Source organism: Streptomyces sp. NPDC088910 (genome assembly GCF_044749865.1).
In the GTDB taxonomy this organism is placed as follows: Bacteria; Actinomycetota; Actinomycetes; order Streptomycetales; family Streptomycetaceae; genus Actinacidiphila.
This window is the reverse complement of the sequence record NZ_JBIVIV010000014.1, coordinates 170410-215469: the sequence shown is the minus strand read 5'-3', so window position 1 is coordinate 215469 and position 45060 is coordinate 170410. Positions and strand designations below refer to the sequence as shown.

Sequence of the window (45060 nt, the reverse complement as noted above, 5' to 3'; positions counted from 1 at the left end):
GCACCCCCCCCCCAAAATTTGGCGGCGGCGGGGGGGGGGGGGGGGGGGGGGGGGCCGGGGGGCCGGGGGGGGGGGGGGGGGGGGGGGGGCCCCCCCCCCCCCCCCCGCCGTCCGCGGAGCGCCGCAAAGGTGCCTGGAAGCGCCCTGAGGGCGCCTCAGACCTCGTACAGGGTCACGTCCTTGACCACGGCCAGTCCGAGGCCGTACGCGCTCATGCCGCGGCCGTACGCGCCGAGGTGGACACCGCGGGCCGAGCCCGCCATGACCCAGCCGTACTCGGACTCGCGGTAGTGGAACGGCGTCGGGTCGCCGTCGACCGGAAGGGTCAGCGTCGACCAGCCGCTGCCCGCCAGGTCGTCGGCGAGTTCCCACGCGGTGGCGGTCTGCTGGTCGAGCCAGTCCTGGCGCAGGGCCCGGTCCATGGTGGTGGGCCAGGTGCAGGACAGCAGCCCGGACCCGGCGAGCCAGGCCGCGGAGGAGACCGAGGTCGCCTCCAGTACGCCGGTGCCGTCGGAGCTGCGCCGTCCGGGGCGGTTGGCGAGGGTGACGACCGCGGTGAACCGCAGCCCTTCCGCGTCCGCCGGAGCCGCCTTCAGCGAAGGCTCGTCACCATGCCCTATTGAGCCGTGCTCGACCGTGCCGTCCCCGCTCACGCCGACCGTGCCCAGCCAGCGCCGTCCGGTGAACGCCTCGTCCAGCCCGTACCAAGGGAAGTCGGCCATCAAGTAGCCGTCGACCGTCCCACGAGCACTGCCGGTCTTCGTCTCCATGCGGTGTTACGCCTCCTCCGTGCCCATCTGGGCGACTCGCCATCTTGCCCGACCCTGGGTGGGTTCGGGAGCCGAACCGGCTCACGGTGACGGCGAACACACGGACAATAGCCACCTGGAGGGGTGAAAAGGCGTGATCTGGTTGACTCAGGTCGCGTCGGAATCGAACGGCGGAGCCTCGCCGGGCTCCAGGCCGTCCTTCTTGCGGAGCCTGTCGGGGGTGGCCGAGGAGCCGCCGCCGGAGGTCGGTCCCGGCACGCCGGAGGACGAACCGGCCGCGCCGGACGAGCCGTTGGCGGCGGAGGCGGGCTCCACCCCGTTGACCGCGTCGGTGACCTCGGCCATCTCCTTGCGGAAGTCGAAGCCGTTGCGGATGTCCTTGAGGCCCAGCTCGTCCATGTCGCTGTCGCTCATCAGATTCTTCTTGATGAACGTCTTCGGATTGAGGTCCTCGAACTCGAAGTCCTTGAACTCCGGACCCAGCTCCCGCCGGATGTCTTCCTTGGCGCTGTCCGAGAACTCCCTGACCTTCCGGATGAAGTTCATGGTGTCCTGGATGACCTTCGGCAGCTTGTCGGGGCCGAAGACGAGGACGGCAAGGACCACGATCGCGACCAGCTCCAGCGGGCCTATGTCGAAGAACACCTTGCAGCTCCTTGGGACGTCCACAGCCGGGAAGGCAGGGTCCGGCGGACTTTACGGTACCTGTCCACGCGGGCGGTGCGGGAGTGGCTCCGGCTAACAGTACGTCGCCAGGGGGTAAAGGGTCAGCCCCCGAGCCCGCTCCGGTGACCGGCCGGAGACCGGCCGGTGGCCGGTCAGCGCCGTATCGCGGGGGCCTGGGGGCCGGGCGACACGGGGGAAGCGGCGGGCGTCACGAGCGGCAGGGCGCCGGGCGCCATCAGCGGCCGGGTCACCGAAACGGGTGTCACCGAGGTGACCGCGGCGGGCGCGCGGAGCATGCGCCGGTCCCCGGCGTCGAGCACGCCGCGCGGGGTGACCCCGCGGGTGTCCGGCACGGAGTTGGCGCTGAGCGGGCTGACCGCGGGGCCGTCGTCGGGGCGGGCGCCGCCGTCGACCGCGGCTTCCATGGGCAGGGCGCTGCCCAGGGCGATGGCCGCCATCGAGAAGGCGCCCGCGGCGGCGAAGGCGAACCGCCTGCCGCGGGAGGCCGCGGTGCCGGAGCCGCTGTGCGCGGGGGCCTCCGGCTGCTCCCGGTCCTCGGGGCGCCCGTCGGCCGCGGCGGCGCGGGTCAGCTCATGGATGCGGAAACCGCGACCGCCGGAGCCGCCGGGCACGAGGTCGCGGCCCGGTGTGAGGTACGAGAACTCCTCGCGGCGCCGTGAACCGCCGCCGCCGAACACGCCGGAGCCGAGCAGGCCGCCGTCGAAGGGGCCGCGCCGCTCCTGGTCCCGCCCGCCGGCGGCGCCGGGGCCGTGGCCCTCGTCGTCCCGGTCGCGCCAGTCACGCGTACGGTCGGCGTCCTCGGTCCCGTCGCCGGTCGGTGGTAGGCCGGGAAGGCCCTGGAGCCGGGCCAGCAGCCCGGCGGAGAGCATCGGCTGCTCGGAGGCCGCCACGACGCTCTTGAGACGCCGCTGCTCGCTGGCAGCGGCTTTGCACTGCGGACAGGTCACCAGATGGGCGAGCACCCGGTCCCGGGTGTCGTCGCCGAGCTCGCCGTCGACAAATGCGGCGAGCCGGTCGCCAAGGTGCTGCTCGGCAGGCGCTGCACGTTGTTCGCCTGAACCGCTACTGCTCACGTTCTCCCGCCCTCCTGGCCAGGTTTCTGTGTGGCGGCAGCGAGCGCGGGAGCCGGCCGGGCGCCGGGCGCCCGGTGTTCCAGAGCCTTGCGCAGGTGGGAGCGGCCACGGTGAATCCTGCTCCGCACCGTGCCCAGCTTCACACCCAGCGTCGCGGCGATCTCCTCGTACGACAGTCCCTCGATGTCGCAGAGCACCACGGCGGCGCGGAACTCCGGGGCGAGGGTGTCCAGCGCCTGCTGGACGTCCGCGTCGAAGTGCGTGTCGTTGAAGTGCTGCGCGGGGGACGGCTCGCGGCTGGGCAGCCGCTCGGCCGCGTCGTCCCCGAGGGCGTCGAAGCGGATCCGCTGGCGGCGGCGCACCATGTCCAGGAAGAGATTGGTCGTGATGCGGTGCAGCCAGCCCTCGAACGTGCCGGGCGTGTAGGTGGACAGGGAACGGAAGACCCGCACGAAGACCTCTTGGGTGAGGTCCTCCGCATCGTGCTGGTTGCCGGTCAGGCGGTACGCCAGCCGGTACACCCGGGCACTGTGGGTACTGACGATCTCCTCCCAAGAGGGAGGCGTCCACGCCTGAGCGTCCCCGTCGGTGGCGAACGTCGCGGTCGCGGGAGTGTTTTCGCGTGAACGGTCATCAGCAGTGTTGGTCACGGATTTCGGCTGTCCGGCGGACCGGAGAATACGCCTGAGCGTTCCTCCCTTGTCACCGGCCGCAGCCGCACCTCCCCTGTCGGCTCTGGTGGTGTCCAGTAGAGCCCCTACCATATCCACCTCGCCCGTTAGCTCCGGATAAGTGCGCTGTTGCCATTGACTTCCCAGGACTTCCACTCGGCGGGGAGAGCCGGGGCCTTCTCCCGCCGGTAGCCGTCCTTACGGATAACGCACAGTCCCATCAGCGGGTTCCCGCCCCCAGCGGATACAGTCGCCGGGCGGGCTGCACCTACGACAGGGATCGACCCGGGGACAGGGAGAGGGACATTACCGGCAACCGGCAGGCGAGCTGGGCGTTCGCCGACGCGTTCGTCGCCGAGGACGACGCCCTCATACGCGCCCGCGCCCGGTCCCACGCGGCCGGTCTGCGGCCCGTCTCGCCCGGCACCGGTGCGGCCCTGCGGCTGCTGGCCGCCACGGGGGACGCGAAGTCCGTCGTCGAGATCGGCACCGGCACCGGGGTCTCCGGCATCCACCTGCTGCGCGGCATGCGCCCCGACGGCATCCTGACCACCGTCGACACCGAGCCGGACCGCCTTCAGCTCGCGCGCGAGGCGTACCGCGAGGCCGGTTTCGCCGCCAACCGCTCCCGCGTCATCCCCGGCCTGGCCCTGGACGTGCTCCCCCGGCTCACCGACGGCGGCTACGACCTGGTCTTCTGCGACGCCGACCGGCTGGAGTACCTGGACTACCTCGACGAGGCGCTGCGGCTGCTGCGGATCGGCGGCCTGGTCTGCTTCGAGGGCGCCTTCGCCCGCGGGCGCGCGCTGGACGCCGCCCACCAGGACGCCGAGTCGGTGCGGCTGCGCGAGCTGATGCGCGCGGTCCGGGACAGCCCCCGGCTCTCCCCCGTCCTGCTGCCGACCGACGACGGTCTGCTGTGCGCGGTGCGCCGGAAGTGACGCGGCGGCGCGCGCAGGAAAACGACGGCGGCCCCGTACACGACATTCCGTGTGCGGGGCCGCGACGATTTATGGGACCGCTGGTCTCAGGCGATGGCCTTCTTCAACGCGTCGCCGAGGGCATCCGCCTCGTCCGGGGTCAGCTCGACAACAAGCCGCCCGCCGCCCTCAAGCGGAACGCGCATGATGATGCTCCGCCCCTCCTTGGTCACCTCGAGCGGGCCGTCACCCGTCCGCGGCTTCATGGCCGCCATGCTCGTTCCCCTTCCTGAAACCAGCTCGGACTCGAACACATTGGTTCTCGGCCATTATCCCGCATCTATCGACCCGATGACCAACATCGGTCGCACTACGTTCAGCATGGGCCCTCCCCAAAACCGGCCAATTCGGCGAGTGGACAGTGATCGACCGGGTTCCCGAAGGGTATCGGTTCGGTCGGACGTTTGACGTACGTCACATGTCGGGGTGCCGTGAAGTCCGGCATTCTGGCCAGGACCGATGCCGCGACGAAGGGGTTCAGCCATGGCCGACAGCGTTCTGTACGAGGTGAGCGACGGGCTCGCGACCGTCACCTTCAACCGTCCCGAGGCGATGAACGCGCTCGACACGGACACGAAGAACACCCTGCGGGACGCCTTGCGGGAAGCGGCCGACGACACCGCGGTGCGGGCGGTGCTGCTCACCGCGACCGGGCGGGCCTTCTGCGTCGGACAGGACCTCAAGGAGCATCTGGCGACGCTGGCGGCGGGCGGCGGGCTCACGACGGTGGCCGAGCACTACAACCCGATCGTCACCGCGATCGCGACGATGCCCAAGCCGGTGGTGGCGGGGGTGAACGGGGTCGCCGCGGGCGCCGGGGCCGGGTTCGCCTTCGCCGCGGACTACCGGATCGTGGCGGACACCGCCGCCTTCAACACGTCCTTCGCCGGGGTGGCGCTCAGCGCGGACTCGGGTGTGTCGTGGACGCTGCCGCGGCTGGTCGGGCACAGCCGGGCCTCGGATCTCCTGCTCTTCCCGCGCTCGGTGGGGGCCGCGGAGGCGTACGACCTCGGGATCGCCAACCGGGTCGTGCCCGCCGCGGATCTTCCCGCCGAGGCCGTCGCCGTGGCCCGGCGGCTGGCCGAGGGGCCGACCGTCGCCTACGCCGCCATCAAGGCGTCCCTCGCCCACGGGGCCGCCCACTCCCTGCTCTCCACCCTCGCCAAGGAGGACGAGCTCCAGACCCTGGCCGGAGCCGCCGAGGACCACCGCATCGCGGTCAACGCCTTCGTGGCCAAGCAGCCCCCGCGCTACGTGGGCCGCTGACGCGGGACGCCCGTCGCCGCTCCGGCCGGTCCTCGATCGCCGGACGGGCCGAAGGGGGCGCGGGTGCGGCGCGACCTCCGGCCCGTCCGGACCGGCCCTAGCGGGCGGAGCAGTCGGCGAGGTGGTCGTTGACCAGGCCGCAGGCCTGCATCAGGGCGTAGGCGGTGGTGGGGCCGACGAAGCGGAAGCCGTGGGATTTGAGCGCCTTGGCGAGAGCCACCGACTCGGGGGTGGTGGCGGGCACGTCGGCGAGGCGGCGCGGCGCCGGGCGGGTCGCGGGGTCGGGCGCGAAGGACCAGATGAGGGCGTCGAGCCCGCCGTCGTAGCTGTCGCGCAGGACCTGCGCGGCCCGCGCGTTGGCGACGGAGGCGGCGATCTTCGCCCGGTTGCGGATGATCCCGGGATCGAGCAGCAGCCGCGCCTCGTCCTGCGGCGTGAAGCCCGCGACCGCGTCGATCTTGAAGCCGTCGAAGGCGGCCCTGAACCCCTCGCGGCGACGGAGGATCGTGATCCAGGACAGCCCGGACTGGAACGCCTCCAGGCAGGTCCGCTCGAACAGGGCGTCGTCCCCGTGCACGGGCCGCCCCCACTCGGTGTCGTGGTAGGCCACGTAATCCGGCGCGGACAGCCCCCAGGGGCAGCGCGCGAGTCCGTCGGGCCCGACGATCGCGTCACTCACCGGTGTCGTCCCGCGGCGTCTCGTCCTTGTCCAGGGACGGCGTCACGGGGGCGCCGACCGCGTCGGCCCGCGCCCCGGCCAGCACGGCCTCCAGGTCGGCGATCCTGGCGTCCCGCTCGGCGAGTTCCGCCCCGAGCCGGTCCAGCACCTCGTCGACGTCGAGCATGCGGTAGCCGCGTACGGCGATCGGCAGCCGGACGGCGTCGATGTCGGACCTGATGAGCGGGCGGTCGGCGGGCAGCCGGTCGTCGATCCGGTCGGGTTCGGAGTCCCGCAGGGTGCCGCCGTCACCGAGTACGGCCATCGCGACGGCGGCGACCACCGCGACCAGCGCGATGAGCATGAACCAGAACAACTCGATCTCCCGGGGTCCGGCCTACGTGTCAGGCACGATCGTGCCACGATCGCATGAGTCTGAGATGAGGAGCGGCAGTGGCACTTCGGTTGGGGACCCGCGAATTCGGCGAGCGGGAGCCGGTGATCATGGCGATCGTGAACCGTACGCCGGACTCGTTCTACGACCAGGGCGCCACCTTCACCGACGAACCCGCGCTGGAGCGGGTCGCGGGCGCCGTCGCGGAGGGCGCGGCGATCATCGACATCGGCGGGGTGAAGGCGGGCCCCGGCGAGGAGGTCTCGGCGGCGGAGGAGATCCGCCGCACGGTCGCCTTCGTGGCGGAGGTGCGCCGCCGCCACCCGGATGTGGTGATCAGCGTGGACACCTGGCGGCACGAGGTCGGCGAGGCGGTGTGCGAGGCGGGCGCCGACCTGCTGAACGACGCGTGGGGCGGGGTGGACCCGCGGCTGGCGGAGGTCGCGGCGCGGTACGGCGTGGGGCTGGTGTGCACGCACGCGGGCGGCGCCCAGCCGCGGACCCGGCCGCACCGGGTGGGGTACGAGGACGTGATGGCCGACATCCTGCGGGTGACGGTGGGGCTGGCCGAGCGGGCGGCGGCGCTGGGCGTGCCGCGTGACGGGATTCTGATCGACCCGGGTCACGACTTCGGCAAGAACACCCGGCACTCGCTGGAGGCGACCCGGCGGCTGCCGGAGATGACGGCGACGGGGTGGCCGGTGCTGGTCTCCCTGTCGAACAAGGACTTCGTCGGGGAGACGCTCGACCGGCCGGTCAAGGAGCGGCTGATCGGCACGCTGGCCACCACGGCGGTGTCGGCGTGGCTCGGGGCGCGGGTGTACCGCGTCCACGAGGTCGCCGAGACCCGTCAGGTGCTGGAGATGGTGGCCTCGATCGCGGGCCACCGCCCGCCCGCCGTGGCCCGCAGGGGCCTGGCCTAGGGGCCCGCTGGGCGGGGGCCAGGGGTCTGCGAGGCGGGGGCCAGGGGCCCTGCGAGGCCCTAGGCGCTCTCCTTCGTCACCCGCGCCACGGCCTCGTCCACGTCGTCCGTGACGTGGAACAGCTCCAGGTCGGCCTCGGACGCCTTGCCGCCCGCGACGAGCGTGGAGCGGATCCAGGAGACCAGGCCGCCCCAGTACTCGGTACCGAAGAGCACGATCGGAAAACGGGTGACCTTCTTGGTCTGGACGAGGGTGAGCGCCTCGAAGAGTTCGTCGAGGGTGCCGAAGCCGCCGGGGAGCACGACGAATCCCCGCGCGTACTTCACAAACATCGTCTTTCGGACAAAGAAGTAGCGGAAGTTCACGCCGATGTCGACATAGGAGTTGAGGCCCTGCTCGAAGGGCAGCTCGATGCCGAGGCCGACCGAGATGCCGCCCGCTTCGAGCGCGCCCTTGTTGGCGGCCTCCATCGCGCCGGGGCCGCCGCCGGTGATGACGGCGAAACCGGCCTCGGTCAGGGCGCGGCCGATCCGTACGCCCGCCGCGTACTCACGGGAGTCCACCGGGGTGCGGGCGGAGCCGAAGACGCTGACGGCGGGGCCGAGTTCGGCCAGGGCGCCGAAGCCCTCGACGAATTCCGACTGGATCCGCATCACACGCCACGGGTCGCCGTGCACCCAGTCCGACTCTCCTCGACTGTCCAGCAACCGCTGATCGGTGGTCCCCGCCTGCACCTGGCCGCGCCGCCGTACGACAGGGCCCGTGTGCCGTTCCGGCCAGCCCTTGCCGGTCAGCACGGTCTCCGCCGCCTCGTTGGCCGCGGCAGCCGCCTCCTGCGCGTCCGGACTCTGCCCGGCCGCTCCCGTGTGTGAGTCAGTCATACGGGAAGCGTACGCATCATGGTGCGGCGGACGGCGCCAATGGGACCGCCCGGGGCGCTTCGAGGCGGGCGCTGACCCAGGTGAAGGCCGCGGGGAACATTCCGCCCCAGGTCTTCCAGTTGTGCCCGCCGCGGTCGATCCGCAGCGTGCTGACCGAGGTGGGCGGCCGGACGGCGGCGGTGATCCAGTCGCCGAATTTCGGCGGGCTCTCCGGGTCCTGCTTGCTGGACTCGATGAGGATGTGCACGTCGGGGCGGGTGTTCTGGGCCAGCCACAGCGGCGAGCGGACACCGCGGGCGGACTCGGCCGGATTGTCCGGGGCCATCGCGGCGGCGGCCACGAACCGGTCGGGGTGCTCGAGCGCCATCCGCACCGCGCAGTAGCCGCCGGTGGATATGCCCATCACGGCCCAGCCGCGCGGCGCCGGGAGCGTACGGAAATTGTGCGCGATCGTCTGCGCCACGTCGTCGGTGAGCCAGGTGCCGACCTTGCTCTTGCCCGGCACGTCGGCGCAGCCGGTGTTGGCCCGGTCCGGGGTGATGGTGGGCAGCACGAGTATCGCGGGCTCGGCGCGGCCGGCGGTGATCTCGTCCTGCATGATCTGGCCGAGCCGCATGCCGCGCAGGAAGCTGTGCGGGGTGCCGGGGATGCCGTGCAGGACCTCTATGACGGGGAAGCGGGTGTGCGCGAACTCCTTCTTCTTGTACTGCGGCGGCGTCCAGACGATGACGTCGCCCTTCGTCCCGGACTTCCAGCCGCGCACGGTGGCCTTCTCGAAGCCTTGGGAGTACGAGGCGAATTTGACCCGGTAGTCGGGCTTGGTGGGGGTGGGCGTGGCGGTGGGGCCCGCGACGGACTTGCCGCCGCTGTTGGCGTTGCCGAGCAGGTCGTCCCAGGACGCGTAGAAGCCGTAGTCGTTGTTGACCGTGACCATCACCACGAAGATCGCGGTGACCTGACAGAGCACGATCATCCCGACGCGGGCGACGACCCGTACCGGCCGCGGGCCCCGTACCCGCGGCCAGAGCAGCACCGCGCCCGCCACCGCGGCCACCGCGACGACGAGGAGCAGTACGGCGAATCCTCTGCTGGTCAGTCCCACGACACGCCTCTTCCCCCAACCGATCCCTACGGCTCCGATCACACCATGCCGCGAGGGAAGACCGATGGGCACCCCTGTTCGGTTGCTCCGCCTTTCGCCGGATCAGTCGGACGAGTGAGGCGGGGCGGTCGCCGGGGCCGCGGGATCGGGCCCGGTCAGTCGGTGAGCCAGCCGCGCAGCCGCTCCTCGGCCTCCAGCACGGCGGCGACCGCCACGTGCTCCTCGCGGGCGTGGGCGAGCTTGGGGTCGCCGGGGCCGTAGTTCACCGCGGGCACGCCGAGCGCGGAGAAGCGGGCCACGTCGGTCCAGGCGTCCTTGGGGGCGGGTTCGGTGCCGATGGCGCGGACGAAGGCGGCGGCGGCCGGGTGCGCGAGGCCGGGCAGCGCGCCCGGCGCGCTGTCGGTGAGCACCACGGTGAAGCCGTCGAAGACCTCCTCGGCGTGCGCGAGCGCCTCGGCCTCGCTCCGGTCGGGCGCGAAGCGGAAGTTGACGGTCACCGCGCAGGAGTCGGGGATCACATTGCCCGCGTGGCCGCCCTCGACCCGCACCGCGTTCAGCCCCTCGCGGTACTCCAGGCCGTCGATGACGACCCGGCGGGGCTCGTACACGGCGAGCCGGTCCAGGATCGGCGCGGCCTTGTGGATGGCGTTGTCCCCGAGCCAGCTCCGCGCCGAGTGCGCCCGGCGGCCGGTGGTCTCGACCCGGATCCGCAGGGTGCCCTGGCAGCCGCCCTCGACCTTGCCGTCGGTCGGCTCCATCAGCACCGCGAAGTCCCCGGCCAGCCACTCGGGGTGCCGCTCGACCAGCCGCTTGAGTCCGTTGAACTCGGCCGCGATCTCCTCGGCGTCGTAGAAGACGTAGGTCAGGTCGCGGTTCGGCGCGGTCAGGGTCGCCGCCAGCCGCAGCTGCACCGCCACGCCCGCCTTCATGTCCGAGGTGCCGCAGCCCCACAGCAGCCCGTTCTCGTCCAGCCGCGACGGCAGGTTGTCCGCGATCGGCACGGTGTCGATGTGGCCCGCGAGCACCACCCGCTCGGCGCGCCCGAGCCGGGTCCGCGCCACCACCGCGTCGCCGTCCCGGTCCACCGTCAGGTGCGGCAGCCCCCGCAGCGCCTCCTCCACCAGATCCGCCAGCGCCTTCTCCTGCTGGCTCACGGACGGCACGTCCACGAGTTGGGCGGTGAGCCGAGCGGCATCCTGGCTGAGGTCGAGTTCGCTGCGCATACGCCGAGCGTAGGGCCTCGGGCCCGGATGCCCCGAAGGCCCCGGCCGCCTGCCCCGTTCACGCGCACGGAGGAGAAAGCCGAAGACGGCGCCGTCGTAGGTCATTCGGGACCCGCCGCCTTCGGTACGCTCGGCGCGTGCCCAGCTCCCCCCCTCAGAAGCCCCCCAAGCGCAAGCGCCGGGGCCGCAAGATCGCCACAGCGGCCGTGGTGTTGCTGGGGCTCGCCACCTATGGCCTCTACCGCGCCGCGGAGGAGAACAAAGCGCCGGAAAGCGCGGACTGCACAGTGACGGCGGACGGCGACACGCTGGACATGAGCCCGTCGCAGGCGGCGAACGCGACGACGATCGCCGCCGTGGCCACCTCGCGCGGGCTGCCGGAAAGGGCGCTCACCATAGCCCTGGCCACGGCGTTGCAGGAGTCACGGCTGGACAATCTCGATCACGGCGACCGGGATTCGCTCGGACTGTTCCAGCAGCGCCCCTCGCAGGGCTGGGGCACCGCGCAGCAGGTCCAGGACCCGGTGTACTCGACGAACGCCTTCTTCGACGGCCTGGTGAAGATCGAGGGCTATTCGCGGCTGCCGCTGACCGTGGCGGCGCAGCGCGTGCAGAAGAGCGGCTTCCCCCAGGCGTACGCGAAGCACGAGGCGGACGCGACGCTGCTGTCGGCGGCGCTGTACGGCCGCAAGGCGGGCGCGCTGAGCTGTACGACGGGCTCGGACACGCCCTTCAGCGCGGGCGGCAAGCTGGGCAGTACGTCGCAGGTCACGGCCAGGCTGACGCGAGAGTTCGGCAGCCAGGTGAAGCCGGTGGCGGCCGACGAGCCGCGTACGGTCGCGGTGCCCGCCAGGCCCGCGGGCGGCGCGGCGGAGGGCGACGGCACCCGGCGCGGCTGGGAGCTGGCGCAGTGGGCGGTGGCGCACGCGCAGGACCTGAAGGTCGAGCAGGTGACCTTCGGCGGCCGGAAGTGGGCCGCGGCGCAGTCCGGCAAGGGCTGGCAGAAGCAGAAAGCGGGCGGCGCGCAGGGTTCCGCGACCGTCAAGCCGGACGGATACGTACGGATCACCGTCGCGCAATAGTGCGCGCATTCACTCGGAAGTGCCCGCTCCCGCGGTCAAACGCGGGCTGCGGGAAAACCGCTCGACCGGATGGCAATTCCCTTGCCGCAGCAGGGATGTGACGTTTCATCAAAGTCATATGAGCTGTCCGCTATATCCGATCTGTCGGATTCCTATAATGCGACACATTGCCAACTCTTTACCTCGAACGACCGCAACCTTCGGGCTCCTTGAGCGGTAGTCACGACGTCCGCCCGGCGGACGCAATACGTCCCCTCACGGAGCCAACTCCGTAAAAGGAGCACCATGTCCCTCCCCCTGACCCGCCGCTTCGCCCAGGCCGCCCTGCTGATCGGCGCCGCCGCCGCGCCGCTGATCGGAGCGGGCGCCGCGCAGGCCGCCGCGCTGCCGCCGACGGACCTGGGCGGGCTGAGCAATCTGGACGGCGCCAATGTCGGCAACACGCTGGACAGCGCTTCCCAGCAGGCCACCGGGGTGGCCGGGCAGGCCGGTACCCAGGCGATGAAGACCACGCTCCCGGCCACCGGCCGCATCGTGGGCACCGCGAGCAGGACCGCCGCCCCGGCCGCGCAGAAGGCCGCGGGCGACGCCGCCGACTCCGCGGGCCGGATCGTCGGCCAGACCGCCGAGTCCGCCGGTGGCGTCGCCCCGCACACCGAGACGCTGCCGGTCTCCGCGCTTCCCAACACCGGCCAACTGCCGGCCGGCGCGCTGCCCACCACCGACATGCTGCCGCTCAAGGGCCTCCCCCTGGGCTGATCGCCGAACCGCACGCGCGCGGGGGCCGGGAGCGACCGCTCCCGGCCCCCGCGTGTATCTGCCGGGCAGCGCTCTCAGACCGGCGAGGCGCCCTCAGGCCGGCCTGGTCGGGTCAGCCCAGCGGCTCAGCCCGGCGGAAGCGGTTCAGCGGAAGCGGTTCAGCGGAAGCGGTTCAGCGGGAGGGATTCAGCGGGAGCGGTTCAGCGCAGCCGCTCGACGGCCGCCGCCACCCGCTCGTCGACCGCCGTGAAGGCGATCCGGACGAACCGCTCGCCCGTCGGCCCGTAGAACTCGCCGGGCGCCACCAGGATGCCGCGCTTGGCCAGGTCGCCGACGGTGTCCCAGCAGTTCTCCGCGCGAGTCGCCCACAGGTACAAACTGGCCTCGCTGTGCTCGATCCGGAAACCCGCGCCCTCGAAGGCGGTCCGCAGGGCGGCGCGGCGGCGCGCGTACCGCTCCTTCTGCTCCACCGCGTGCTCGCGGTCGTCGAGCGCGGCGACCATCGCGGCCTGTACGGGCGCGGGCACGATCATGCCGACGTGCTTGCGGACCTCCAGCAGACCGGCGACGACGGACGCGTCACCGGCGAGGAAGGCGCCGCGGTAGCCCGCGAAGTTGGACCGCTTGGACAGCGAGTGGACGGCGATCAGCCCCTCGTGGCTGTCCCCGCACACGTCCGGGTGCAGTACGGAGACCGGCTCCGTACCCTCCCAGCCCAGCTCGATGTAGCACTCGTCGGACACCACGAGCACCCCGTGCTCGCGCGCCCACGCCACGATCCGGCGCAGCTCGGCGGCGGACAGCACCCGGCCCGTGGGGTTGGACGGGCTGTTGAGCCAGAGCAGCTTCAGGCCGTCCGGGTCGAGTTCGGTCACCGGGTCGTCGTACGTGACCGGCTCCGCGTGGGCCACCAGCGCGCCGATCTCGTACGTCGGGTAGGCGAGCCGCGGGTACGCGACCCGGTCGCCCGCCCCGATGCCCAGCAGCGTCGGCAGCCAGCCGACCAGTTCCTTGGAGCCGAGCAGCGGCAGGATGTTCGCCGGGTCGGCGCCGCTCACGCCGTGCCAGCGGCTGAGATATCCGGCGGCGGCCTCGCGCAGCGCGCGCGTGCCGTACGTCAGCGGATAGCCGGGGCTGTCGGCGGCGGCGGCGAGCGCGCGCCGGATCACCTCGGGCACCGGGTCCACCGGGGTCCCCACCGACAGGTCGACCACACCGTCCGGGTGCGCGACGGCCGTCGCCTTGTAGGGCTCCAGGCGGTCCCACGGGAAGACCGGGAGGCGGGCGGAGATGCTCACGTGCTCACTCTCGCTTGTCGATCGATGGTCCGTGATCGAAATGTCCATGACGGACGTACGCCGCGGCCCCGCACAGCGCCGAGCGTGGCTCGGTGCGCCGTACGGGGCCGGGCGGAGACTGCCCGACCGGGATCAGTGGTCCTGGCTCTGCGGGGGCAGCGCTGCGATGAAGGGGTGGTCGCGCTCGATGAGACCGAGCTTGGACGCGCCGCCGGGCGACCCCAGTTCGTCGAAGAACTCCACGTTCGCCTTGTAGTAGTCCTTCCACTCCTCCGGGGTGTCGTCCTCGTAGAAGATCGCCTCGACGGGGCAGACCGGCTCACAGGCGCCGCAGTCGACGCATTCGTCCGGGTGGATGTACAAGGACCTGGAGCCCTCGTAGATACAGTCGACCGGGCACTCTTCGATGCACGCCTTGTCCTTCAGGTCGACACAAGGCTGCGCGATGACGTAGGTCACGCTGTCGTTCCTCCTCGATAGGGCTCATCTCGCGCGGGAGCGCGGCGTCGTCGATGCCCGCACCTAGTATCTCCGTTCCTGAGCACGATCCGAACAGGAGGGGCACGCATGGCAGGGGATTTCTCTTCCGGAGCGCGGCTCGTGATCCGGATTACCCCGTCTGACGTGGGAAAACGCGTATCGGTACGGCAGGTTCTGGAGATCACCGACGGGCATCCTACGTTCACCGATACGGTCGGTGTTCTCGTATCGTGGGATGCGGGAGTGGTGTGCGTCACGCGGAGGTCCGGGGAAACGGTACGCATCGCCGAATCGCTCCTCGTCGCGGGGAAGGTGGTGCCGCCCACCCCGCCGTCACGGAGAATGTCGCGTGTGACGTCCGCGTCCCCCGAGGAGCTTGAGGCGTTCGCCTCGCGCGCCTGGCCCGCCACCGAGACCGCGCCGCTGGGCCGGTGGACACTGCGCTCGGCCGTCGCGGGCGAGCGAGAAGCGGAGCAGGACAAGGGCGGCGGGCGGCGGGAGGGCTTCACCCGCCGCGCCAACTCCGTCCTGGTGGACGGCGATCCCGACCGCCCGCTGGACGCCGCGCTCGACCACGTCGTCGGCTGGTACGGGGCGCGGGGCACGACACCGTATCTCCAGGTGCCCGACACCTCGCCCTACGCGGCCGAGTTGGAGCGCCGCGGGTGGGTACGGGAGGCGGACACGCTGGTCAGGGTCGCGCCGCTGGCGCCGCTCACCCGGCTGCCGGGCGCGGAGGCAGTCACGCTGTCCCGGACGCCCGACGCGGCGTGGCTGGCCGCCTACCACCGCACCGGCTCGCTCGCCGCCGCGGCGCTGAAGGTGGTCTCCGGCGGACCCTCGGTGTGGTTCGCGACCGCCCCCGGCGCCATCGGCCGGGCCGTGGTCGACGGGCCGTGGGTGCTGTTCGGCGCGGTCGAGGTGGCGCCCTCGCACCGCCGCAGGGGCCTGGCGACCGCCGTCATGGGCGCGCTCGCCCGGCGCGCCGCCGACGAGGGCGCGAGGAGCGCGTACCTCCAGGTGGAGGCCGACAACAAGGCGGCCCGCGCGCTCTACGACGGGCTCGGCTTCACCGACCACCACGGCTACCACTACCGGCGCCCCTCGGTATGAGCGCGGACGTACGGGAACGGTTCGCGGCGGCGGCGCGCGAGGAGCGCCCCGACCTGGCCGAGCTGTGCCTGCTGATCGGCGCGGAGGCCGACCCGGCGCTGGACGGCGTCGCGATCGACGCGGCCCAGATCGAGCTGGACCGGCTCGCCGGGATGCTCCCGTACGGCCTGACGACGCCGCTGGAGTGGGCGAACGCCCTGCACCGGCTGCTCGGGGCCCGGCTGGGCTTCCACGGCGAGCCCGGCGACTACCAGAAGCTCTCGTCGTCGCTGCTCCAGCAGGTGCTGCGGCGGCGGCGCGGGCTGCCGATCCTGCTGTCGGTGGTCTGGACGGAGGTCGCCCGCCGGGCCGGCGCGCCGGTGTACGGGGTCGCGCTGCCCGGCCACTATGTCGTCGGCTTCGGCGATCCGGCGGGCGCGTACGTCCTGGTCGACCCCTTCGAGGGCGGCCGGGTGCTGTCGGGGCCCGACGCGGAACTCCTGGTCGCGGGCGCGACCGGCGCCCCGCTGGCCCCCGGCATGCTCACGCCCGCCGATCCGCTGGACACCGTGCACCGCGTCCTGAACAACATCCGCGCCTGGGCGTCCGCCCGCCTCGAACAGGCCGCCGTCGAGCTGTGGACGATCGACCTCGCCCTGCTCCTCCCCCGCCACCCGGCCCGCCTGCGCTACGAGCGCGCCCAACTCCTCGTCCGCCTCGGCGACTTCACCGGCGGCGCCGCGGCCCTCGACGAGTACGCCGAACTGATCGGCGGTTTCGACCCGGAGACCGCGGAGAAGATCCGCCGCAAGGCCCGCGCGGCGCGGGCACTGCTGAACTGAGCCCCGGCGTTTAGAGCCAGCCCTTTTCGCGGGCGATACGGACCGCCTCCGCGCGGTTGCGCGCGCCCGTCTTCTGGATCGCGGTCGACAGGTAGTTGCGGACCGTGCCCTCCGACAGCAGCAGGCCGCGCGCGATGTCGGCGTTGACCGAACCGTCGGCGGCGGCCCGCAGCACCTCGCGCTCGCGGGCCGTCAGCGGGTCGGCGCCGTCGGCGAGCGCCGCGGCGGCCAGCGTGGGGTCGATGACGCGCTCGCCGCGCAGTACCCGCCGTACGGCGTCGGCCAGTTGGGCCGCCGGAGCGTCCTTGACCAGGAACGCCTCCGCGCCCGATTCCATCGCTCTGCGCAGGTAGCCGGGGCGGCCGAAGGTCGTGACGATCACGATTTTGACCTCCGGCAGCTCTTCGCGGAGGCGCGCCGCCGCCTCGATGCCGGTCAGGCCCGGCATCTCGATGTCCAGCAGCGCCACGTCCGGGCGGTGCGTCCTGGCCGCCGCCAGCACCTCGTCGCCGCGGGCCACCTGGGCGACGACCTCAAGGTCCTCTTCGAGGCCGAGGAGCGTCGCCAGTGCTTCTCGCACCATCGACTGATCCTCCGCGAGCAGCACCCGGACGCTTCTCCTCATCCCCCCACCCTAGGGCTCCGCCCTACGGTTCCCCGCCCGGTCGCCCGCCCCCCTTCCAGGGCTCGCCCCCCAGACCGCTCCCTCACCAGGCCGGTGGACCGATTCTTTCTAGGGCCTGGCCCCGAGACGGTCCTTCCGCCAGGGCGGCTGGCCGATCTTTTCAGGGGCGCGGCCCCGAGACGGTCCTTCCGCCAGGGCGGCTGGCCGATCTTTTCAGGGGCGCGGCCCCGAGGCGGTCCTTCCGCCAGGGCGGTGGGCCGATCTTTTCAGGGGCGCGCTCCCGAGGCGGTCCTTCCGCCAGGGCGGTGGGCCGATCTTTTCAGGGGCGCGGGGAACTGCGCGGCCCACCCCCACCGGGCTTTCAGCCCGAAAACAACCGCATCTGCCCCGCTGGGGCCGGTTCTCAAAGGCGCGCCACCGCGCGGGCTGAGCGCGCAGTTCCCCGCGCCCCTAAAGACACGTGGCTGGCCCCTCGGCAGAAGAACCGCCCCAGGGCGGGCCCCCTGAAGATCGGTCTACCGCCCAGGTTGAGAGGCCGCCCAGGGCCGCGCCCCGAAAGATCGGCGCGCCGCCCCGCAGGAGAACCGCCCGGGGGCGGGGCGGGGGGAACCCCGCGGCGGGGTTAGCCGAGGGCTTCGGTGAAGCTGGCGGCGCCCATGGCAGAGGTGACGGTGGCACGGTATTTGGGGCAGGAGCCCAAAGCGGCAGCGTCAAGATCGGCGGCGGTGCGCGGCTTCTGATCGGGGTGCTGCTCAATCCAGTTGGCGAGGTCGATGGCGAAGAACGCCTTGGCGCCCGCGGGGGCGCCGGAGTCCTTGATGCGGGGCCCCTCCTTGGCGAGGAAGGCGCAGAAGGTCGGCCCGTCGACCGGATTGGCACCGCCGGAGCCACCAGTGGCGGAGGCGGTGGCTGAGGCGGACGGAGAGGCGGCAGAAGCACTGCCGGTGGCCTTGCCCGACCCCGTGGCGGACGGCCTGGAACCCCCCGAGCCCCCGCCGCAGGCGGCCAGCAGGAGCACTCCGGCCACCGCGACCCCGGCCGCCGGCACCGTATGTCTGATCACACGTCTCGTAGCGGAACGCGTCACGTCGACTCCCCCCAGGAAGGCGCCACGGCGGCGCCCGGTGGCCGGACCGTACCGAGCGCGGAGGCCCGGCGTCCCACCCCCGGCACGGATGGTTACAGCGTGAGGACCCGGCGGTGACAGCCGGACCCGGACGCGGACCGCCGTATGACATCTGTCATGGGGAAGACACGACTCGCGGCACTGCACGGGCGAGGGGCGGGCGGGCGAAGCTTGGTGGCATGAGCGCGATGGGGATGACGACCGCGAACGGGCCGGGGGCCGCCGTCAAGGGCGAGCCCGTGGTCGCCTTCAGCGATGTGAACAAGAGCTTCGGGCCGGTGCGGGCCGTCGCGGAGCTGAGCCTGACGCTGCACCCGGGCGAGACGGTGGCCCTGCTGGGCCCGAACGGCGCGGGGAAGTCGACCGCGCTCGACCTGATGCTGGGGCTGCGGAACGCGGACAGCGGGAGCGTGCGGCTGTTCGGCACGACCCCGGCGCAGGCCATCGCGGCGGGCCGGGTGGGCGCGATGCTCCAGAGCGGCGGCCTGATGGAGGACGTGACCGTACGGGAGCTGGTGAGCCTGGCGTGCGACCTGCACCCGAAGGCGTACCCGGTGGACGAGGTGCTGGCCGGCGCCGACATCGCCGACATCGCCGACCGCAAGGTCAACAAGCTCTCCGGCGGTCAGGAGCAGCGCGTACGGTTCGCGCTCGCGACGGCCGGGGCGAACGACCTGATCGTGCTGGACGAGCCGACGGTCGGCATGGACGTCAGCGCGCGGCAGGCGTTCTGGGCCACGATGCGCGGCCAGGTGGAGCAGGGCAGGACCGTGCTGTTCGCCACCCACTACCTGGAGGAGGCGGACGCCATCGCGGACCGCGTCCTGGTGCTGCACCGGGGGCGGCTGATCGCCGACGGGACGGCCGCGGAGATCAAGGCGCGGGCGGGCGCCCGCCGGATCACCTTCGACCTGGACGGCACGCCGGACGAGCGGGCGCTCGGCGCGCTGCCGCACATCGTCGGCCTCGACATCACCGGCCCGACCGTCCGCATCCGCTCCGACGACGCGGACGCCACGACGCACGCCGTGTACGCGCTCGGCCTGTACCCGCGCAATCTGGAGGTCTCGGGCCTCGGCCTGGAGCAGGCCTTCCTCGCCATCACCGACGCAGCGTCCGCCGAGGAGGCGGAGAACCGATGAAGACCCTGGTCAGACTGGAGATCGTCCGCACCCTGCGGAACCGCAAGTTCATGTTCTTCTCGGTGCTCTACCCGGGCCTGCTCTTCCTGATCATCACGGCGGGCGCCGACAGGACGAAGAAGATCGACGGCCTGAATCTCACGCTGGTCGCGTACTACATGGTCGCGATGGCGGCGTTCGGCGCGATGACGGCGGTGCTGATGGGCAACGCCGAGCGGATCGCGCGGGAGCGCGAGAAGGGCTGGGTGCGGCAGTTGCGGCTGACCGCGCTACCCGGCCGCGGCTACGTCACCGCGAAGATCGCCTCCGCCGCGACCGTCAGCCTGCCGTCGATCCTGATCGTGCTGATCCTCGGCGCGACCGTGAAGAACGTCCGGCTGGACGCCTGGCAGTGGATCGCGATCCTGGGCGCGACCTGGGCGGGCAGCATGGTCTTCGCGGCGCTCGGCGTCGCCATCGGATACGTGGCCACGGCCGACGTCGCCCGGCCGGTCTCGATGCTCGCCTACTTCGTCCTGGCGATGCTCGGCGGTCTGTGGGTGCCGATCACCACCTTCCCGCACTGGCTCCGGACGACGGCCGACTACCTGCCGGGACGGCCGTACGCGGCGCTCGGCCAGTCCATCGAGTTCGGCAACGCGCCGCACGCCCGTGACATCGCCGTCCTCGCCTTCTACCTGCTGCTCTTCGCGGGTACGGCCGCCTGGCTGTACCGCAAGGACACGCAGAAGGCGTGACGCGGATGGCGAAGGAGCAGCAGGCGCGGCGGGCACAGGCACGGGCGCGGGACCGGGCGGAGGAGCAGGCGCGGGCGCGGGACCGGCCCTGGCCGCCGTGGCGGCAGGCGGTGGAGGACGCGGACACCACCGCCATGGGCCGCGCCCCCGAGACCCGCGGCCAGGCGTTGGTCAAGCTGATGTGGATCGGCATCTGGCTGCTCTACCTCGGCTCCCCCGTCAGCGACCTGGCCGACGGCCACCACGGCGCCCTGGTCACCGTCGTCGCCGGCTGCGGCCTGCTCGTCTTCGTCGTCTCCTACCTCGCCGTCGTCTTCCTGCGCACCAACACCGCGTACATGCAGGAGCGTTGGGTGTACGGGGTGCTCGCCGCCCAGCTCGCGCTCGCCTTCACGCTGTCCGCGACGCTCGGCAAGGACTGGCTGGTGATGTTCGTCTACGTGGCCGTCGCCTGCGGGGCGTCGCTGCCGGGCACACAGTCCCGGTGGGCGATTCCCGCGGTCACGGCGGCACTCGCCGGGGTCGGCGCCTGGGTCGACAGCAGCGGCGACCTCTACCCCGCGCTGGTCATCCCGGCCCTGCTCGGCGGCTTCGCGATGGTGGGCGTGCGGCAACTCGTCCGGACCATGCGGGAGTTGCGCGAGGCGCGGGAGACGGTGGCGCATCTGGCCGCCACCGAGGAGCGGTTGCGGCTCGCCCGTGACCTGCACGACCTGCTCGGGCACTCGCTGTCCCTGATCACGCTCAAGAGCGAACTGGCCGGGCGGATGCTGCCGGACCGGCCGCAGGACGCGGCGCGGCAGGTCGCCGACATCGAGAAGGTCAGCAGGCAGGCGCTGGTCGACGTACGGGAGGCGGTCAGCGGCTACCGCCGCCCGACGCTGGCCACCGAACTGGCCTCCGCGCGCTCCGCGTTGGCCTCCGCCGGGATCGCCGCGCGCGTCCACCAGCCGGACCGGCTGCCCGGTCTCGCCCCGGACGGCGAGGGCGCCCTGGCCTGGGCGCTGCGCGAGGCGGTGACCAATGTCGTCCGCCACAGCGGCGCCCTCACCTGCGTGATCGCCGTGAGCACCAGCGCGGACGGCGCCGCCGCCACCCTCACCGTCTCCGACGACGGCCGCGGCCCCGCTCCCCACCACACCCCCGGCAACGGCCTCAACGGCCTGACCGAGCGCCTCATCCTGGCCGGCGGCACCCTGCGCACCGCGCCCTCGGGCGACGGCGGCTTCCGCCTGACGGCGACGGTGCCGGTCGGCGCCGACGAGACGAGTCCGACCGGCGTCTGAGAACCCCTGGGGCCGTCTCAGCCCGCCACGTTCGGCAGGGTCACATCGCGCTTGGCGCCCGTCGCGTCCAGCGCGGGCAGCAGGGCGTCCGCGACGTCCTGCGGGGTGACGGCCCTGGTGGAGCCGTCCTTCGCCTTGAGCTTGACGGTGTCGAACGTGCCGCCGTAGAGCCCCTTGAGGACCGCGAGGTCGATGTGCGGCTGAAGCTTGCCGTCCGCGTCCGGCACCATCGTCAGGAACTTCGGGATCGACTTCATCGGCCCGAACTTGATGGACTTCAGGCCCGCCCGGACGACGACGAAGTCGGACATGGCCCGCTTGCCGAACCCGTTGACGGCGGCGTCCAGTTCGGCCTGGGTGACCTTCGGCGGGGTGGTCGTGACCGGCAGCGCGATGGCCGGGTTGGAGCCGGTCTCGGCGCGCGTACGGTACGCGGCGGCGACCTTGGCCGCGGCGGCGTTCACGTCGAAGGACTGGCCGGACTTGCCCGCCACCGGGACGGCCTTGCCGTCGGCGAAGCGGACCATGCCGTCGGAGCCCGAACCGCTCTGGCCCGCCAGTGACTTGAGCGCGACCCGCAGTTTGTCCTCGTCGACGACTATGACCGGGTCGGCGACGCGGCTGCCGCCGAAGAGCGAGCCGACGACGGAGACCGGGTTGTAGTCGGAGTGCGCGACCCCCCGGACCGTCGCGTCGGTGTCGACCGACAGGCCCGCCACCGACGGCTTGAGGCTCAACTTGCGGTCGCCGATGGTCAGTTCGAGCGGCGCGGTCTTGCGGTCACCGAGCGCGGTGTCCAGCATCTTGACCGCGTCGCCCTTGTTCTGGTTGCCGATGTCGACGCCCACCACGGTGGTGCCCTTCGGCACGTCGCCGTGGGTCATCAGCAGTCCGGCGCCGTACGCGAGCACCGCGACGGTGCACACCCCGACGCCCAGCAGGGCCACCTTGGAGCGGCCCTTCTTCTTCGCGGGCGGACGCGGCGCGGCGGGCGCGGGCTGCGCCGCGCGCGGCTCGGCGACGACGGGGGCGGGCACGGGACCGGCGCCGGGGCCGCCCGGCACGGGCGCGGCGGGACCCGGCGCACGCGGCGTGCGCGCTCCCGGACCTCCGGGCTGCACGGCCGGAATACCGCTGACCAACGTGTCGTCCGACAGCCGTCCGCCCGGGGCGTCCGGCACGACGGGCGGCCGGAAGCCGCCGCTGGTGTCCTCGGGACCGAGCCCGTCGCCGGGAGGCGTCGGGGCGCGGAAGCCGCCGCTGGTGTCCTCGGGGCCGGGTCCGTCGCCGGGCGTCGGCGGGCGGAAGGCGGAGGGGGCGGACCGGCCGCGCTGGTCGGCGGCGGGCGGCACCTGCATGTGGCCGGTCACCGGGCCGGAGGTCGGCCCCGCGGGCGGCTGGTACTCAGGGAAGGGGCTGTTGGGCCCATCGGCGGGCGGCGCGTAGGGGGCCGCGGCGGCCTGGGCACCGTACGGGGTGCTCAGCGGATCGGGACCCTGCCCCTGGCCCTGCCCTTGGCCCTGGCTCTGTCCCTGACCCTGGTCCTGGCCCTGGTCCTCGGGACGGCCGTACGGGTCGGGTCCGGGGAAGGTGCCCGCGGGCCGCGGCACTCCGGGCGGGAACGCGTCGATGCCGTACGGCGGCTCCGGCTGCGGCTCCGTACCGAATTCCGGGCCGAACTCCCCGGCGAAGAGCGACGGGACACCGGCGGCCGGGGTGTCGTGCGGGCCACGCGCGGAAGGGTCGCCGCCCTGCGGGGTGCCGACCGGCGGCGGGAGGTACGGCGTGGACGCCGTACCGGGCGCGGCGGCCGACGACGGGTACGGGCTCGAACCGGTACGGGAGTCGGCGCCCGCACCGGAGCCCGCACCGGCACCGGCAGCAGGACCGGCGCCCGTACCGGAACCCGCGCCGGGGGCGGGAGCGGAGCCAGGACCCGGCTGCCCGGCCTGGGACTTGCGCGGCGCGAACCAGTCGCTGGTCTTCTCCGGCTGCGGCTCCGGCTCGCCCGACGCCTCGGCGGCGGCCGGTTCCGCGGCGGGCGCGGGCTCGGGCGCGGGCGGCTCGGGCGCCGGGTTGTTCTCGTCGACCGGCTTGCGGACCACGACCGGCGGGATCGGGCGCGAACCGGGGATGTTGATCCGGATGCGCGTCGTCAGCGTCGTCTCGGTCTTCGGCTCGTCGGCCGGCGGCGGTTCGGGCGCGGCGGCCGGCTCGGGCGTACCGCCCGGTCGCGGACGCTCCTGCGGGTGCAGCGAAGGAAACGGGCGCGAGCCGTACGGCGGAGTGCCCGAGGGGTACGCGGCACCGCCGCGGCCCTGCGGCCCGGACGACGAACTGTCAGTTTCACGACTCAAAGCAGGCTCTCCCGGTTAGCTTCGCCACCCGTCACGGTTCTCCGCGGGCGGCTCGCCGGCGCGCACCACCATACCGACCGGCGTGTAACGACGACTCTGGTCCGGCGGAACGCTCGGTCTCAGCCAACCACGAGCCCGCCCCCGCCCGCCAAGTCAGGCGGTATTCGGCCCGGATGGGGGCAGTTGGGGCAGGGTGGCGCAGATCACGCCCGCCATGGCCCCGCCGAGCAGGTACACATACGGTCCGAGTCCGGCCGCGAACAGGAAGTCACCTTCGGGGCGGGTGGTGCTCAGCAGCATCACGCACACCAGCCAGACCCCGGCGGGCACGACCGCGCCGAGCCGGGTGCGGGTGAGCGTCACCCCGCCGTAGAAGACCGCCACGCAGCCCGCGAGGCCCAGCAGCAGCCCGCCGGGGAACCAGCCCGCCTGGACGAGCGCCCCGGCCGCCGCGACCAGCGCTCCGAGCACACCGAGGACGACGTACGCGACCACGCGCAGCGGCTGGCTCACCGCGCACCGCCGTCGGAGTCGGGACCGCCCTCGGCGGGGAAGAGGTCGTCGCCGCGGCCCTCGGTCAGGGCCTCGCCGCGCACCTGCCGGTAGTGCTCGGTGGCGAAGAACGGCTGGCCGAGGTCGTTGGAGAGCGCGAAGAAGGGGCCGTCCACGGCGATCTGGCTGGCGTGCGCGCGCATCGCGGCCGTCTTCTGCCCGGTGTGGTCGGCGCCGTCGACGGTGACGGTGACGAGGTCGTCGTCGACGACACCCGGCACGTCGTCCACGGAGGCGATCCCGCCGAAGGGGAAGTCCTTGCCCGCCGCCGCCAGCCGCGCGAAGCCCGCCTCGACGATCGAGCGCGGGGTGCAGATCTCGTAGACCCGCGCGATCCGGTGGCCCCGCTCGGCGGCCAGTTCGTAGCCGCGCAGCGCGACCCGGTGCGCCTGGATGTGGTCGGGGTGGCCGTAGCCGCCGTTGCTGTCGTACGTGACCAGCACCTGCGGGCGGGTGTCGAGGATCACCTCGGCCAGGTGTCCCGCCGCCTCGTCCAGGTCGGCCTGCCAGAAGCAGTCCTCGCGGTCGTTCTGGGAGACGCCCATCATCCCGGAGTCGCGGTAGCGGCCCGCGCCGCCGAGGAAGCGGTGGTCGGTGACGCCCAGCTCGGCCATCGCGGCCGCGAGTTCACCGATGCGGTACTCGCCGAGGGTGTCGTCGCGGTCGGCGGCCAGGTGCGCCAGCTCGGGCGGGATCACCTCGCCCTCTTCACCGAGGGTGCAGGTGACCAGGGTGACAAGGGCGCCCTCTGCCGCGTACTTGGCCATGGTCGCGCCGTTGTTGATCGTCTCGTCGTCCGGGTGGGCGTGGACGAGCAGCAGACGCCGCGCGGGAAGATCGGTCATGAGGGAAGCCTACGGCTCCCCGGCGTACCGCTCTTCCCCGCAGCTCACCGAGCCCGGCACGGGCCGCTCAGAACTTGATGTCCGAGATCATCCCCGCAACGTTGTTGGTGAGGTCTGTGATCTGTGGCGCCCAGGTTGAACTCGCCAGGTAGAAACCGAGCAACGTACAGGCGATCGCGTGCCCGGCTTTGAGCCCGGAACGGCGGATCAACAGGACGACGACGATCAGCAGCAGCAGCACCGCCGAAATCGAGAGTGCCACAGCGGCTCACCTCCCAGTACGCAGGGTCATGTCAGTTGCCACATGCTTATTACCCACCCACGGCTACTGATCATAACTTTCCGTGCCACCGCATATGTCGGGGCACGGAAGCACATGGGGGCGCATGACCAGATCCAGCCACCGGGCGCGGTCCTCGCGGTGGTGCTCCGGCGCAGGTGGGGAGGTACGGCGGCGGCCGGTCCCCGGGAAGAACGGCGAGTGTCGGACGTACGGCCTAGTGTCACGGATATGACGCAGCTCTCATTCCCCCGACAGCACGCCCGTACGCAGCGGTTCACCCTCGGCGCCCCGCGCTCCTTCACCGTGTCGCCCGACGGCGGCCGAGTGGTGTTCCTCAGATCCCGCGCCGGGGACGACCCGTCACATCTGCTGTGGGTCCGTGACCTGCGGGAAGAAAGGGCGGGCGAGGGCGCGGGCACAGAGTACGCGGCGGCCGACCCCGCGGCGCTGCTCGGCGGCGGCCAGGAGGAGCTGTCGGCGGCCGAGCGGGCGCGCAGGGAGCGCAGCCGGGAGGGCTCCGCGGGCGTCGTGGGCTACGCGGTGGACGACACGGTGTCGCTGGCCGCCTTCGCGCTCTCCGGGCGGCTGTTCACCGCCGGGCTGCTGCCGGGGGCCGCGGGGGCACGGGAGTTGACGGTGCCGGGTCCCGTGGTCGATCCGCGGCCCTCGCCGGACGGCCGGTGGGTGGCGTACGCCTCGGGCGGCGCGCTGCGGGTCGTGGCGGCCTCGGGCGCGGACGACAGGGCGCTGGCGGAGCCGGACGGCGAGTCGGTGTTCTGGGGGCTGGCGGAGTTCATCGCCGCCGAGGAGATGTCGCGCAGCCGCGGCTTCTGGTGGGCGCCGGACAGCTCCGCGGTGCTCGCCGCGCGGGTGGACGAGTCACCGGTCGGCCGCTGGTGGATCTCCGACCCGGCGCACCCCGAGCGCCCGCCGGCCGAGGTGGCCTACCCGGCCGCCGGTACGGACAACGCGGTGGTGACGCTCGCGCTGCTCGGCCTGGACGGCTCCCGGGTGGACGTGGAGTGGGACCGGGAGCGCTACCCGTACCTGGCGGCCGTCCACTGGTCGGCGGCCGGTCCGCCGGTCCTGCTGGTGCAGGCCCGCGACCAGCGCGAACAGCTCTACCTGAACGTGGACATCGCGACCGGTACGACGCGGACGCTGCGCACGGAGGAAGATCGAATTTGGCTGGATCTCTTCCCCGGCGTCCCCGCCACCACGTCCGACGGCACCTTGGTGCGGATCGCCGACGAGGGCGACGTACGGGTGCTGATGGTCGGCGACCGGGCGCTGACCGGTCCCGAGTCGCATGTGCGGGCGGTGCTGGACGTCGGCGACGAGGACGTGCTGATCGCCGCGTCGGCGGGCGCCGCCGCCGCCGAGCCGGAGATCGGCGAGCTGCATGTGCTGCGGGTGAGCGAGCGGGGCGTGGAGCGCGTCTCGACCGAGCCCGGCGTGCACACCGCGACGCGCTCGGAGCGGGTGACGGTGCTGCACTCGGCGACGCCGGACCGTCCGGGGCGCACGGCGCGGGTGCTGCGCGACGGCGAGCAGATCGCGGAGATCGCCTCGTACGCGCAGACGCCGTCGCTGACCGCCAGGGCGCGGCTGACCGAGGCGGGCGAGGACCGCATCCCGGCCGCCGTCCTGCTGCCGAGCGGATACGCCGAGGGCGACGGGCCGTTGCCGGTGCTGCTCGACCCGTACGGCGGCCCGCACGGCCAGCGGGTGCAGGCGGCGCACAACGCGCATGTGGTCTCGCAGTGGTTCGCCGACCAGGGCTTCGCGGTGATCGTCGCGGACGGCCGCGGCACCCCGGGGCGCTCCCCCGGCTGGGAGAAGGCCATGGCGGACAAGCTGATCGAGGTGTCGCTGACCGACCAGATCGCCGCGCTGCACGCGCTGGCGGGGACGTATCCGCTGGATCTGGGCCGGGTGGCCATTCGCGGCTGGTCGTTCGGCGGCACGCTGGCCGCCGCGGCGGTGCTGCGCCGTCCGGACGTCTTCCACGCGGGCGTCTCGGGCGCGCCGTTGACCGACCAGTGGCTCTACGACACGCACTACACCGAGCGTTACCTGGGGCAGCCCGGCGAGCGGCCGGGCGTGTACGAGGCGAATTCGGTGGTCACGCGGGACGGCATCACCGAACTCGCCGAGCCCGCCAGGCCGTTGATGATCATCCACGGCCTGGCCGACGACAACGTGATGGTGGCCAACAGCCTGCGGCTGTCCACCGCCCTGCTCGCCGCGGGCCGCCCGCACGAGGTGCTGCCGCTGTCCGGCATCACGCACATGACGCCGCAGGAGCAGGTCGCGGAGAATCTGCTGCTGCTCCAAGTGGACTTCCTGAAGCGGTCCCTGGGCCTGGACAGGAGCTGAGGTCCAGCCGCGCGGATGATCAGCGTCCGTCGCCGCCCGGCTCCCGCGGGAAGCCGGGCGGGGGCGGCGGATAGCCCGGCGGGGACTGCGGCGGAAACTGCGGCGGCGGCCCGAATCCCCCGCCCGCGGGCGGCTGTTGAGGCGGCTGGGAATAAGGGGACGCGTGGGGCGGCTGACCCCGGCCGCCGGGAGCGGGCGCGGAGCCCGGCGCCGAACCCGGTGCCGAGCCCGGCGTTGACCCCGGCGCGGATGCGGGCACGGACCCCGGCGCCGCGCCGTACCCCTGCGGCGGCGGACCCCAAGCGGGCACCGGCCGCGGGCCGTCCGTACTCCTGCCGGGCACCGCCAGCAGCAGGAGCACCACAAGCCCCACCGCCAACTCGACCACCAGGAAGACCTGCTGACTCTTCTGATACAGCGGCAGGTGGTCGAACTCGAACAGCTGGTGGTAGCTGTGCCAGTTGTCCAGCGCGACGACGCAGAAGACGACCGCCGCGAAGCCGAAGGCGACGCCGAGCGCCCTGGAAGCCGCCGACTTCGCGAAGGCGACCCAGGCGACGAGCAGCGCGAACACGACCCGCAGCCAGCCCGCGTAGGCGACCGGCATGCCGAGCAGCGTGGTCAGCGTGCCCTCGCCGGTCAGCAGGTGCCGGTAGAAGTGCGGCGGAAAGTCGTTGGCCGTCGTGTACTTGTGCGTCTCGAAGATTTGCCAGCCGGCCCCCTCGATCGCGAGCAGCACCAGCAGCACCCCCGCGGCCACCGCCGCTCCGCGCCGCGGCCCCACCGGCGCGGCGCCGGGCCCGCTCGACGGCGCGGTGTCCGACGGCGCACCGCTCAGCGGCACATCCCCGACCGGCGCGCCGCCCCGCACCGGGCGCCCGCCCGCGAGGCCGATGACCACGAGCGCGATCCCGCCGAGCGTGAAGACGACCGCGGTGGCCAGCGCCCGGGTGTGCATCTGCGCCCCGGCGGTCCAGTCGGACTGGAAGATCCACAGACCGGGCAACCGATATCCGAACGCGAAGACCCCGGCGGTCACGAAGGCCCACCCGGCGGCGGGCCGCGCGGACCACACCAGGGCGCCGAGCAGGACCACGAGCAGTACGCCGTCCAGCGCCGCGGTGGCCAGCAAAGCGTGCTGGTAGACGGCGTGGTCGAGGCCGAGCCAGGCCCAGAGCGTGTCGTGGAATCCGACGTGCTTGATGTCGCGGACCGTCCAGGCGATCTCCACCGCGACGAGAACCGCGCAGATCAGCGCCCCCGCGATCCGCGCTCCCGGCGCGAGTGTCCGCGGTCCGACCGGACCTGGCGGCGTGAAGCCGGACCCCTGCCCGTACGGCGACTGCTGCTGCATACCCTGCTGCATGGCCTTCTCCCCCATGGCCCAGTGTTCCCTCAGATATACCCGTGCCACTTGGGGTAGGAACAGTCGGTTCGCGAACCAGGAGGAGACTGCGGGGAGTTGACGAGCGGCCGGCCGGGGTCGCTCGCGACGCCCGGCCGGCCTACGGCACCCGCACGGCCGTACGTTGTTCAGACTGCTACGTCCGTATATCGGAGTTGCGACGGCTAAGTTGCACGCATGTTAACGCGCTTCGCCTGGATATATCCGAAATGCCCGATGTTTTGGATCACTGTCAAGCACGTACGGAGGACGATCTGCAAAATCTTCGCTCAAGATGCCAAACAACAAGCTTTCTTCCCTCCTTCCCCCCTTGACTGAAGGTTGATTCCATTGCGAAAGTCCGCTCAACCCGCGACGCACAACCCCGTCGCGTCGACCAGACTCCTGCTGCGGGGGCAATCGCGATGACGAGTTCCACATCGACCACGGTCACCGAGCCGATCGGTGACCCCGGCGACCCCGGGAAGGAGGGGGCAGCGGCCACGAAGGTGGACCCCGAGTTGGTCGGGCGGTCACCGGGCCAGCTCATGTGGCGGCGGTTCAGGCGCGACCGAACCGGTGTCATATCGGCCTATGTGGTCCTGTTCTTCTTCGCGATAGCGATCTTCGCTCCCTTGATCGCCAAGCTGTACGGCAAGAACCCGTACACTCTCTACGGGCAGAACAGTCCGGACCTGCTCAACGAGTTCGGCTACCCGGTCGCGCCCAACGGCGGTATCAGCAGCCACTTCTGGTTCGGCATCGAACCCACGCTGGGCCGCGACGTCTTCACCCAGCTCCTCTACGGCATCCGCACCTCGCTGGCGATCAGCATCGCGGTGACGATCATCGTCACCATCACCGCGATCATCCTCGGTGTGGTCGCCGGATACATGGGCGGCAAGACGGACTACTTCATCGGCCGGATCAGCGACCTGCTGATGGCGTTCCCCGCCCAGCTCTTCTTCGTCGCTTTCATGCCCGTGGTCACCGCGCTTCTGGTGTCGCCGTCCGACGCGACCCCCACCTACATCCGCGTGATCGCGCTGATCGTGGTGCAGTGGTTCCTCGGCTGGATGGGTCTGGCCCGCTTGCTGCGCGGCCAGGTGCTCACGCTTCGGGAGCGTGAGTTCATCGAGGCCGCCCGGGTCACCGGCGCCTCGCCCTGGCGCATCGTCCGCCGGGAACTGCTGCCCAACCTGGTCACCCCGATCCTGGTGCAGAGCACGCTCATGCTGCCCGGGTTCGTGACCGCCGAGGCGGGCCTGTCCTTCCTCGGTGTCGGCCTCGTGGAGCCGACCCCCGACTGGGGACGGATGTTCGCCAGAGCCGGTGAGATCTACCAGAACGACCTCACCTACATGTTCTTCCCGGGTATCGCCATGGTGATCTTCATCGTCGCGTTCAACCTGCTCGGGGACTCGGTCCGGGACGCGTTCGATCCGAAGACCGCACGCTGAGGAAGCACAGCAACAGGGGGTGGCTGCCGCCCCTCTCACCAGGAGAGCCAGGCAGCTAACAGGTAACAACGAACAGGGGTGCATTCACCGCTATGAACCTTTCCATGCGTAGAACCCGGGCTGCGTTGGTGGCGGTCGCCGCCGGTGCGCTGGTTCTCACCGCTTGCAGCAGCGGCGGCGGGGGCGGCAAGGGCGAGAACAACGACGCCAAGCAGAAGCAGGACAAGAGCAAGACCCAGCTTCAGTCGCAGATCACCTTCGGTGACGCCGCGGCCTCCACCGGACCGGCGGAGCCCATCGCGGGCGCCGAGCAGGGCGGCACACTGCACGCCCTGGAGCGCGACAGCTACACGCACCTCGACCCGGGCCAGATCTACGTCAGCAACGAGGGCCAGCTCGCCACCCTGATCCACCGTGGTCTGACCACGTACAAGCTGGACAGCAAGGGCAACTACACCGTCGTCGGCGACCTCGCCACGGACAGCGGTGTGGAGTCCGACGGCGGCAAGACCTGGACCTTCAAGCTGAAGGACGGGATCAAGTTCCAGGACGGCACGCCGATCACGGCCACGGACATCCGCTGGACCGTTGAGCGGCTGTTCGCCCCGTTCGTCACCAACGGCCCGCAGTACCTGCAGCAGTGGCTGGCCAACACCAGCGGCTCGGACTTCCGCAAGCTGCTCCCGGAGGGCCCGTACAAGGGCAAGCACCTGCCGGACAGCCTGCTGTCGACGCCGGACGACAAGACCATCGTCTTCCACTTCCCGAACCCGGAGCCCGACGCTCCGTACCTGTTCGCGATGCCGGGCTACTCGGTGGTGGACCACGCGAAGGACACCAAGGAGAAGTACGACAAGGCGCCCGTCGCGTCCGGTCCGTACATGATCAAGACCTTCGACACCGGCAAGTCCATGACCCTGGTGAAGAACCCCGCCTGGGACCCGAAGACGGACGCGGCGCGTCACCAGTACGTCGACACGTACGACATCACGTTCAACCACCAGGCCGAGGACTCCACCAAGCGCCTGATGTCGGACTCCGGTGACAACCAGACCTCGCTGAGCTTCGCGAACGCGGTCGACCCGGACGACACCCCGACCGTGGTGGGCACCCCGTCGATCTACAAGCGCACGGTGGCCGGTTACCAGCCGTTCGTGGGTGAGATCAACTTCAACATGAACAAGATCAAGGACGTCAACATCCGCAAGGCGTTGGCGCTCGCGATCCCGACCAAGCCCGTGTGGCAGGCGCTCGGTGCCTCCTACGGCGCCGAGTACGCGGGCGGCTTCATCAGCCCGACCCTCGCCGGTTACCAGAAGGCCGACCCGCTGGGCAAGGTCGCCAAGCCCGACGGTGACCCGGTGGCGGCCAAGAAGCTGCTCACGGACGCCGGCAAGGTCGGCATGAAGATCACCTACGCGTACATCAACACCACCGCCGGCCAGCAGTACTCCCTGGCGATCGCCAACACGCTGACCCAGGCGGGCTTCAACGTCCAGCGCAAGGAACTGCCGTCGGACACGTACTACGACCTGATCGGTAAGGTCGACAACCCGTACGACATCTACGCCTCCGCGTGGGGTGCCGACTGGCCGTCGACCCTGACGGTGATCCCCCCGGTCTTCGACGGCCGGACGATCGCCGACCAGGCGCCGAACTACTCGCACGTGAACGACCCGCACATCAACTCCGAGATCGACCGCATCAAGAAGATCACGGACCCGAAGGAAGCGGCTGACGCCTGGTTCCAGCTCAACACCTACATCACCACCAAGGTGATCCCCGGTGTTCCGACTGTGTACTACAAGCAGCTCCAGATCTTCGGTTCGAAGGTGGGCGGCGTTGTCTACAACAACGTCACCTCGGGCATCGACCTGACGAAGCTGTACGTCAAGAAGTAAGCACCCTCGCGGCCTTCGGTGGGGCCGGGCAGCCGCCCGGCCCCACCTGGGGTGCGATCACCCGCCCACCGCCGCCGTCCTCTGAGAGCTGCGACCGCCATGCTTCGATTCCTCGTCCGCCGGACGCTCGGCGCTCTGGTCATTCTTTTGTTCATCAGCGCCTTCACGTTCTTCCTCTTCTTCGCCATTCCGCACGACCCCGCGCTCCTTTCCTGCGGCAAGAACTGCACGCCGCAGAACATCGCGCTGATCCACCACAACCTGGGTCTCGACCACCCGGTGCCGGTCCAGTACTGGAACTACATGGTGCGGATATTCACCGGCCACAGGTTCAGTGCCGGCAACTGCCCCGCGCCCTGCCTCGGTTACTCGTTCGCCACGAGTGAGCCGGTCTGGCCGACCCTGATGAACCGCCTGCCCACGACCATCTCGCTCGCCGCGGGCGGCACCGTGGTCTTCCTGCTCGTCGGTCTGGGCTCCGGCATGCTGGCCGCCTGGAAGCGCGGCACGTTCATCGACAAGATCTTCAGCTCCGCGTCGCTGGTTCTCAGCTCGATGCAGATCTACTTCCTCGGCCCGATCGTGCTGGCCCTGCTGGTCTACAACAACCAGATCCTGGATCAGCCCAAGTACGTGCCGTTCACGCAGAATCCGCTCTCCTGGTTCAATGGACTGCTCATCCCATGGTGTGTGCTGTCGGTGATCTTCACCGCCAACTACACGCGTATGTCGCGCTCGACGATGATCGAGCAGCTACAGGAAGAACATGTACGGACCGCGCGTGCCAAGGGCATGTCGTCGGCGTACGTCTTCTTCCGGTACGCCTGGCGTGGCTCGCTGATCCCCATCGTCACGATCCTCGGTATCGACCTCGGCTCGCTGTTCGGCGGCGCGATGATCACCGAGTACACCTTCCAGCTCGCCGGGCTCGGCCGACTGGCGATCGACTCCGTGATGAAGACGGACCTGCCCATGCTCATGGGCGTGATGCTCTTCAGCGCCACCTTGATCGTCCTGTTCAACATCATCGTGGACGCCGCCTACGCGTTCATCGACCCGCGCGTGCGACTGTCCTAGGAGAACGTCAGTGACCACCATGACCAAGCCCGAGGAGGGCACGCACAAGGGCGGGTCGGACTCGTTCTTGTCCGTACGCGACCTGTACGTCCACTTCTCCACCGAGGACGGCACCGTCAAGGCCGTCGACGGTCTCTCCTTCGACCTGGAGCGCGGCCAGACGCTCGGTATCGTCGGTGAGTCCGGCTCCGGCAAGTCGGTGACGAACCTGTCGATCCTCGGGCTGCACAATCCGGCGACCACCGAGATCGCCGGGGAGATCATCCTGGACGGCCAGGAGCTGACCGGTGCGAGCAACCGCACGCTGGAGCGGCTGCGCGGCAACAAGATGGCGATGATCTTCCAGGACCCGCTGACCGCCCTGTCGCCGTACTACACGGTCGGCCGGCAGATCGCGGAGCCGTACCGGAAGCACCTGGGCGCCAGCAAGCGCGAGGGCCGGGACCGGGCGATCGAGATGCTGGAGAAGGTCGGCATCCCGCAGCCCAAGCAGCGCGTGGACGACTACCCGCACCAGTTCTCCGGCGGTATGCGGCAGCGCGCGATGATCGCGATGTCGCTGGTGTGCAACCCCGATCTGCTGATCGCCGACGAGCCGACCACCGCGCTCGACGTGACCGTGCAGGCCCAGATCCTGGACCTGCTCAAGGACCTCCAGCAGGAGTTCGGGTCCGCGATCATCCTGATCACCCACGACCTCGGTGTGGTCTCCAAGGTCGCCGACGACCTGCTCGTGATGTACGCCGGGCGCGCCGTGGAGCGCGGTTCGGTGCGGGAGATCGTCAAGGAGCCGCAGCACCCGTACACATGGGGTCTGCTCAGCTCGATGCCGCGCCTCAGCGGCAATGTCGACGACCCGCTGACGCCGATTCCGGGCGCTCCGCCGAGCCTGCTCAGGCCGCCGACCGGCTGCCCGTTCCACCCGCGCTGCGAGTTCCCCGCGCTGGTCGGCGGCGACACCTGCGTCACGTCGCGGCCCGACCTGCCGGCTGGTCGCGGTTCCGCGTGCCATCTGACCGCGGAACAGCGGCAGTCCGTATTCATCGAGAAGATTCAGCCCCGGCTGGGCTGACCGGTCACCAGGGGCAGGCATACCACCATGAGCAACGACACCAGCGCTACCGTGACCGAAACGGTCCCGGAACAGCGCGACAAAAGGCCCGTCGGCGAGAAGCTGCTGGAGGTCAAGGACCTCACCAAGCACTTCCCGATCTACGGCGGCTTTCCGTTCAGGCGCCAAGTGGGCGCCGTCAGGGCCGTGGACGGGGTGGACCTGGAGGTCCACGCCGGCGAGAGCTTCGGTCTGGTGGGCGAGTCGGGCTGCGGCAAGTCGACGACCGGCCGGCTGATCACCCGGCTGCTGGAGCCGACCGCGGGCAGCGTGCTGTACCGGGGCCAGGAGATCGCGCACTCCTCGCGCAAGGAACTGGCGCCGATCAGGTCCGAGATCCAGATGATCTTCCAGGACCCCTACTCGTCGCTGAACCCGCGCCAGACGGTCGGCACCATCATCGGCGGCCCGATGGAGATCAACGGGATCAACCCGCCCGGCGGGCGCGAGAAGCACGTGCGCGAGCTGCTGGAGACCGTCGGTCTCAACCCGGAGCACTACAACCGCTTCCCGCACGAGTTCTCCGGCGGTCAGCGGCAGCGCATCGGCGTGGCACGGGCGCTGGCCCTCAAGCCGAAGCTGATCGTGGCGGACGAGCCGGTGTCGGCGCTCGACGTGTCGATCCAGGCCCAGGTCGTCAACCTCCTGCAGAAGGTGCAGGAGGAGATGGGCATCGCGTTCCTGTTCATCGCGCACGACCTGGCGATCGTGCGGCACTTCTCGCAGCGCGTCGCGGTGATGTACCTGGGCAAGGTCGTGGAGGTCGGCGACCGCGACTCGATCTACCTGCGCCCGCGCCACCCGTACACCCACGCGCTGCTGTCCGCGGTGCCCGAGGTGGACGTGGACCACGCGGACGACCGCGAGCGGATTCGGCTGGCCGGTGACGTGCCGTCGCCGATCAACCCGCCGTCCGGCTGCCGCTTCCGCACCCGGTGCTGGAAGGCGCAGGACAAGTGCGCGACGGACGAACCGCCGCTGGTCCAGATCGACGGGAACACGGACGGGCACCTGACGGCCTGTCACTTCCCCGAAGAGCCGACGATCGCGGCGCGGGACGAGGACATCGTCCTCGACCCCGCGCTGGCCGCGATCGAGGAGGCGGCTGACAAGACCCTTTGACCCGGGCTCAGTTCAGCCTCCGCTCGGAAACGGTCCGTACCCGGACACCCCAGCACCACCCGGGTACGGACCGTCTCGCGTTGCCGGCACCCGTCACACGCTCCCGGTTTATGCAACATCGCGCATAGCAGCCTTCGCGCGTGGACGCCTCCTCGTCCGTCCCCGTAACGTCATGGGATGTCGGCCCCGACAAGGCCCATCGACAAAGGGGATCAGTATGGCGCGCGATGCCTTACAGCGGCTCACCGGCAACGGGAACGGCAACTGCAACAACGACGACTGTCCGAACGTGTACCGGACCGCTGACGGTTCCATCGTCGTTCAGGGCGACGTGTCCGACGCCTTCCAGCCTGCTGCCGGGGAGGGGCTGGTCGAGATCCCTGAGACCGTTCTGAGGGAGGCCGTACGTGCTCTTGGATGGTGACGCTTGGAAGGACCTGATGCGGGGCATCCGACGCGAGGCCTGGCGGCTGGAAACGCTGTCCGTCTACCGGTCGCCCGGCGAGGACGGAGATATTCGGGACTTCCTCGCCGGACAGCGTATTGACCCCGATACCTACTCCTCCGCCTATACGGACGGGGTGCGCGAACTCGTCGCGGAGGGCAAGCGCAAGGGGCGTGTGCATATCGTCGCGCGGCCGTTGACCGACTATCTCCGGTTTGAGTTCATGTACTACGACGTGCATGCGCGGGCCGGGGACGACATCCGAATCCTCGATGTGACGGATCGCCCCAACCCGCTGCACGGGGTGTCCGACTTCTGGATTCTGGACGGGGCCACCGTCGTGCTCATGAACTACGCACAGGACGGAACGCAGATCAGTCGCGAACTGTACGAGGGCGACCCGGCCTCGTTCGTCGAGTACCAGCGCGTCGCGGTCGCGGAGTCGGTGCCGTTCAGGGAGTACGTCGACGGTGGCCATCGACCCTGACCAGCTGGACCGGTCGGGCCGCGAACTAGCGGCCAAGCTCAGAGAGTTGCGTGTGCGAGCCGGACTCTCAGGAGTCCGGCTCGCCGCGCGCTGCAACATGTCTCAGTCGAAGGTCAGCAGGATTGAAGGAAACAAGTCTCGCCCCTCGTTGCTGGACGTGGAACAGATCCTCCGTGCCCTGGGAGCCAGCGCTGCTGTAGCGGCCGAAGTGATGGCGCTCGCGCGGATCGCGCAGACCGAGTGGCATGACAGCAGGACTCTGCGCCGCAAGGGTTTGGACAAGAAGCAGGTGCAACTAGCGGGACTGGAAACGTCGTCTGCTACATTCCGCTACTTCCTGCTGTCCATGATTACCGGCCTGTTGGCAACACCCGCGTACGTGCGAGCAAGTCTCAGAGATGCGCCGTCGGAACAGCGGTCAAAGGCTGTGGCTCTCAAGCTGGAGCGGCAGCGCGTACTGTTCGACCAGTCGAAGAATTTCACTTTCCTCATGTGTGAGCCCGCCGTGCTGTATCCGCTGATTCCTCGTGATGAGCTGGCCATGCAGATCGACCACCTTGTTTCCCTCAGCAGACAGCCGAACATCCGAATCGGCGTCATCCCTATGGGGACCTACCTGGGCCCCGGCGCGCTCAACACGTTTACCGTTTACGATGAATCGGTGGCTACAGCCGAATTGGACCTCGGAGCGATAGTTTTCCGAGACGCACGCGATGTTCAAGATCTCATCAGCAGATTCACAAGGTATGAAGAGAAGGCTCTGTTCGACGGGGACGCGCGCGGACGGCTGGCGGAGTGGGCTGAATCCTGCCGCAGTGATCTTTAGTCATTGACGCGCATAAAGAGACAGTCCTGCCGGTCCTTGCGGAATACTCTGTCCTCCAGGAAGGGTGCACATGAAGCAGATCATCGCTCGAATGTGGAAGCTCATTCGCGGCCCTCTGCAATGGCGTGTCCTGTGGTTCGCGCACGCCAAATTCATGGTCGGCGTGACAGGCGTGGTGCGCAATGAGGCGGGGGAAGTCCTGCTCCTCAAGCACCGCATGTGGCCCGCTGATCGACCGTGGGGGCTGCCTACCGGCTACGCGATCAAGAGCGAGGAATTCCAGAAGACCGTCGTCCGAGAGGTCAGGGAAGAAACCGGTCTCGAGGTCGTCCCAGGCCGACTGGTCCAGGTAACCAGCGGCTACAAGCTCCGCGTGGAAATCGCCTACGAGGCACTTCACGTGGGCGGAGTTGTCAAGCTCGACAGCTTCGAGATTCTGGAGGCGAAATGGTTCAGCCCGGACGCACTCCCGGAAGGGATGCAGGAGTCCCACGTCCGCCTCGTCAAGGCCGGCTCGGCGCCTTGACGAAACTCGCTCCGAACGAGTCCGTCACCGGCGAAGAGGCCATGGCCGTTCTGGTAGCCATGCGCGCCGACGCTTCCCCGCTGACGAGCGGGCACCCCGCCCACGTGTTCCGCACGCGCGCGCCAGGGCTTTCGGCGGATTTCACCACCCCGACCAGGGGTATCGACACCTCCAGATGATGGCCGTCATCACCATGTACGGTCCCATGGAATGCCGGGACACCGAACGCTCCCCGCTGGCTCTGCTCGACCTACTGCGCGCGTACACGCATGACTGCCTTCACTACGGATCTCGTCGCCGGTACGTGGAGGTAGCGGGCAGGCCCGTCCGGACTCAGTACGGCATCAACTACCGCCGAGCGACCGGACAGCCCTACTCGGTGGTCGACCGGCACGGAAGCCGCAACACACGGAACCTCGGAATCGTCATGGAAGGCGCCTGCGACAAGGAGGCGCGTTCCATCACCCGACAGACAGCAGAGCGGTTCGGTGTGGCGGAGCCCTTCGACATCCTCGACGCACTCGTGTTCCGCGACGTGACGGGAACGCTGTCCGAGGAAGACACCGGGCGCGCGGTCGAGGTGCACGCGAGTGAGGAACAGACTCGATACGCGGTAGCCCTCAGCGATTACGACAGGACTGTCACCCGCCGATACATCCGCTTCCTCGCGGAGTTCGGCCTCGGAGAAGGAGACGAGCTTCACGCTCGTCTCCTTGCGGCCATCGTCACCGGCGATGTGACAGAGCTGATGACGTGGCTCGACGAGCGCCACGGTCCCGGAACCTTCACGGGCCTGTTCCGCGCGCCCGGCTACTTCGAACCGGACCCGTCGGCGTAGGGGGTCTCGATCCCGTCGTGCATGAGCCACCGTATTCGGCGCCTCCCAGGACGAGGAGGCGCCGGGTCCGCAGGCTAGTACTCCAGCGGTAGATCGTGATCTTGTCGCTGGGAGTGACCTGCTGCCGCCTGGCCTGCGTGTACTGGGTTGGCTGATCTCCCAGGATCAGCCGCTCGGCTCGGTGATCGTGACATCGATGGCCGTGGCGTTCAGCCCGGGCGAGTCGACTGCGACGCGCACGTTGAACTCTCCGCGGTCGCCGATCCGGTGGACCAAGCGAGTCAGTTGCTCGATGTCGCCGACGGCTACGCGGCCGTCGGGCAGCAGGAGCGAGCCGTCGAAGACCGTGGTGAATGCCTCGTCGGGCCCTTCGCTCCCCGGCTCCTGCGGCGGCGTGAAGAGACGTACTTTGATGAGTCCCCTCTGGGCGCGGACCCGCACCGCCACGTGCGTCTCGCAGCTGGCTGCAGGGGCGGCCCCCAGGGCGAGCGAGACCGGAACCCACTCGGTCGCCCCCAGGTGCAGCACGGGATGGTTCACGTAGATGTCGATCCCGGCGACCTGCACCATGCTCCCCGTCTTCCACGATGGAAGCGGCTGCCGTTGATCATCGGTGTCTGGAGACAAACGATCATGCGGTGGCCGCCGGTCACAGCGTAGACCCTGCCCGCTGACAGGCATCATTCGACGCCTTGATGGGGCGGATCGCGGGCCGGTTCACGCGGGTCGAACCCCGCCGCCGCATACGGTCGCTCGTGCTCGGCCTGCTCGCGGACCTGCCGCGCAAGAACTGCTGGACTATCGCCGAGTGGGCCGGGGACCCGACCCCCGACGCCATGCAGCACCTGCTGAACCGCGCGAAATGGGACGCCGACGCAGTCCGCGACGACCTGCGCGACTACGTGGTCGAGCATCTCCACGACGACCAGGCGGTCCTGGTGGTCGATGAGACCGGTGACGTGAAGAAGGGCAGCCACACCGTCGGCGTCCAGCGCCAGTACACCGGCACCGCCGGCCGGATCGAGAACTCCCAAGTCGCCGTCTACCTGATCTACTCGGGAAAGCACGGACATGCCGCGGTGGACCGGGAGCTCTACGTCCCGCGTTCGTGGACCGACCAGCCCGACCGCTGCCATGCCGCCGGGCTCGACCCGGACACCGCGTTCGCGACCAAGCCCGAACTGGCAGCCCGCATGATCGCCCGGTTTTTGGACTCCGGCCACCACGCCCCCTGGGTCGCCGGCGACGAGGTCTATGGCGGCAACCCGAAACTGCGAACCGCCCTGGAGCAACACGGCGGCATCGGATACGTACTGGCGGTGGCCCGCACTCACGAGGTCACCACCAGGGCCGGGAAGCTCCGCGCGGACACCCTGGCCAAGAAGCTCCCCAAGCGAGCCTGGCAGAAGCTGTCCGCCGGAATCGGCGCCAAAGGGCAACGCTTCTACGACTGGGCCCACATCGACCTGCTAGCGGCGCTCCCGGGCGCCGCCACCTGCTGATCCGCCGCAACCGCACCACTGGCGAACTCGCCTACTACCGCTGCTACTCGCCCAAGCCGGTGCCCCTGGCGAAACTCGTTCGGGTCGCGGGATCACGGTGGCGGGTCGAGGAGACATTCCAGTCCGGAAAGGGGCTGGCCGGACTGGACGAGCACCAGGTCCGCCGCTACGCGTCCTGGTCCCGTTGGGTCACCCTCGCGATGCTCGCCCACGCCTTCCTCGCCGTTGTCCGTGCCGAGGAACACGCACGCGGTCCCGCCCCGGACACACTGACCCCAGCTCACCTGCAACGAGATCGCGCACCTGTTCATCGCCCTCGTGGCCCGACACGTCCACGACTCCGCCCCACAGGCTCCGCTGGTCCCACTGGCGACGCCGCCACCAGGCACGATCCCAAGCAAGCCACTACCAACGACAAGCCGCAGCCCCAGCATGATCACGATCTACCGCTGGAGTACTAGACGGTGCCGCTCATCGAACCGTCGGACGCCTTGAGGGCGTTGAGGGAGGCGAAGGTCTGCGGACCCGCGACGCCGTCGACGCCGAGGCCGTACGCGGCCTGGTAGCGGCGCAGGGCCGCGTACGTACCGGGGCCGAAGGAGCCGTCCACCCCGACGTCGGTGTGGGAGGCGGCGTCGGCGGCCCAGCCCGCGATACGGATCTGGAGTTCGGTGACCGCGGCGCCGCTCGACCCCTGCTGGAGTGAGGCGGGCCAGCCGTACGCGGCGGCGGCCGGGGCGGGGCCGGCGCCCGCCAGCGCGCCGGTGCCGTAGCGCAGCAGCGTGCGGCGGTCGAGCGGGCGGGACGGGGCGGCGCGGGTGGGGCGCGCGTCGTTCACGGGAGAGCTCCTTCGTGGGGCACGGACCGGACGGCTTCGTGGGGCACGGGACCGGACGGGCGAGCGGGCGCGGCCGCCTCCATTTTTGACGCGGACAGGTCACTTCATGCGGGCCGTGACACGGCTTTCTGACAGGACGTAGCGCAATGGCCAACGCATTGGACATGCCGACACGGAGTAGTAGAAGTGCGACTTTGGCTCTATTGCGGTGTCATGGGTGACTAAGTGTCATTTGTGATCCATGAGGAGGCACGCGATGCGCGGAGCCACGCGCTTGAAGTGGGCCGTCTGTGCGACGGCCGTCGCCCTGGCAGCCGCCGCCTGCGGCAGCAGCAGCAACAACAGCGGTGGGGGCGGCGGCGGCAGCGGCTCCGGCGTCGTGCGCGCTTCCTGGGGCGACCCGCAGAACCCGCTGGAGCCCGCCAACACCAATGAGGTGCAGGGCGGCAAGGTGCTCGACATGGTCTTCCGCGGCCTGAAGAAGTACGACCCGAAGACCGGCAAGGCGACCGACATGATCGCCGACTCGATCACCACCACCGACTCGCAGACCTTCGACATCAAGATCAAGTCGGACTGGACCTTCAGCAACGGCGAGAAGGTCACCTCCGACTCCTTCATCAACGCCTGGAACTACGGCGCGCTGCTGAAGAACGCCCAGATCAACGCGTACTTCTTCCAGTACATCGACGGGTACGACAAGGTCCACCCGGACACCGCGGGCGCCAAGTCCTCCGCGACCACGCTCTCCGGTCTGACCAAGGTCAGCGACACCGAGTTCAAGGTGAAGCTCAACCAGAAGTTCTCCACCTTCCCCGACACCCTCGGGTACTCGGCGTACTACCCGCTGCCGAAGGCGTTCTTCGACGACCACGCCGCCTGGCTGAAGAAGCCGATCGGCGACGGCCCGTACACCATCCAGTCGTACAGCAAGGGCTCGCAGATGAGCCTGCGCAAGTGGGACGGCTACAAGGGCCCGGACCCGGCCCAGAACGGCGGCGTCGACCTGCGGGTCTACACCGACAACAACACCGCCTACACCGACCTCCAGGCGGGCAACCTGGACCTGGTCGACGACATCCCGGCCTCGCAGCTCAAGAACGTCAAGAGCGACCTCGGCGACCGGTACATCAACCAGCCCGCCGGCATCATCCAGACCCTCGCCTTCCCGCTGTACAACTCGCGCTGGTCGTCCGCGAACTCCGCGAAGGTCCGGCAGGGCCTGTCGATGGCGATCAACCGCCAGCAGATCACCCAGCAGATCTTCCAGAACACCCGCACCCCGGCCACCGACTGGACCTCCCCGGTGCTGGGCGCGTCCGGCGGCTACAAGGCCGGCCTGTGCGGCGCCGAGTGCACGTACGACGCGGCCAAGGCCAAGCAGCTCATCCAGGAGGGCGGCGGCCTGCCGGGCGGCAGCATCACCATCGGCTACAACGCGGACACCGGCTCCCACAAGGAGTGGGTCGACGCGGTCTGCAACAGCATCAACAACGTGCTGGGCAACAACAAGGCGTGCGTCGGCAGCCCCACCGGCACCTTCGCCGACTTCCGCAACAAGATCGTCAACAAGCAGATGGACAACCCGTTCCGGTCCGGCTGGCAGATGGACTACCCGCTGATCCAGAACTTCCTCCAGCCGCTGTACTACACCAACGCGTCGTCCAACGACTCGCACTACAGCAACGCCAATTTCGACAAGCTGGTCAACCAGGCCAACGCCGAGACCGACACCGCCAAGGCCGTCGGCCTCTTCCAGGACGCCGAGCGCCAGCTCGTCAAGGACATGCCCGCGATCCCGCTGTGGTACCAGAACGGCAGCGCCGGGTACTCCGACAAGATCACCAACGTCGAGCTGAACCCGTTCAGCGTCCCGGTCTACAACGAGATCAAGGTCAAGTGACGTCCGCCGGAGGCCGCACCGGTAACCCGGTGCGGCCTCCGGCCGCTCCGCTTCCCGCCCCTCCCCGTCACTGCTCGGAAGGCCCTTCGGAAGGCACCGCATGGGACGCTATGTGATCCGGCGGCTGCTCCAGATGATCCCGGTGTTCATCGGCAGCACATTCCTGATCTTCCTCATGGTCTACGCGCTCGGCGACCCCGTCGCCGCGCTCTTCGGCGACCGCGCACCGGACCCCGCCACCGCTGCCCAGATCCGCTCGGACCTGCACCTGAACGACCCGCTGTGGAAGCAGTACCTGCTCTACATGGGGAACATCTTCCGCGGCGACTTCGGCACCGCCTTCAACGGGCAGTCCGTCACCTCCCTGATGGGCAGCGCCTTCCCGGTCACCATCCGGCTCACCATCGTCGCCATCATCTTCGAGATCATCATCGGCATCCTGCTCGGCGTGATCACCGGCATGCGGCGCGGCAAGCCGATCGACACCGGGGTGCTGCTGATGACCCTGGTCGTCATCTCGGTGCCCACGTTCGTGACCGGCTACGTGCTCCAGTACCTGTTCGGCGTGAAGCTCGGCTGGGTCAGCCCCTCGGTCTCGCCCAGCGCCCCGTTCAACGAACTGATCCTGCCGGGCCTGGTCCTCGCCCTGGTCTCGCTCGCGTACGTCACCCGGCTGACCCGTACCTCGATCGCCGAGAACACCCGCGCCGACTATCTGCGCACCGCCGTCGCCAAGGGCCTGCCACGCCGCAAGGTGATCTTCCGGCACCTGCTGCGCAACTCGCTGATCCCGGTGGTCACCTTCATCGGCACCGACATCGGCGGCCTGATGGGCGGCGCGATCGTCACCGAGCGCATCTTCAACATCCACGGCGTCGGCTTCCAGCTCTACCAGGGCATCCTGCGCAACAACTCGCCGACGGTGGTCGGCTTCGTCACGATCCTGGTGCTGGTCTTCCTGCTGGCGAATCTGCTAGTCGACCTGCTGTACGCGGTCCTGGACCCGAGGATTCGTTATGCCTGAACAGAGCAACCCGCTCGACCCCGGCCAGTCCGTCTCGGCCGCGGGCGGTGGCGGCGGCTTCGACCTGGCGGCGGAGGAGGCCGGGTCACTGGAGAAGGGGCCGGGGCCCGACGGCGGCGACCCCGCGGAGAAGCCGCGCAGCCTGTGGTCGGACGCCTGGCGCGACCTGCGGCGCAACCCCATCTTCATCATCGCCGCGCTGATCATCCTCTTCCTGGTGATCATCTCGATCTGGCCCGGACTGATCGCCACCCAGGACCCGCTGAAGGCCGACCTGTCCAAGGCCCAGCAGGGCGCGAGCCCCGGCCACCCCTTCGGCTACGACCAGCAGGGCCGCGACGTCTACACGCGCGTGGTCTACGGCGCCCGCGCCTCGGTCACCGTCGGCGTCTGCGCGACCCTGGGCGTGGTCCTCCTCGGCAGCGTCCTCGGCGGCCTCGCCGGGTTCTTCGGCGGCTGGTGGGACGCGGTCCTCTCCCGGATCAGCGACATCTTCTTCGGCATCCCGGTCATCCTCGGCGGCCTGGTCTTCCTGTCCGTGGTCACCAACAGCACCGTCTGGCCGGTCATCGGCTTCATGGTGCTGCTCGGCTGGCCGCAGATCGCCCGTATCGCCCGCGGCTCGGTGATCACCTCGCGGGAGAACGACTACGTGCAGGCCGCGCGGGCGCTGGGCGCGGGCAACTCCCGCATCCTGCTGCGGCACATCACGCCCAACGCCGTCGCGCCGGTCATCGTCGTCGGCACCATCGCGCTGGGTACGTACATCGCGCTGGAGGCGACCTTGTCCTACCTCGGCGTGGGCCTCAAACCGCCCACCGTCTCCTGGGGCATCGACATCTCCGACGCGTCCTCGCAGATCCGCAACGCGCCGCACATGCTGCTGTGGCCCGCGGGCGCGCTGAGCATCACCGTGCTGGCCTTCATCATGCTCGGCGACGCGGTGCGCGACGCCCTCGACCCCAAGCTGCGCTGAGGAGCCCGTACATGAGCACCGAGTACCTGGCCGCAGAACACACCAGCGCCCCGCCCAGCGGCAACCTGCTGGACGTCCACGATCTGCACGTCGAATTCCGTACCAGGGACGGGGTCGCGAAGGCGGT

The 45060-nt window shown here is 70.4% G+C and carries 46 protein-coding genes and 1 pseudogene (1 of these 47 only partly in view); 26 read left to right on the top strand and 21 right to left on the bottom strand.

From position 1 onward, the window contains the following. Positions 1-155 precede the first annotated feature (155 nt). From ACIP4Z_RS29175 to sigE, 4 genes are all read right to left on the bottom strand, one after another. Positions 156-770 (bottom strand): hypothetical protein, encoded by a 615-nt coding sequence (locus ACIP4Z_RS29175; protein WP_355348177.1) that lies wholly within the window; start codon positions 768-770, stop codon positions 156-158. A 147-nt stretch (positions 771-917) separates the two neighbouring features. Next, positions 918-1415: a sec-independent translocase gene (locus tag ACIP4Z_RS29170; RefSeq protein WP_355348180.1), complete on the bottom strand. Its 498-nt coding sequence runs from the start codon at positions 1413-1415 to the stop codon at positions 918-920. 173 nt (positions 1416-1588) lie between these two features. Next, entirely contained in the window at positions 1589-2530 is a 942-nt protein-coding gene (locus ACIP4Z_RS29165) for a zf-HC2 domain-containing protein (RefSeq protein WP_355348183.1), read from the bottom strand. Further along, complete coding sequence (sigE, locus tag ACIP4Z_RS29160; protein ID WP_355348341.1) at positions 2527-3294, bottom strand: RNA polymerase sigma factor SigE; 768 nt, start codon at positions 3292-3294, stop codon at positions 2527-2529. Before sigE ends, ACIP4Z_RS29165 begins: the two co-directional genes overlap by 4 nt. A gap of 212 nt (positions 3295-3506) precedes the next feature. On the opposite strand from sigE, the gene ACIP4Z_RS29155 reads away from it, so the two are divergent. Continuing rightward, positions 3507-4142 (top strand): O-methyltransferase, encoded by a 636-nt coding sequence (locus ACIP4Z_RS29155; RefSeq protein WP_355348344.1) that lies wholly within the window; start codon positions 3507-3509, stop codon positions 4140-4142. Positions 4143-4228: 86 nt separating this feature from the next. Here ACIP4Z_RS29155 and ACIP4Z_RS29150 read toward each other — a convergent pair whose 3' ends face one another. Continuing rightward, positions 4229-4396, bottom strand: a complete 168-nt coding sequence (locus ACIP4Z_RS29150; RefSeq protein WP_069464762.1) for a DUF3117 domain-containing protein — start codon at positions 4394-4396, stop codon at positions 4229-4231. A 268-nt stretch (positions 4397-4664) separates the two neighbouring features. Between ACIP4Z_RS29150 and ACIP4Z_RS29145 the strand changes: the two genes are divergently transcribed. Continuing rightward, positions 4665-5447 (top strand): enoyl-CoA hydratase-related protein, encoded by a 783-nt coding sequence (locus ACIP4Z_RS29145; RefSeq protein WP_355348187.1) that lies wholly within the window; start codon positions 4665-4667, stop codon positions 5445-5447. Between the two features lie 97 nt (positions 5448-5544). On the opposite strand, the gene ACIP4Z_RS29140 is transcribed toward ACIP4Z_RS29145, so the two are convergent. Together ACIP4Z_RS29140 and ACIP4Z_RS29135 are read right to left on the bottom strand one after the other, a co-directional pair. After that, positions 5545-6126: a DNA-3-methyladenine glycosylase I gene (locus ACIP4Z_RS29140; RefSeq protein WP_401313084.1), complete on the bottom strand. Its 582-nt coding sequence runs from the start codon at positions 6124-6126 to the stop codon at positions 5545-5547. Beyond that, positions 6119-6481, bottom strand: a complete 363-nt coding sequence (locus tag ACIP4Z_RS29135) for a DivIVA domain-containing protein (protein ID WP_391161649.1) — start codon at positions 6479-6481, stop codon at positions 6119-6121. The genes ACIP4Z_RS29140 and ACIP4Z_RS29135 overlap by 8 nt, the downstream gene beginning before the upstream one ends. A gap of 128 nt (positions 6482-6609) precedes the next feature. On the opposite strand from ACIP4Z_RS29135, the gene folP reads away from it, so the two are divergent. After that, complete coding sequence (gene folP, locus ACIP4Z_RS29130; protein WP_355348347.1) at positions 6610-7422, top strand: dihydropteroate synthase; 813 nt, start codon at positions 6610-6612, stop codon at positions 7420-7422. 59 nt (positions 7423-7481) lie between these two features. Here the strand turns inward: folP and ACIP4Z_RS29125 are convergent, their stop codons facing one another. The 3 genes from ACIP4Z_RS29125 to dapE all read right to left on the bottom strand — a co-directional run bounded on the left by ACIP4Z_RS29125 (position 7482) and on the right by dapE (position 10628). Continuing rightward, on the bottom strand, positions 7482-8303 hold the full coding sequence (locus ACIP4Z_RS29125) for a TIGR00730 family Rossman fold protein (protein WP_391127380.1): 822 nt from the start codon (positions 8301-8303) through the stop codon (positions 7482-7484). A gap of 16 nt (positions 8304-8319) precedes the next feature. Continuing rightward, positions 8320-9405 (bottom strand): alpha/beta fold hydrolase, encoded by a 1086-nt coding sequence (locus tag ACIP4Z_RS29120; protein ID WP_391161650.1) that lies wholly within the window; start codon positions 9403-9405, stop codon positions 8320-8322. A 155-nt stretch (positions 9406-9560) separates the two neighbouring features. Continuing rightward, positions 9561-10628, bottom strand: a complete 1068-nt coding sequence (gene dapE / locus ACIP4Z_RS29115; protein ID WP_401313081.1) for a succinyl-diaminopimelate desuccinylase — start codon at positions 10626-10628, stop codon at positions 9561-9563. A 137-nt stretch (positions 10629-10765) separates the two neighbouring features. Here dapE and ACIP4Z_RS29110 point away from each other — a divergent pair, with 137 nt between their 5' ends. Together ACIP4Z_RS29110 and ACIP4Z_RS29105 are read left to right on the top strand one after the other, a co-directional pair. Further along, positions 10766-11710, top strand: coding sequence for a heavy metal transporter (locus ACIP4Z_RS29110; protein WP_401313078.1), 945 nt, complete (start codon positions 10766-10768; stop codon positions 11708-11710). Between the two features lie 285 nt (positions 11711-11995). Continuing rightward, positions 11996-12469: an ATP-binding protein gene (locus ACIP4Z_RS29105; protein WP_355348208.1), complete on the top strand. Its 474-nt coding sequence runs from the start codon at positions 11996-11998 to the stop codon at positions 12467-12469. A gap of 200 nt (positions 12470-12669) precedes the next feature. On the opposite strand, the gene dapC is transcribed toward ACIP4Z_RS29105, so the two are convergent. Continuing rightward, complete coding sequence (gene dapC, locus ACIP4Z_RS29100) at positions 12670-13815, bottom strand: succinyldiaminopimelate transaminase (protein WP_401313075.1); 1146 nt, start codon at positions 13813-13815, stop codon at positions 12670-12672. An 84-nt stretch (positions 13816-13899) separates the two neighbouring features. Next, positions 13900-14226, bottom strand: coding sequence for a ferredoxin (gene fdxA / locus ACIP4Z_RS29095; protein WP_355348214.1), 327 nt, complete (start codon positions 14224-14226; stop codon positions 13900-13902). Positions 14227-14598: 372 nt separating this feature from the next. On the opposite strand from fdxA, the gene ACIP4Z_RS29090 reads away from it, so the two are divergent. After that, on the top strand, positions 14599-15360 hold the full coding sequence (locus tag ACIP4Z_RS29090; RefSeq protein ID WP_401313072.1) for a GNAT family N-acetyltransferase: 762 nt from the start codon (positions 14599-14601) through the stop codon (positions 15358-15360). Further along, positions 15357-16181 carry a tetratricopeptide repeat protein gene (locus ACIP4Z_RS29085; RefSeq protein WP_391049299.1) on the top strand — a complete coding sequence of 275 codons (825 nt, stop codon included), beginning with the start codon at positions 15357-15359 and terminating at the stop codon, positions 16179-16181. The genes ACIP4Z_RS29090 and ACIP4Z_RS29085 overlap by 4 nt, the downstream gene beginning before the upstream one ends. A gap of 10 nt (positions 16182-16191) precedes the next feature. Here ACIP4Z_RS29085 and ACIP4Z_RS29080 read toward each other — a convergent pair whose 3' ends face one another. Together ACIP4Z_RS29080 and ACIP4Z_RS29075 are read right to left on the bottom strand one after the other, a co-directional pair. Further along, positions 16192-16806 carry a response regulator transcription factor gene (locus ACIP4Z_RS29080; RefSeq protein WP_355348223.1) on the bottom strand — a complete coding sequence of 205 codons (615 nt, stop codon included), beginning with the start codon at positions 16804-16806 and terminating at the stop codon, positions 16192-16194. 622 nt (positions 16807-17428) lie between these two features. After that, on the bottom strand, positions 17429-17869 hold the full coding sequence (locus ACIP4Z_RS29075) for a hypothetical protein (protein WP_401313067.1): 441 nt from the start codon (positions 17867-17869) through the stop codon (positions 17429-17431). Positions 17870-18120: 251 nt separating this feature from the next. Between ACIP4Z_RS29075 and ACIP4Z_RS29070 the strand changes: the two genes are divergently transcribed. The 3 genes from ACIP4Z_RS29070 to ACIP4Z_RS29060 all read left to right on the top strand — a co-directional run bounded on the left by ACIP4Z_RS29070 (position 18121) and on the right by ACIP4Z_RS29060 (position 21097). Then, the gene (locus ACIP4Z_RS29070; protein WP_355348350.1) at positions 18121-19074 is read left to right on the top strand and encodes an ABC transporter ATP-binding protein; all 954 of its coding nucleotides are present in this window, start codon (positions 18121-18123) and stop codon (positions 19072-19074) included. Then, a complete protein-coding gene (locus tag ACIP4Z_RS29065; protein WP_355348229.1) occupies positions 19071-19811 on the top strand; it encodes an ABC transporter permease in 741 nt (246 codons plus the stop codon). The genes ACIP4Z_RS29070 and ACIP4Z_RS29065 overlap by 4 nt, the downstream gene beginning before the upstream one ends. A gap of 134 nt (positions 19812-19945) precedes the next feature. Further along, entirely contained in the window at positions 19946-21097 is a 1152-nt protein-coding gene (locus ACIP4Z_RS29060; RefSeq protein WP_391161742.1) for a histidine kinase, read from the top strand. Positions 21098-21114: 17 nt separating this feature from the next. Here ACIP4Z_RS29060 and ACIP4Z_RS29055 read toward each other — a convergent pair whose 3' ends face one another. The 4 genes from ACIP4Z_RS29055 to ACIP4Z_RS29040 form a co-directional block, all read right to left on the bottom strand. After that, complete coding sequence (locus ACIP4Z_RS29055; protein ID WP_401313064.1) at positions 21115-23454, bottom strand: hypothetical protein; 2340 nt, start codon at positions 23452-23454, stop codon at positions 21115-21117. 153 nt (positions 23455-23607) lie between these two features. Then, entirely contained in the window at positions 23608-23967 is a 360-nt protein-coding gene (locus ACIP4Z_RS29050; RefSeq protein ID WP_317453004.1) for a DUF6113 family protein, read from the bottom strand. Next, on the bottom strand, positions 23964-24851 hold the full coding sequence (gene mshB / locus ACIP4Z_RS29045; RefSeq protein ID WP_391161658.1) for an N-acetyl-1-D-myo-inositol-2-amino-2-deoxy-alpha-D-glucopyranoside deacetylase: 888 nt from the start codon (positions 24849-24851) through the stop codon (positions 23964-23966). The genes ACIP4Z_RS29050 and mshB overlap by 4 nt, the downstream gene beginning before the upstream one ends. 67 nt (positions 24852-24918) lie before the next feature. After that, entirely contained in the window at positions 24919-25113 is a 195-nt protein-coding gene (locus tag ACIP4Z_RS29040; RefSeq protein ID WP_355348242.1) for a hypothetical protein, read from the bottom strand. A gap of 249 nt (positions 25114-25362) precedes the next feature. Between ACIP4Z_RS29040 and ACIP4Z_RS29035 the strand changes: the two genes are divergently transcribed. Then, entirely contained in the window at positions 25363-27513 is a 2151-nt protein-coding gene (locus ACIP4Z_RS29035; protein ID WP_401313059.1) for a prolyl oligopeptidase family serine peptidase, read from the top strand. Between the two features lie 19 nt (positions 27514-27532). Here ACIP4Z_RS29035 and ACIP4Z_RS29030 read toward each other — a convergent pair whose 3' ends face one another. Next, positions 27533-28879, bottom strand: coding sequence for a hypothetical protein (locus tag ACIP4Z_RS29030; protein ID WP_401313056.1), 1347 nt, complete (start codon positions 28877-28879; stop codon positions 27533-27535). 443 nt (positions 28880-29322) lie between these two features. On the opposite strand from ACIP4Z_RS29030, the gene ACIP4Z_RS29025 reads away from it, so the two are divergent. The 10 genes from ACIP4Z_RS29025 (at position 29323) to ACIP4Z_RS28980 (ending at position 38690) form a co-directional block, all read left to right on the top strand. After that, positions 29323-30357, top strand: coding sequence for an ABC transporter permease (locus tag ACIP4Z_RS29025; RefSeq protein ID WP_355348251.1), 1035 nt, complete (start codon positions 29323-29325; stop codon positions 30355-30357). A gap of 104 nt (positions 30358-30461) precedes the next feature. Continuing rightward, positions 30462-32258, top strand: coding sequence for an ABC transporter substrate-binding protein (locus ACIP4Z_RS29020; protein ID WP_355348254.1), 1797 nt, complete (start codon positions 30462-30464; stop codon positions 32256-32258). Between the two features lie 99 nt (positions 32259-32357). Further along, entirely contained in the window at positions 32358-33335 is a 978-nt protein-coding gene (locus ACIP4Z_RS29015) for an ABC transporter permease (protein WP_355348256.1), read from the top strand. A gap of 10 nt (positions 33336-33345) precedes the next feature. Beyond that, complete coding sequence (locus tag ACIP4Z_RS29010; RefSeq protein WP_391049281.1) at positions 33346-34407, top strand: oligopeptide/dipeptide ABC transporter ATP-binding protein; 1062 nt, start codon at positions 33346-33348, stop codon at positions 34405-34407. Positions 34408-34434: 27 nt separating this feature from the next. After that, positions 34435-35568: an ABC transporter ATP-binding protein gene (locus ACIP4Z_RS29005; protein WP_401313051.1), complete on the top strand. Its 1134-nt coding sequence runs from the start codon at positions 34435-34437 to the stop codon at positions 35566-35568. A 217-nt stretch (positions 35569-35785) separates the two neighbouring features. Continuing rightward, entirely contained in the window at positions 35786-35992 is a 207-nt protein-coding gene (locus tag ACIP4Z_RS29000) for a hypothetical protein (protein ID WP_401313048.1), read from the top strand. After that, positions 35976-36500 (top strand): DUF6879 family protein, encoded by a 525-nt coding sequence (locus ACIP4Z_RS28995; protein ID WP_401313045.1) that lies wholly within the window; start codon positions 35976-35978, stop codon positions 36498-36500. The genes ACIP4Z_RS29000 and ACIP4Z_RS28995 overlap by 17 nt, the downstream gene beginning before the upstream one ends. Further along, complete coding sequence (locus ACIP4Z_RS28990; protein ID WP_401313042.1) at positions 36484-37326, top strand: helix-turn-helix domain-containing protein; 843 nt, start codon at positions 36484-36486, stop codon at positions 37324-37326. Before ACIP4Z_RS28995 ends, ACIP4Z_RS28990 begins: the two co-directional genes overlap by 17 nt. 70 nt (positions 37327-37396) lie before the next feature. Then, on the top strand, positions 37397-37852 hold the full coding sequence (locus ACIP4Z_RS28985) for an NUDIX domain-containing protein (protein ID WP_401313039.1): 456 nt from the start codon (positions 37397-37399) through the stop codon (positions 37850-37852). A gap of 178 nt (positions 37853-38030) precedes the next feature. Next, positions 38031-38690, top strand: a complete 660-nt coding sequence (locus ACIP4Z_RS28980) for a hypothetical protein (RefSeq protein WP_401313036.1) — start codon at positions 38031-38033, stop codon at positions 38688-38690. A 165-nt stretch (positions 38691-38855) separates the two neighbouring features. Here ACIP4Z_RS28980 and ACIP4Z_RS28975 read toward each other — a convergent pair whose 3' ends face one another. Further along, positions 38856-39260: a hypothetical protein gene (locus ACIP4Z_RS28975; protein WP_401313033.1), complete on the bottom strand. Its 405-nt coding sequence runs from the start codon at positions 39258-39260 to the stop codon at positions 38856-38858. Positions 39261-39385: 125 nt separating this feature from the next. Here ACIP4Z_RS28975 and ACIP4Z_RS28970 point away from each other — a divergent pair. Then, positions 39386-40628, top strand: a pseudogene (locus ACIP4Z_RS28970) (IS701 family transposase). A 21-nt stretch (positions 40629-40649) separates the two neighbouring features. Here ACIP4Z_RS28970 and ACIP4Z_RS28965 read toward each other — a convergent pair. Continuing rightward, positions 40650-41030, bottom strand: a complete 381-nt coding sequence (locus ACIP4Z_RS28965; RefSeq protein ID WP_401313030.1) for a peptidoglycan-binding protein — start codon at positions 41028-41030, stop codon at positions 40650-40652. A 256-nt stretch (positions 41031-41286) separates the two neighbouring features. Between ACIP4Z_RS28965 and ACIP4Z_RS28960 the strand changes: the two genes are divergently transcribed. From ACIP4Z_RS28960 to ACIP4Z_RS28945, 4 genes are all read left to right on the top strand, one after another. Continuing rightward, positions 41287-42933: an ABC transporter substrate-binding protein gene (locus ACIP4Z_RS28960; RefSeq protein ID WP_355348269.1), complete on the top strand. Its 1647-nt coding sequence runs from the start codon at positions 41287-41289 to the stop codon at positions 42931-42933. A gap of 100 nt (positions 42934-43033) precedes the next feature. Then, entirely contained in the window at positions 43034-43957 is a 924-nt protein-coding gene (locus ACIP4Z_RS28955; RefSeq protein ID WP_355348266.1) for an ABC transporter permease, read from the top strand. Further along, a complete protein-coding gene (locus ACIP4Z_RS28950) occupies positions 43950-44933 on the top strand; it encodes an ABC transporter permease (protein WP_355348263.1) in 984 nt (327 codons plus the stop codon). Before ACIP4Z_RS28955 ends, ACIP4Z_RS28950 begins: the two co-directional genes overlap by 8 nt. An 11-nt stretch (positions 44934-44944) precedes the next feature. Next, on the top strand, positions 44945-45060 hold the 5' portion of the coding sequence (locus ACIP4Z_RS28945) for an ABC transporter ATP-binding protein (protein ID WP_401313025.1). Its footprint extends 910 nt past the window's final position; only the first 116 of its 1026 coding nucleotides appear in the window; the start codon lies at positions 44945-44947; its stop codon lies beyond the right edge, outside the window.

What these genes read in the sequence shown, in the direction of transcription:
- ACIP4Z_RS29025 (WP_355348251.1), top strand. Translation starts at nt 29,323, where the DNA reads ATGACGAGTTCCACATCGACCACGGTCACCGAGCCGATCGGTGACCCC.
- ACIP4Z_RS28955 (WP_355348266.1), top strand. Translation starts at nt 43,034, where the DNA reads ATGGGACGCTATGTGATCCGGCGGCTGCTCCAGATGATCCCGGTGTTC.
- ACIP4Z_RS29125 (WP_391127380.1), bottom strand. Translation starts at nt 8,303, where the DNA reads ATGACTGACTCACACACGGGAGCGGCCGGGCAGAGTCCGGACGCGCAG.
- ACIP4Z_RS29035 (WP_401313059.1), top strand. Translation starts at nt 25,363, where the DNA reads ATGACGCAGCTCTCATTCCCCCGACAGCACGCCCGTACGCAGCGGTTC.
- ACIP4Z_RS29085 (WP_391049299.1), top strand. Translation starts at nt 15,357, where the DNA reads ATGAGCGCGGACGTACGGGAACGGTTCGCGGCGGCGGCGCGCGAGGAG.
- ACIP4Z_RS29105 (WP_355348208.1), top strand. Translation starts at nt 11,996, where the DNA reads ATGTCCCTCCCCCTGACCCGCCGCTTCGCCCAGGCCGCCCTGCTGATC.
- folP (WP_355348347.1), top strand. Translation starts at nt 6,610, where the DNA reads ATGGCGATCGTGAACCGTACGCCGGACTCGTTCTACGACCAGGGCGCC.
- ACIP4Z_RS29000 (WP_401313048.1), top strand. Translation starts at nt 35,786, where the DNA reads ATGGCGCGCGATGCCTTACAGCGGCTCACCGGCAACGGGAACGGCAAC.
- sigE (WP_355348341.1), bottom strand. Translation starts at nt 3,294, where the DNA reads ATGGTAGGGGCTCTACTGGACACCACCAGAGCCGACAGGGGAGGTGCG.
- ACIP4Z_RS29145 (WP_355348187.1), top strand. Translation starts at nt 4,665, where the DNA reads ATGGCCGACAGCGTTCTGTACGAGGTGAGCGACGGGCTCGCGACCGTC.
- ACIP4Z_RS29030 (WP_401313056.1), bottom strand. Translation starts at nt 28,879, where the DNA reads ATGCAGCAGGGTATGCAGCAGCAGTCGCCGTACGGGCAGGGGTCCGGC.
- ACIP4Z_RS28980 (WP_401313036.1), top strand. Translation starts at nt 38,031, where the DNA reads ATGGCCGTCATCACCATGTACGGTCCCATGGAATGCCGGGACACCGAA.
- ACIP4Z_RS29070 (WP_355348350.1), top strand. Translation starts at nt 18,121, where the DNA reads ATGGGGATGACGACCGCGAACGGGCCGGGGGCCGCCGTCAAGGGCGAG.
- ACIP4Z_RS29015 (WP_355348256.1), top strand. Translation starts at nt 32,358, where the DNA reads ATGCTTCGATTCCTCGTCCGCCGGACGCTCGGCGCTCTGGTCATTCTT.
- ACIP4Z_RS29175 (WP_355348177.1), bottom strand. Translation starts at nt 770, where the DNA reads ATGGAGACGAAGACCGGCAGTGCTCGTGGGACGGTCGACGGCTACTTG.
- ACIP4Z_RS28960 (WP_355348269.1), top strand. Translation starts at nt 41,287, where the DNA reads ATGCGCGGAGCCACGCGCTTGAAGTGGGCCGTCTGTGCGACGGCCGTC.
- ACIP4Z_RS29080 (WP_355348223.1), bottom strand. Translation starts at nt 16,806, where the DNA reads ATGAGGAGAAGCGTCCGGGTGCTGCTCGCGGAGGATCAGTCGATGGTG.
- ACIP4Z_RS28985 (WP_401313039.1), top strand. Translation starts at nt 37,397, where the DNA reads ATGAAGCAGATCATCGCTCGAATGTGGAAGCTCATTCGCGGCCCTCTG.
- dapC (WP_401313075.1), bottom strand. Translation starts at nt 13,815, where the DNA reads ATGGACATTTCGATCACGGACCATCGATCGACAAGCGAGAGTGAGCAC.
- ACIP4Z_RS28975 (WP_401313033.1), bottom strand. Translation starts at nt 39,260, where the DNA reads ATGGTGCAGGTCGCCGGGATCGACATCTACGTGAACCATCCCGTGCTG.
- mshB (WP_391161658.1), bottom strand. Translation starts at nt 24,851, where the DNA reads ATGACCGATCTTCCCGCGCGGCGTCTGCTGCTCGTCCACGCCCACCCG.
- ACIP4Z_RS29060 (WP_391161742.1), top strand. Translation starts at nt 19,946, where the DNA reads ATGGGCCGCGCCCCCGAGACCCGCGGCCAGGCGTTGGTCAAGCTGATG.
- ACIP4Z_RS29150 (WP_069464762.1), bottom strand. Translation starts at nt 4,396, where the DNA reads ATGGCGGCCATGAAGCCGCGGACGGGTGACGGCCCGCTCGAGGTGACC.
- ACIP4Z_RS29065 (WP_355348229.1), top strand. Translation starts at nt 19,071, where the DNA reads ATGAAGACCCTGGTCAGACTGGAGATCGTCCGCACCCTGCGGAACCGC.
- ACIP4Z_RS29020 (WP_355348254.1), top strand. Translation starts at nt 30,462, where the DNA reads ATGCGTAGAACCCGGGCTGCGTTGGTGGCGGTCGCCGCCGGTGCGCTG.
- dapE (WP_401313081.1), bottom strand. Translation starts at nt 10,628, where the DNA reads ATGCGCAGCGAACTCGACCTCAGCCAGGATGCCGCTCGGCTCACCGCC.
- ACIP4Z_RS29005 (WP_401313051.1), top strand. Translation starts at nt 34,435, where the DNA reads ATGAGCAACGACACCAGCGCTACCGTGACCGAAACGGTCCCGGAACAG.
- ACIP4Z_RS28950 (WP_355348263.1), top strand. Translation starts at nt 43,950, where the DNA reads ATGCCTGAACAGAGCAACCCGCTCGACCCCGGCCAGTCCGTCTCGGCC.